Origin of the sequence: Halobiforma nitratireducens JCM 10879, from assembly GCF_000337895.1 — an archaeon.
GTDB lineage: Archaea > Halobacteriota > Halobacteria > Halobacteriales > Natrialbaceae > Natronobacterium > Natronobacterium nitratireducens.
The window spans coordinates 1-49,102 of record NZ_AOMA01000203.1 but is presented as its reverse complement, the minus strand read 5'-3'; the positions used below and the strand labels follow the sequence as shown (position 1 = coordinate 49,102).

The window sequence follows — 49,102 nt, the reverse complement described above, 5'->3', positions numbered from 1 at the left end:
TCGTCTCGAGCGCTCGAGCGGGCGGACGACCGGCGACTCGAGGCCGTGTCGGACCGAGAGTGGCCGTGACTCGAATCCGAATCAGTGTCGGAATGGGTGTCGGAGCCGGAGCCAGAGCGTGTGGCCGACCTCGAAGCCGTGTCGGAACTCGAGGCCGATTTCGACTCGCGCTCCCCAGCAGGTCGCACTACGTCGTCGCGTTTGGCTGCTTCTCGGGCACAGGAACGACAACACGTCAGCGTCGTGCCGTCGGTCACCACGAGCGTCTCGAGGTCGCTGTCGGGAACTGATTGGGCACAGCCGTCGCAGGTGGATCGCTGGTGGTCGATATCCATCGAGCCGGGTTCGGTCGCTCTCGAGTCGGCAGTCGCCGTCTCGGTCGGGGACCCGCTCGCGGCCGAAGCGGTGGTCTCGGACCGGGGCGACCCGGTAGCGGCCCCGTCGACGGAGCCGTTCGACTCGTCCGTGTGGCTCGAGCGGCCGGAACGGGACGAACGAGCGGAGCGCGAGGCGGGGCCGGACCCGGAACCGAACCCGGAATCGGCGTATCCGGTTGCCGTTTCAGCTCCGACGGTTGCGCCGTCTCCATCGGCGCGTTCGGACACCGCTTTCGCGTGCTCGGCGCAGGCGGGACAGCAGACGACGGGGTCGCTGCCTGGCATCTGAACCATCGTCGTCTCCTCGACGGGGACGGCCCGATCGCAGCCGTCACACGCGATTCCGTTTCGTCGTTGTCCCGACACAGTCACGTGGTTTGCAGGCCTCCCTAATGAGTCCTACGTGGTAATTACGGAACGCGAAAACGCCGTCGAAATCCAGGAAACCCGCGGTGACACTGCATAGGACCGAATTACTCGACGGCTGCTGTCGCTCGCGTACGCTCCGAACGGTGAACGGGACGGATAACGAAGGGGAGACTGGACGAGACCGACCTGCGGGGCTCGACCCCGCAGCCGCATGCGTTCCGTCGGACGAGCAACCCGTCGGCGGGAGGCCTCCCGGTGACGGTTCCGACTCCCGTCGGCGATCCGGTCGTGACGGGCCGTCCGTTCGTCTCCGCTCGTCGGTGTTCCACAGTTCCGTGGCGAACCGGGACACCGATAGTCCCGTAGCACCCATCGGTCGATATGGATACGGCAACTCGAATCGGCGTCGGTCGCGGACTCCCCGACCGCAGTTCGCTGACGCTCGGCGTCGCCGACCTCGCGGTACTGGCCGCGCTGATCGTCTTCGGACAACGATCCCACGACATCAGTCCGGTGACGGACCCCGTAGCGTCTCTCGAGACGATCGTTCCGTTCGCGATCGGCTGGATCGTTGCGTCGTCGCTCGTCGGTCTCTACGGGCGGGGCATCACTACGTCGGTGCCACGGGTCGCCCGGCTGACCGCGGTTTCGTGGCTCGCTGCCGCAAACGTGGGGTTTATCCTCCGAGCTTCGCCGGCGTTTGCCGGGGGCGCTCCGTGGACGTTCACCGTCGTTATGACCGGGACCGGTCTCGTCGCACTCGTGGGGTGGCGAGTCATTTACGCGACGTACGCGAACCGATCCGAGTAGCTCGCTGATTCGGTTCGTTCAGTTAGTGTCGACCGTTCGTATCACGAAGAGGATACGTATTCTACCGCCCCGAATAAAACAACAGCATCGATCAGTATACTAATCTCCACGAAATTCGTGATTCCGAAACAGTGGAGTCGCTCCCGTCTTCGGGTTAACAACATATTTACACTAATTCTTACTAGCTCTCGTTCACGTATTCGATCCGTGACTGATAATATTTCGTCCTTGAGGAGGGCAAAATATCCAACTCATAACTTATGAGAATTCAATGCTGTGGATACGAATTAGAAACTCATCAAGTACTGTCCGATTATGGGAAACACTTATATACGCATTTGCCATACTATTGGATAGATTATGACTGGATACTACGACATCGTTCTTGGCCTCATCCCAGTCGCACTGCTTGGCATCACCGCAGCCCTTCTGGTAGTCGGACTGTCGTTTACAGCAGCAGTGCCGATCGCCGCGTTCGTCGCAATGGGTATCATCGGCCACGCGATGTTCGTGAACACGCCCGCGGACACGTCTGACGAGGCCCAGTCGGCCCGCCCGCCGCTCAACGCGGACTGATCCAGTCACTCACCGGTTCCGTTTCCCTTCTTTCCCGTCTTCGTCCTGCTTTCGCGTGGCAGACGGACCGTTCGCCGATCGGCAGTTTCCCGCCTCGAACACTTCGGTACCCACTCTCGGTTCCCGGCGACTTCGTCCGATCCGAGGAGATCGACCGTCACCGTCCGGCTGAAACACGCGAACCGTTCGAGCCGTTCCCACGCAGTTGGAATGTGATCCATTATATATCTCGCTCAGCGGGGTCGGTATACACATGGCTACCGACGTGCCGTCAGCGGCTTCGGAGACTGGGGGGACGCCGCTCGAGGCGACGTTGGTCGTCGAACCACCGGATTGTCCGGTTGCCCGAGAAGCGCCGAACGCGGCGGCCGTCTCACAGACGCTGTCGTGTAGCCGCCACGGCTGTCGCACCTGTCACGCGGAGATCGCCGTCGATCCCGACGACGCGAGGACGGTCCACACGTCGACCGACATCGACGCGGACTGCATCTGTCCGGCGATCGCGACTTTCGGCTGCGTCTTCAGCCTCGAGTCGATTCGGGACGGGGCGCTCGTCGTCTCCGTCGTCGTTCGGGATCGGGGGCTGATCACCGACATCGTCGCAGCGATCAGAGAGGCCGGCGGCTCGGTTCGACTCGAGCGTATCACCGACCACGAGATGACGGACGGAACTGGCTCGGTCGAAGCGGTCGATATCACGAACAAACAACGCGAGGCGATCGAACTGGCAGTCGAGATGGGGTACTACGATCAGCCACGGCGGACGGACCTGGGGGAGCTTGCGGACCGACTCGGCGTCTCGCGGTCGGCGGTCTCACAGCGGCTCAACGCTGCCGAGTCGAAGCTGCTCCGATCGTTGATCGGGCCGTGAGTGTGGCCGTGCCCTCGCACCACAAACGCGACGAGCGTGACAAGCGTCGTGAACGCCGGCGACGACTCCCGGTCAGGGAGGCGTCACTCCGTGGACGCCGAGATCGCGCCCTCGAGAACGCTCTCGACGACCGTCGCCTCCGCGGCCCGGAGGCGCTGTGAGACCGCGGACTTCGAGATGTCGAGGTCGTCGGAGAGGGCCTCGAGGTCGACCGATCGCGGCTGATCGTAGTAGCCCTGGTCGAACGCGAGCTCTAACGCTTCCCACTGTTTCGGTGTCAGGTCCCGGAGGTCAACACGGACAGTCGACGGGCGGGCCTGCCGTCGGGTGAGTGCGTCCCCACCACCGTCGGGTACGACGCGTGCGTCGACGACGTCGTCGACCCGGTCGACGAGGTCCAGAATCGTCTCTTCGTCGGTTACCGTCACCGTAATCCGGAACCGGTCGTCGACCGGTTCATCACTCATGGGCGGACACCCCCGTCGGGAAACGTCTCCAGTCTCGAACCTGGGTCCCGTCCGAACGGCCCCGTATTCCCCCCTCGACGAGTCCGGTTCCGTCGGGACGATCCGAACAAGCGACCGCCGTGTCGTTTGGGCACCGGAGCCGGAGCGGACTCCCCACCGTCCCGGATCGGATACTGGCTCATACTCGTCGGTACGTACCCTCAACTGATTTAGGTCGCTCTTTATATTGCAGCCGTTTATATCGCGTCCCGTATCTCCAAATCTGCGCTTTCGGCCGCCGAGAGGATCGAATTCGGGCGAACATATTCGACACCACGTCTATCGAAGAGCTACGCCAATCTTCGTGCACGGGATGGCTACCTGTTCACTCTGTGAGTTGCCGACGCCGGAGCAGCCGGTGACCGAGGAGGGCGTCGACGGCACCTTCTGCTGTCGGGGCTGTCTCGAGGTCAGCCGGACGTTGTCGGCAGCCGACGACCTCGACGTCGACCGTGAGGCGGTCCGGGAGCGATCCCGCGGCGACGAGCGCCGCGAGGTCCCCGACGACGCCGAAGAGGCGTTCCTCGCGATCGACGGGATGCACTGTTCGACCTGCGAGGGGTTCGTCGGCCTGCTCGGCGAGCGCCACGACGGGATCCGCTGGGTCGAAGCGAGCTACGCGACCGATACAGCGCGAGTCGTCTACGATCCCGACGAACTCGAGCGCACGGAGTTGCCCGACGTGTTGTCCTCACACGGCTACGCAGCCAGGTTCCCGGACGAGGACGCCGATCGGCGGGACCGCGACGACGAACTGATGCAGCGGCTGCTCGTCGGCGGTCTCATGGCCTTTCTGATCAAACCGTGGTACCTGTTTTACCTCTATCCGAGCTACGTCGGCATCGAGACCGGCATTCTCGCGGTCGACTCGACGACGCCGGTCGGGCGCTACCTCCCGATGATCTTCATCGGCCTGATGACCTCCGTGGTCCTGTTCTATACCGGCTACCCGGTGTTGCGTGGGGCGTACGTCAGCCTGCGGGTCGGCCGGCCGAACATGGACCTGCTGGTTTCGATCGCTGCCGTCGCCGCCTACGCCTACAGTACAGTTGCGCTCGCGATGGGGAGCATGCACCTCTACTACGATGTCACTGTCGCGGTGATCATGGTCGTCAGCCTCGGGACGTACTACGAACGCAAGATCAAAGACCGGGCGACCGACCTTCTCTCGGACCTGACTGCCGCGCGGAGCCAGGAGGCGACCCGTCGAACCGGCGACGGAACTGAAACCGAAACCGTCTCGGTCGACGACCTCGAGCCCGGCGACGAGGTCGTCGTCCGCCCCGGCGAGCGAGTGCCGATCGACGGCACCGTCCTCGAAGGGACGGCGGACGTCGACGAGTCCGTCCTCACTGGGGAGTCGCTGCCGGTGACCAAGGGCGAAGACGACGAAGTCGTCGGCGGCGCGGTCGTCACCGACAGCGCGCTGGTGATCGAGGTCGACGAGGACGCCGAGAGCACGCTCGATCGGATCGCGACCCTCCTGTGGGAGATCCAAAGCGAGTCCCCTGGCGTCCAGCGGTTCGCGGACAAGTTGGCGACGATCTTCGTCCCCTTCGTCCTCGTGCTCGCGACCGTCGTCACCGCCTACCGGCTCGTGACCGGCGTCGCGCCCGCCGAGGCGCTGTTGACGGGCCTGACCGTCCTGGTCGTCTCCTGTCCCTGTGCGATGGGGCTTGCGACACCGCTTGCCGTCGCCTCCGGGCTGCGGGACGCCCTCGAGCGTGGCGTCGTCGTCACGAACGCGGCGCTGTTCGAGTCCGCACCTGCCGCGGATACGATCGTCTTCGACAAGACCGGGACGCTGACCGAGGGGGAGATGGAGGTCCTCGAAGTCGAAGGCAACGAAGACGCCGTTCGGAAGGCCGCGGCGGTCGAACGGCTCTCGGAGCATCCCGTGGCGACAGCACTCACCGCGTTCGTCGACGGCCTCGAGAGCGACGAGAGCGCGGCAAACGCCGCGAGCGCGGTCCGGGCCGACGGCGGCGTCACGGATACGACGGGCACAGCGGAGGCGTCCGTGCCGTCCCCGAACTCGAGGGATGCGGACTCCAAGGACGCGGACTCCAAGGACGCGGACGAGACAAGCGACGTCCCCGACGGGACCAATACCGTCGAGGCGTTCGAACGCCACCCCGGAGAGGGCGTCAGCGGCCGCGTCGACGGCGACCGCGTCGTCGTCGGCACTCCCGGGCTCGTCGAACGGCTGGTCGGGCCCGTCCCCGACGACCTCGAGACGGTCGTCGCCGACGCTCGGAACGGGGGACGACTGCCCGTCGTCGTCGGCTACGACGGTCGTGCCCGCGCCGTGGCCGTCGTCGGCGACCGCGAGCGCGACGAGTGGCAGGACGTGCTCGAGGACGCGGACGCGAGCGACCGCGAGATCGTCGTTCTCACTGGTGACGACGAGTCGGCGACCGAACGGTTCCGGGAGCACCCGGCCGTCGACCGCGTGTTCGCCGGCGTTCCGCCGGACGGCAAGGTCGAGACCGTCCGTCGGCTTTCGGGCGCGGGCGTCACGACGATGGTCGGCGACGGCACCAACGACGCGCCCGCGCTGGCCGCCGCGGACCTGGGGATCGCGCTTGGCAACGGCACCGCTCGAGCGGCCGACGCCGCCGATGCGATCGTCACCGACAGCGATCTTCGGGATGTCGGCACTGTCTTCGACCTGGCCGACGGCACGCGACGCCGCATCCGAGAGAACATCTGCTGGGCATTGCTGTACAACGCGGTCGCGATCCCGCTTGCCGCGGTCGGGATGATCAATCCGCTGTTCGCAGCGGTCGCGATGGCCGCGAGCAGCCTGCTGGTGGTCAAAAACTCCTCGCGACCCGTGATCCGCGACGGGGAGTAATTCACCCGCAGTGACGCGGTTCCCGGTGTGGTTCCGGACCGTCATCCGGTGGACTCTCGTGTCCGCTCGAGGACGCAGACCAGACCTGGATACCGATCTCGGCGACAGCACGTTGAGAGCACGTAAACGACGAACGACGGCAGTGCCGAGTGAGCGCGCCGGTCGTTCGTCGCGATCGGCGGAGTCCATTCTACAGGCTGAGCAGGCCGAGTGCCTCGGGGTCGGACGGAAATCAACGATTCCCGTGATGACGAGATGCCTTTGGCGTCTCGGACCACGTGACTCCGAGGCAGTTCACTTGCTCGGTGGCACGTCGAGCCCAGTAACGTCGAACCGAGCACCCCCATCGGCGGCCGCCGAAATCGTGAGGTCGGCTCCATGAGCCTGTACGACCGCCTGAACGAGAGCCAACCCCAGCCCGCCCGTTCCTCGCGTCGAGTAATCGGCCTCGATCGCCTTCTCTCGGACGGACGGTGGAATGCCCGGCCCGTCGTCTTCGACGTAGAACCCCGTTTCGACGACGCCTAGCCTGACCCTACAATCCGGTCCCGCGTGTTCGATGGCGTTTCGAAACAGGTTCTCGAATAGCTGCAGCAGTAACCGCCGGTCACCGATGATCCGATGGGAGTCCTCGACGACGAGTGTTGCGTCCGCAGTCGCGACCGACAGCCACGCCGTGCGTGCGAGGTCTTCGACGGACAGCAGTTCGGTCTCCGAGAGTGCTCCCGATTTGGCGAACGTGAGCGTCGCTTCGGTGATTTCGGTAATACGGGTTACCGCCTGTTGCAGCCCCTCGATCGTCTCCGCGTCGTCGAGATCGGCTGCGAGCAACTCGACGTAGCCCTCGATGACGTTCAGCGGATTGCGGAGATCGTGCTGTAAGACCTCGATGGCCGTCTCGAGCTGTTCCGCCCGGGCGTTGGCCTGTAACTCGACGTGTTTCCGATCGGAGATATTCGTGTGTACGATCAACAAATACGGGTCGCCGTCGTGGGTGAACCGATACGCGTCCAATCGGTTCCACTGCTGGGGGTCGGGGGTATGACAGGGATATTCGTGTTGGTATCGGTCACGGTCGCCGGAGAGGACCGCCCGTAAGTTGTCGGCGACATCCTCGCTGGACAGGGCGTTTTCGGCCTGTTCGCAGATGGTCAAGTAGTTCTCTTCGATCCAGTCGGCGGGATGTGTGCCGTGGTTTTCGTCGGCGAAGTTTCGCCACGCCTCGTTGACGGCGACGATGGTGCCGTCGGCGTCGACGATCGCCACTTCGTGTGGCAGTGCATCGATACTGGACCGTTTGATCCCCGAACCCATACGTGTCCCTACGAGAGGGGTTGCAGCCCCGGTCGCATTAGTGTGCTGGCGGGAGTGTACGGCCGCTTCGTCAGTTGTCTCGGCCGTCGACTGCGAGTGCAGAACACGAGCCACACGTCTCGTCTCTCAGGTCCGAGAGCGACCACAGCGAGTGTCGTTTCCGTCACCGGGCGACGGTGTTCGGTTCGATGGCGCTGACTCCCGCTGGGTCCGTGCTCCCGTTTCCTACCGTGGCTCGTCTTCGAGTTCGAACTCGAGTCGTTCGACGTCTTCACCTTTCGATACGGTGTCCGTGATCGTGATCCCGCCGAGTTCGCCGAGACTCGAGGCGTGAGTGCCGCCACAGGGGCACATATCGAACCCCTCGATTTCGACGACTCGAAGCGGATCGACGGAGTCCGGGATCATATCGAGCAGCGCCCGCCCTTCGTCGACTTCGGCTTCGACCTCGGGCCGGGGACGGTTCTCCTTGACGACCGGTAGATCGCGCTCGATGGCCTCGTTACTGTGGCGTTCGATCTCTTCCAGATCGTCGGCGTCGAACGACGCGGGTTCGAAGTCGATCCGCGCCCGGTCCGGGTAGACCTGGTTGCCGGCGGTACTCGCACCGTACTCCTCGAGGACGACTCGGGAGACGACGTGCTGGGCAGTGTGCATTCGGCTCACCGCTCGGCGGCGATCCCCGTCGATTCGTGCGTCGACTGTCGTCCCTTCCGTCGGCGGCTCGCCGTCTCGGATATCGACGGCGTGGCGCACGTCGCCGTGGTCTTTCCGCACGTCGGTTACGTCCGCGATTCCGCCGTCCCACTCGAGGACGCCGCGGTCGGCCGGCTGACCGCCGCCTTCGGGGTAGAAGTAGGTCCCATCGAGGAAGACGGCGTCCTGGTCCGCTTCGGTGACGGTGGCCGTGAACGTCGTCACGTCGTCCGCGTCGGGGAGGTATCGGAGTTCGGTCACGGCTCGGTGTTGGGAACGGACGAACAAAGACGCTACCGCTCGCGGAAGGACGTAGATGGAGACGTAGACGGAGAGAGCGAAAGCGGGGGACGGCGAGGGCAGCGACAGCCTTCTGCCGCCGGACCGGCTCGCTCGGTGTCAGCCGAGACGCTGGACCTGTCGATCGATCATCTCGCCGTCCTCGTCGAGCACCTCGACGACGAACCGGTCGTATTCGTCGGGATCGATCTCGAACTCGTATGGTGGCTCCTCGATCGTGGTACTGTCGCCGTCGGGACCGGTTACCTCGACGCGATCGTACCCTTCGTCGTGGGAGAACGAACACTGGACGAGCTCGTCGGTCTCGGTACACTCGAGTTCGGGAGCCGGGACGGAACTGTCGTCGTCGCCGGTCGCGGTCGGCTGGAAGTCAAGCACCATCGGCCCGAACGGCATCGCGCCGAGCAGGATCACGATCGCGAAGAACACGCTCAGATTGATCTTGGAGCCGTGTCTGGCGACCGAACGAGCGACGCCCGTCGCCCCCGACTTCCGAAGGCGGATGACAAGCGGGACGACGACGAGGTGGGTCAGCGGCCCCCACAACACGAGGGCGAACCCGTAGGCCATCACGTAGTACATGAACGTCCAGTCGGGTCGGTACGACAGGACGAGGTTCGAGAAGGCCCAGATCATGAGCCCGAACCACAGGAGGGCTCCGCTTTTGAGGTAGCGCCAGATTACCGTGTTGGCGTAGTAGACACTCAACAGGTCTCGCCAGGCCTGTCGGAGGGTTCGCCGGACGAAACCGGGTCGCGAGTCGGTCGTAGCGGTTTGTGGGTCTGACATGGGTCGTATCGTGGGTGAGTCGGATCGATCGTATCCGGTCGTTCGTGTCGGTCGAAGGTGAAATCGTGGCCGAATCGGTTCGCGCACTGACACCCCGTAGACGAGCGGGGACCTCTGAGTGAGTTCGGAAAGCGACGATGAACCGGGAGAACCGGCGTCACCGCCACCGAAAAACGAACGGGGCGTCGCTCGCGCTTACACCCCGATCGACCACAGCTGCGTGAGCAGGAACCAGTTCAGTACGTAGGCAACGACGAAGACGCCGAGGAAGATCAGACAGAGGATGAACGTGCCACGCATCTCGTAGGCGTGGACCGGGTCCTCCGGATCGGTCGCCATCTCGAGGCCGCCGTCGGGAACGAGGCTGTCGTCCTCGCCGGGCTCGATTCGCTTTCCGAACAGCAGCGACCCGACCGCAAGCAGGACGAACAGGGCCCCGCCGGCGATCGCGATCAGCGCGAAGATGCCGAAGACGTGGAACAGCGGCGCGGCACCGATGATGCTGAAGTCGGTGCCCGGGATGTTCCGGACGACCTCGGAGGTCCGGCGCGGGATGCCATAGAGGATGCCGACGTACATCATCATCAGCGCGGTGATCGCCATCGCGCTACAGTAGAGGTACGGCTGGAAGGAGGCCAGCTTCGGGGAGACGAACTCCCGCTGGAACATCGTCTTGATGACGAAGTAGACGACGCCCATGAACGTGACCGTCGTTCCGAGCACGACCGTGCTGTGGAAGTGACCGACGGTCGCGAACGTGTTGTGCCAGCTCATGTTGAGCTGGAGCTGCCCCATCATCACGCCCGTGATGCCGCCGAGGAACCCGAACAGGATGATCGCGAAGATCGACGTCGAGAACATCGGGTTCTTCCACGGCGCGGACGTGAGCCAGCCAAAGAGGCCACCTCCCTTGCCGCGCTTACGGCGGCCGGCCTCGAGGCCGGCGGGGATGGTAAAGGCGTGGACGAGGCTGGCGAAGGTCGCACCGTAGAACGCGTAGGACGTGTTCCAGATGCGCCAGCCCGCGGAGAGACCGGGGTCGACCATCAGGTGATGGGCCGCCCCCATGACGATGAAAAACAGGTAGAGGATGAACGCGGTTCGGGAGACCTTCTCGCTGACAACCTCGGCACCCCCGATGACGTGGGTAAAGAGGTACCAGACGGTGATCATCGCCACGAGGTTGATCTGCTGGGTCCCGTGACCGATGATCCAGAACCACTGGCGGTACATGCCGGCGTCGAACCACGGTGCGAGCCCGAGCTGGTAGGCCAGACCGCCGCTGAACGCGACGAGGCCGCCGAGGATCGACTGGACTGCGATGATCCCCGCGACGAACGCACCGAACGTCACCAGCGGTAGCGTCTGTCCGGGATTCTCGCGTTTCTCGTACCACAGCGCGAGGAAGAACGGCAACGCTGCCACCGTGACGCCGAGGACGAACACGATCGCGCCGACGTAGAAGAGAGGGTTGATCTCGAGTGGGATATACGCCGTCAAAAGCGGCGCGTTGTCCTCGACGGGGTTCCCCGTGACCGTCCAGATCGTATAGTAGATGATGATCGCACCGGCGACCATCACGACGTACCCGAGTTTCGCGGCCCACTCGATGGGCAGCTTTCGCCCGAGTACCATCGGGCCACCGACGTAGAGGATCGCGATCTCCATGAAGATGATCCAGAAGATCAGCAGACTCCAGGCGTGCATGCTGAGGTGGCGGTAGTAGTCGCCGGCCTCCAGGAGGCCGATGTATTCCCACCGCGTCGTCGCGACGGTGAGCGCGAATATCCCGCCGATCAGCATGAAGACGACGGCGGTTACGCCGTAGAGCTTGACGTGGTTCTCGACCGACTGGTGGACGTCGAAGCCGGTGACCGAGCACGTTCGGAACCCGTCTTCGTCGTAGTCGTTGTCGAACCAGCCGAAGACGTCGAGATTACTCGCCATCGTCACCCTCCTCCACGATGATGGTGTTGTGCATTCCTCGGTGCCCCTCTCCGCAGAACTCGTTACAGAGGACGTGGTAGGTCCCGGGTTCGTCGAACTCCATCGGGATGATCCACTCCTTACCGGGGGTCACGTGCAGGTTGATCTGCTGGCTGTAGGCGTGTTCCGGCCGGATCGAAAAGCCGTGCTGGACATCGTAGGAGCCGAGGTGGAAATCGTACTCCTGACCGGTCTCGAGGACGACCGGGAGCCCGTCCCAGTCGAACTGATAGCCGACGACGTAGACGTCGTCGCCCGCCGGAACGTACGCGCCGTCGTCGCGCTGCTCGGCTGCTTCTTCGAACGCCTGTACTTTCTCGCGGAGCTCGTCCTCGGTAACCCGGTAAGTCTCGCCGATCGGGTTCTGATCGCCGATCCGTGTGAACGCACTCATCCACCCGAACAGGACCAGCGCCCAGCCGACGCCGAGTCCGAGCCAGATCGATTCGCGTCTGTTGACGGGTTGATCCCACCAGTTACCTTTCGGCGGTTTGATCGGTGACGTCATTTCGAATCACCCCATTGGAATCGTCAGCAGATCCAGCATGCCCCAGCCGATGTACGACAGCGCAAAGAACACCAGCGATGCCGCTGCCAGGAGCCAGATCCGGTTGTACAACCGTTGCATGAACGGGATCTCTTCGCCGTTTTCTGTGGTCGTCATAGCTCGTTTCGTTCCAAACTCGGTACTGCCCTCCCCTATTCATTCTGCCGCACATATTCGATAGACCAGATTAGAACGGATATTGGATTTTCTACCGATTTTATTGAACTAATATAAACGAAGGAAGAATCGCGACTACGCCGCGACGTACAGCTGGCCGAACCCGGCCAGGACGAGCACGACACCACCGGCTCTGACGAGTCGATCGACGTAGCCGGTCAGCCGACCAGCGCCGATCGCGTGACCGACCGCCGTCGCCACGGTAACCGCCAGCAGTAAGGCGGCGAAGCCGGCGACGTACGCCCCCAGGACGAACGCCCCTTCGAGCGTCGACATCGTGAACGTTCGGAGGACGATCCCGAGAAACAGCGGCAACACACAAGCCGTCGCCGCCAGCGCGTACATCCCGCCGAACAGGCCAAACCCCAGCACACTCGAGCGTCGTTTCGGCAACATCCCGTGGATCGCGCCCGGTCCCCCGGCCACGATCCAGCCGCCGAGGCCGATCAGTGCGACGCCGACGGCGTACTCGAACGTCGGGAGCACACGCTCGAGCGTGTCGCCGGCGACGAGTGCAACGGCAGAGAGAATCCCGAGGACGAGGATAGCGCCTGCAGCTGCAGCGACGCCGCGGGCGACTGCGCCACCAAGCGGCGGGCTCTCGCGCCCGGTCGCGGAGACGTAGTAGCCGACGTATCCGGGGAGCAAGGCGTACGAACACGGCGAGAAGAACGTCGCCACTCCGGCTCCGAGCGCGAACGCCGCCGTGCCGACCAGTTCTCCCCCAGTCATGTCGTCAGTTCTCTCCGTTCTCGTCCGTTTCGGACTCGAGTGCGCTCGTGATCGCGTCCCGTAGTTCGTCGGCGGCTACGTCGCCCTGTCGGGACCAGGTGACGCGGTTCTCCGCGTCGAGGACGAAACTGTAGGGAACGCCCGAAGCATCGAGTGTTTCCGTTAGTGCGAGGTCGTCGTCGATCGCGACCGTCCAGCGACCGTCGTGTTCGTCCCACCAGTCGGCGACATCGTCTCTCGTGACGGTGTGGCCGAGCGGTTCGTTCGACACCGAGACGAACTGGAGGTCGTCTCGCTCCCCCAGCTCGTCGTAGACCTCGCCTTTCGTCGCGACGGTCCGTGCGCAGGCGTCACACCACGTCGCGAACAGCTCGAGGAAGGTGACGCGTCCGGGTTCGGGGACCGCGAGCGTTCCGGCCTCGCTGCCGGGCGCGTCGATCGTCTCGAGTTCGAACGGCTCGACGCCCTCGACGCTGCTGCCGAACCCGCCGGTCGCGAAGACGGCACCGGCACCCGCGACGCCGACTGCGGCCGCGCCGGCGAGGAGGTCGCGTCGTTTCATACTACCACTCCTCGATGACGGTGGTCACGTCGTCGACGACGGCGGCGGGCGTCGGCGGATCGCCGGTGTAGGCCCGCTCGACGTAGCCGTTCTTGTTGACGAACAGGACGAGGTTGGTGTGGATGAACGCCATGTCCATCTCCATGTCCTCGCCGTTTCCGTCGTCCTCCTCGTCGTCGTTCTCCGCGAACGCGACGCCGAACCCATCCGTGACTGCTTCCTGGGCGGCAGCCGGGGTCTCCGGACGCAGCGTGTACCAGTTGTCGACATCCTGGGCGACTCCGTAATCATCCTCGTACGACGCGAGGACGTCCGGCGTATCGTGCTCCGGGTCGAACGTCACCGGGAGCAACGCCACGTCGTCGGCGTAGGTCTCCTCGATCGAATCGTGTTGCACGTGTCGAAGACTCTCCAGCAGCCCCGGACAGGCGCTCGGACACCGCGTAAACAGGAACGTGTACAGCGAGTGACGCTCCCCGACGAAGTCGGTCGTCGTGATCGTCTCGTCCTCGAGCGGGGCCGGAACGGTCACTTCGGGGACCTCGTCGCCGTAGGTCGGGTGGGAAATCTCCGCGGCGATATCCTCGTCGTACTCCTCCGGCGGCGGGAGGATGACGTCGTCAGGGCCCTCGGAGGCACGGAGTTCGGTACAACCGGCTGTCGTCGCCACAGCCAGCATCCCTGCCGTACCGGTCGCTCGGAGGAACGACCGTCTCTCCAGCGACGGCAGGGACGAGGGCGGGAGTCGTTCGGAGTCCATCGTCTCGGCTGGAACTCGTCGCTTGCATCGCTAATACCCCTACTCGGGTTCTCGCACCGCAGGAACCCACCGGAACGCGTTCGGGTGAAACGGGTGTTATATAACTGCTCTCGACAGCGAACCGAACGGACCCTACACGTTCGCGAACGCTCGCTCGTCCGCGAACAATTATACGCCCTGCGCCGTCCCTGAGACCGGCGTCGTCCGAGCCGGTCGTCGCGAGGGACGCACCGCTCGAGGTGGCCCCGCGTTTCGGGGGCAAAAGAGCGGTAGCTGGCAGCACACTCGAGGCATATGAAAGGCGAGGCGAATCGATTCGCCGCCCGTCCCAGCGGCTGAGGATGGAGGCGGAATCGTTCGTATCCGTTCTCAGCGGGTGGGTGTGGAACTTCGGTACCAAGTGATCAGTACCGCCATGCTCCGCCTGTAGCGACCCGTACGATCGACCGTAGCCGACCGAATCACCCTATGTCCGAAAGCGAACGCCCATCAGACGATGTCGAAACGACGGAAGAACGTATCGAGCGGATCAAGAAAGCCTACGCGATGAAAGCCGACGACGCCGAGGAGCTGGGAATCAAAGACCGGATGGATTTCCCAGAGTGGGTCGACCTCGACGTGCCGGAACGTCGTCGATTCCTCGCGGGAACCGCGGCGGCCGGCACCGCAGCTATCGCCGGCTGTATGGGGGACGAAGACCCGGCAGACGAGGACGACGAAGCCGAGGACGGGGACGATGACGAAGACGAACCCGTCGACGACGACGCGGAAGTCCACGAGTTCGAGATGACCGCGTACCAGTACGGGTTCGAGCCACAGGAGATCCACGTTCCCGAAGGCGACATCGTCCACATCGACTTCATCGAGTCGACGTTCGAGGAGAATCCGGACTTCGAACTCCACGACTGGCACCTGCTCGATCCGTACGACGAACACGTCGTGCTTCCGGAAGACACGGACCCCGACACGGTGACCGAGTCCATCGAGTTCGTGGCGGACGAGCCGGGCCGGCACCTCTACGAGTGTACGCTGTACTGTGGTGACGGCCACGCCCAGATGGAGGGCGAACTGTTCGTCGGCGACGAGGCAGCGGAGTTCGACTACCGCGACATCGAGGACGTCCGTACGACTCACGAGATTCATCACGAGGAAGAGGAACTCCCACAGGAGCCGGAGCTGGTCGACGACATCATGGACATCCACATGGTGATCGAGCGGGACAACGCCTCCGTCTCCTACTACGACCAGGCGAACCACGAGAACCTGGGACGGATCGAGGACGTCGGTCACGCCATCCACGTCGTCGAGTTCCACCGTGACATTCCCGAGAACGAACGCGAAGGGGCCTACGCGTACACGATGGCCCGCGACGGACAGCTATTCAAGCTCGATCTGTTCGGGCTCAACCGCGTCGCCAGCTGTCGTGTCGGGACCGACGCCCGCGACCTGGCGCTGTCCCGGAACAGCAACTACCTCATCGGCGGCCTCTACAACCCCGGACAGCTGTTCATCGTCGACGCCGAGACGATGGAGCCGCTCAAACAGATCTCCACGCAGGGGATCGACCTCGACGGCCAGTTCGTCGAGAGTCGCGTCTGTGCGCTGTACGACGCCCCTAACCAGGGCGTGTTCGTTGCCGCACTCAAGGAACTCGGCCAGGTCTGGCTGATCGATTACACGCAAGACGAGGGTGACGAGGCCTTCCCCGTCGTCGCCGAGATCGACTGTGCACGAACCCTCCACGACGGGTTCTTCACGCCCGACGGCCGGTACTTCATGGTCGCCTCCCAGACCGACGGCGTCATGTCGGTCGTCGACGTCGAAGAACAGGAACTCGTCCGCAACATTCCGACCGGCGAGGTCCCACACCCCGGCCCGGGCGCGATGGACCCCGACACGGGACTGGCCTGGACGACCCACCTCGGCGAACCCGTAACGACGGCCTGGGACACCGAGACCTGGGAAGTCGAGGCGGAGGTCGAGGTCCCCGGCGGCGGCCTGTTCCTGCGGGAACACCCCGACTGTGACTACATCTGGTGTGACGTGGCCCTGCGAGACGACCCCGAACTCGATCAGCTGATCTACGCGATCGACCGCTGGGACCACACAGTCGAGATGGAGATCGAAACCGGCAGCGATCACGCCATCCACCCGATCTTCTCCCGCGACGGCCAGCGTCTCTTCGTCAGTCACTGGCCCGAAGGAGAGATCCACGTCTACGACAGTCACACTGGCGAACACATCGAACAGGTCCACGACGACTACATCACCCCGACTGGCAAGTTCCCGATGAACCGCGCCGAGAAGTTCCGGTTCGGCTGGGACGGCTGATCGTCCCGTCGCACCGAGGAGTCACGTCGGTCGACGACCGATCGTGTCCACCGACAAGCTACCACCCATCCCATACCCGCCATCCGACGCAGAGACGGTCCGACTCGAGCCGTCGTTTCCCACCGATCCATGTCCCATCCCACCACGACCGCCGACGAAGCCCCGACTCCGGCCGAAACCGACCTGGCGTTCGTCAAGCTGATGCGCGACACCGGCGTCGCCGTGATCGACGTCGACGCCGGCACCCACGTCGCGACCGTCGGCGACGGACGCCACCCACACGGCCTGGCGTTTCACCCCGGCGGCAGGTGGGTCTCCATCGCGTTCGCCGGCTCGAGCACGATCCAGACCGTCGATCGTCGGTCGCTGTCGGTCCTCGACCGGACCGAGACGGTCGGGACGGCACCGATCGGGATCGAGTACGCTCGCGACGGCCGCTACCTGTTCGTCACCGGCTACGGCGAGTTACCCGGCGCGGACGAGCCGGGCCTGACGGTGCTTCGGGCCGAGGACGAACGGCGACCCGGGGAACGCAACTCGTCCGACCCTTCGCTCGAACTCCTCGCGACCCGTCGGATCGGGAAGTGTGCCGGCGCGGTCGTCGATCGATCGAACGATCTCTGGATCGCACTGAAAGACGACGACGCGGTCGTCCGGCTGGACGCCGAACCGCCGTTCGAGATGCGCGATCGACTCGAGGTGCCCGGCGATCCCCAGGACCTGGCGTACGCACCGGAACTGGGGCTACTGGGTGTGAACAACGTCGACGACGGCAGCGTCTCGTTCGTCGATGTCGACCGCCGGACGCTCGTCGGGACGGTCGACGCCCCGAACCCGCGGGGCGGCGTCGCGTCGGTCGAACACGGCCGCTGGCTCGTCGGGGATACCGAGGGGGACGGCGTGACCGTGATCGACCTCGGCGACGACGCCGGCAGCGACGCTGGTCCCGAACTCGTCGAGCAGCGCTCGCTCGCCACGCCGACGGCCTTCCCCGACGTAACTCCCGACGGCGAGTACGCCGTCGTCGACGCCTACGAGGACGACCGCGTGACGTTCCTCGAGGTCGCGTCCCTCGAAGTCGTCGCACGCGTCGAGACGGGGCCGGAACCCCGCCATCCGCGGTTCGGCGCAGACGGACGGCGGTGTTACGTCCCGAACGTGAGCGGGGATTCGTTTTCAGTACTCGACACGGAACCACTCTTTCGAACGACAGACGGACCGCCGACCGTCGAACGGACGGTCGACCTTCCCGAGGACAGTGCCCCCTCGAGTTGTTTCCTGACGGAGCACGCGACCGGTGATACGCCATGACTCGTCCCACACAGACGACACGAACGGAGGAGACCTCCGGAACGGTTCCGGAGACGGACAGTGACAGCTTCGCGATCGTCAAAAACGCGGGCAGCAGCTACTTCAGCGCCGTCGATCCGGCCGATCGTGAGGAGATCGCCCGGCTCGGCGACGGCAGCTACCCCCACACCGCCGTCTTCCATCCCGACGGGAGACACGCGATCCTGCTGTATATCTCGAGTTCCCACCTCGAGGTGGTCGATCTGGAACGGCTGGAGACGGTCCAGCGGATCGACGATCTGGGGGTCGCGACCGTCGGCAGCGCGCTTACCCGCGATGGAAAGCGGCTGTTCGTCGGTACGGCCGCGGAGCTACCGGACGATCCGGAGCCGGGCGTCGTCGCCCTCCGAGTCGTCGGTGCTGACGGGGACGAAGGCGATGCGGGCGACTCGTCGATCCGCCTCGAGCGGATCGGTACACAGCCGATTGGCCGCTGTGCCGGGATGTGTATCGGTCCCAACGGGCTGGTGTACGTCGCCGACAAGAAGGCCGGCGAGCTGGTCGCGTTGTCGCCGACGGCCGAGCTGTCCGAGCTCGAGCGGTATCACGTCGGGAGCGAGCCACACGACATCTATCCGGTTCCCGGAACGGACCTGATCGCGGTCAACAACGCCGGCGAATCGTTTACTACGTTCGTCGACGCCGCAGAGGGGGCAGTTCGAGGAGCGGCTCCCACCGGCGAGAACCCACACGGGATTACGTTCGCCGACGGTCCCGGCGGGAAACGAGCCTACGTCCCCGCCCGTGACGACGAACGGGTCGCGGCGATCGACATCGGCGCGGTCACAGCCGGCGACGACGATCCCACGACGTTCGTCGACGTCGAGACGACGACCGGCTTCGCCGCGACCGCAGCCGACGACCGGTACGTGCTGGTCGACTCCTACGACGAGCCACGCGTGACGATCGTCGACGCCGAGACGCTGTCGGTTGCCGGTCACGTGACGGTGGACGGCGAACCACTGCATCTGGTCGTCGGAGACGACGGAAGCGAGTGCTACGTCGGCAACATGGATCGCCCCTCGGTGACCGTCCTCGATCTCGAGCCGCTCCGTGCGGACCGGCCGGACGAAGTGACGGTCGTCGACCGAATCGACGGACTCGGCGAGATGCCGAGCGGTATCTTCCAGCCATGATCGACCTCACCAGATTCGTCAACGGCATCGACAACCGGCCCGAGGGGATGAAATACGAGCAGTCGTTCGGCGACGGCAGCGAGGGTCGCAAGCGGTGCGGCTCCGAGGGTCCGGACGACGGAGCCGGCCGGGACGGAACCGACTCGCCGCTGGTTCCGCTCGTCGTCTGGAACACCACACCCGCCTGCAACCTGCGGTGTCAACACTGCTACTTCGGGGCCGTCGACAGCCGGTCGGACGAGGAGCTGTCGACTGCGGAGGCGAAAGCGTTCATCGACGAACTCGCCTCGATGAACGTCCCCGTGCTCGTGTTCAGCGGCGGCGAGCCGTTCGTCCGCGAGGACATCGCCGAACTCACAGCCTACGCCGACCGACAGGGGATGCGACCGATCGCCTCGAGCAACGGCACCTATCTGACGCCCGACCGTGCCCGAGCGGTCGCCGACGCGGGGATGGCCTACGTCGGCGTCTCGCTCGACGGCGTCGGCGACACCCACGACGAGTTCCGCGGCAAGGACGGCTCGTTCGAGGAAGCCATCGACGGGATCGAAAACGCCCAGGACGCCGGCATGAGCACCGGCATCCGTTCGACGATGACCCGGGAGACGATCGACGACCTGCCCGACCTCGTCGATCTCGCCGTCGACCTCGAGGTGGATCGGCTCAACGTGTTCCACCTGATCTACACCGGCCGGGGAGGGACGATCACCGACACCGACCTCCCCTTCGAGCGCAGCCGGGAGATGGTCGATTATCTCTTCGAGCGGACGCTCGAGTTGGCCGAGACGAACCCCGAGATGCAGCTGCTGTCGGCGGGGAACTACGCCGATGCAGTCTACCTCTATCGGAAGATACAGCGGGAACTGCCCGAGCGAGCCGATCGCGCCAGGGAGTTGCTGTTCGACGACGGCCCCGGCCGGGTCGTCAAGAAAGGCGACAGCGGTCCGAAAGTGGTCAACGTCGACTACCGTGGCGACGTCCACCCGAGCATGTTCCTGCCGACGATCACGATGGGCAACGTCCGTGAGCGTCGCCTCGACGAGATACTGGCCGACAGCGACGTCTGGTCGAAGCTCGCCGAGCCCAGCCCCCACCTCGAGGGACGGTGTGGCGAGTGTCCGTTCAGGGAGGTCTGTGGCGGAAACTCCCGCGCTCGAGCACTCGCGGAGAACGACGACCTCTGGGCCGAGGACCCACGGTGTTACCTGACCGACGAGGAGCTCGGCCTCGTCGGCGACGATGGCGGAACCGCCCACGAACCGACCGACGTACCGATCGACGCACCCGGCACCTGACCCATGTCCGATCCGATCCACCCCCCGACCCATCGCCCGCTGTGGTCGCGCTCTCGATCACACTCGAGCAACCCGAGTTCGAGCGAGCCGCCACAGTCACGATCGAGGCCGATCGCGACCGCGGACTCGAACGACCGAGTCGACCCCGAGAGACGACCGACACCGCCACGCTCGATCGAGCGTATCGCCTGCCTGACCGTCTCGGGACTGGACGGCGGCGGCTCGCTCGAGCGGATCGGCGACCTCGCGCCGACGGACCCGGTCGGGACGGCGGAAGCGATCGCCGCGACCGACCGCGTCACGGAGTGTTTCGTACTCGCAACCTGCAACCGCGTCGAGGTCTACGTCGCTGGCCGCTCACCGGGCGACTGTCCCGCTGCGCTCGAGGCGGTCCGGCAAACGCTGTCGATGCCGGCCGACGCCAGTATCGGCCGACTGTACGCTGGCACCGACGCCGTCGCCCACCTGGCGCGGCTCGCAGCCGGCCTCGAGAGCCCGATTCTCGGCGAGGACGAGATCATCGGCCAGCTTCGGCGCGCGCTCGAAGACGCCGACGAAGCGGGGCTCGTCGACGGCGTCGTCGGCCGCGCAGCCGAGGCCGGGCTTCGGGCCGGCCGTGCCTGTCGAACCGAGACGGGGATCGCCGACGGCAGCCTCGACTACGGCACCGCGGCACGGGACCTCCTCGCCGCCGAGGTCGACTCGCCGGATCGGATCGCCGTCGTCGGTGCCGGCGAGGTGATTCAGGCAGCCGTCGATGCACTTCGGGAGTGCTGGCCTGCCGTCCGGATCGACGCCGCGAATCGGACCGTCGAACGGGCCTGCAATCTCGCCACGGACGACGGGGTCGCCGTCGGACTCGAGCGAGTTGGGGAGATCGTCACGTCGGCCGACGGCGTCGTCGCGGCGACGGGGGCCGACGAGCCGGTCGTCGGGGCGGACGCCGTGACAGAAGGGCCAAGCGCCGTCGTCGATCTGGGCAACCCCCCGGACGTCGATCCGACCGTCGGCGACCGAGCCGACGTCGCGTACCGATCGCTCGTGGACGTCCAGCGCCGAGCCAGCGCCCGAACGAGCCGCCGCGAGGCCGTTCCCGAGGCCGAGGCGGTCGTCGAGGAGCACGTACGGCGGTTCGTCCGACGCGAGCGCGAGAACCGTGCCGAAGAGACGCTGCGAGCGTTACACGAACACGCCGCGGCCGTCCGGGAGACCGAACTCGAGCGGGCGCGCAACCGCCTTCGGGACGGCGACGCCGATCCCGAGCGAGTGCTCGAGGAGTTTGCCACCTCGTTCGCGGGACGGCTGTTCGGGCCGCCGACGGATCGACTTCGGGAGGCCGCCAGGGAGGACGATCCCGAGTTGCTCCGGGCCGCGGGAGAACTGTTCGACCTCCCCACGGACCCCACCAACGACGATGACGGGGAGTGAGCGAAACCGATCGGATTCGAGCGCGACCGCGAACGGAGACGACGGCCCGGACACACAGCGGGACGTGCCGACGATACGGTACGATGGCGAACGGATCGAGTCCGATGACGGTCAAAACCTCCTGCGGGCGCTGCCACGCGACGCCCTCTCGAGTTCGACCCCCGTCTCCCTCTGTGGGAACGGCATCTGTGGGATGTGTACCGTCACCGTCGAGGGCGAGACGAACGATCCGACAGAGGCCGAGCGCAAGCGGTTAGGAGCGGCGGATGACGGCTGCGAGGGTGGCGAGGGGAACGCGCCATGTGACGGTGACGGTGACGGTGACGGTGACGGAGACGACCGACAACAGCGTCGACTGGCCTGTCAAACGACGGTTCGCGGCGATCTCGTCGTGCGGAGGGAGTGAAAACACACGGAGAGCGGCCGGAGTCGAACGCGACACACGGACTGTCTGACAGCAGTCACGACGACGTCGGTCTACACCAGCGGCTAACACTGACGGCTTCAGCACCCGGTTCGAGCGACGGGTCCGGGCCACCGGTTCGTGAGAACGATCGACGTCACGGCGGTCTGCCTGCCGTATCAGAGGTCCGGCCTGCAGAACACGTCGGCCCCTTTCTTCCTGCAGTCGATCCGCACCTCGTCGCCGCTGGTTACGGAGACACGGTCGATCCGTCGGACGTATCTGGTCGGCCCGTCGACGTTCGGCCCCTGCTCTAGCTCCCGGAGCAAGCCGGCCTCTTCGAGCCGCGAGAGCTTTCGGTAGACCGTCGACTCGGACACGTCGAGTTCTTCGGATAGCTCTCGAGCCGTCGTCGGTAGTTCGACGGCTTTGTACAGTCGCCTCGCGGTGGGATCGGCGATCGCTTCGACGATCAGGGACGGATCACACCTCTGCTCCCGTGGTCGTTTCTCCCCGTTGCAGGGCTCGGACGATTCGGTTGCTCGGCTCATACGTCCGTCTACGGGTGGCGAGTCGTTTACGATTCCATTCGGTTCCCAGACTTCGGGAGCGATCACGGACGTGTCCACAGATGAAGTGGGGGTGGAGAAGGGGACGGGAGAGACGCGTAGCGTGAACGCGACGCGACACCTGCCGAGCACGGGACGGCAGGCTACCGACCCGCGTCGCCGTCAGGCCACCACGACCGTCTCGAGGACGATCGCGACGAGGATCGCCCCGAGATAGTAGTTCGAGACGTAGAACGACCGGAGGGCGGCGTCGTCGGTCGGTTCGCGGTACTGGCGGACGACCGAACGGAGGAAGACGCCACCGAGTGCGACGGAGGTCAGGGTGTAGAGCCAGCCGAGGCCGGCGAGCCAGCCGAGCAGGCTCGCCGACAGCAGCGTCGCACCCAGGAACAGCAGGACGTGCCGGCGTGCGGTCAACACTCCCTCGACGACGGGGAACATCGGGAACCCGCCGTTCGCGTAATCCTCGCGGTAGGCAATCGCGAGGCTGTAGAAGTGTGCCGGCGTCCACCAGAAGATGACCGCCGCGAGCACCAGCGCCGGGAGCCCGACGCTGCCGGTGACGGCCGCCCAGCCGATCAGCGCCGGTAGCGCGCCTGCACCACCACCGAGAACGGTGTTCCAGGACGTGTTCGGCTTCAGTACGGCTGTATAGAGGACGACGTAGTAGGCGATCGCCGCCAGCGTCAGGACGGCCGCAAGCGCGTTCACCCAGGTCAACATCACGGTCATCGAGGCCGCGACGAGGAAGCTTCCGAACGCGACGGCGTTACGAACGGGAACGAGGTCGTGGACGAGCGGCCGGTCGTTCGTCCGATCCATCTGCCGATCGCGATCGCGCTCGAGGACGTGGTTGAACGTACCCGACGCGCCGATCGCGAGGGTACCACCGAGCAACGTCGCGAGGACGGTACTCACCGCGACCGACTCGCCAGTGACCGTCGCCAGGCCGATACCGGCGAGCGCGACCAGACAGAGCAGCCACACGAGTTTTGGCTTGGTCAACGTCAGGTACGCGCCGGCGGTCCGGCGAAGTCGTTCGAGCGGTTCCAGGTCCTCGACCTGGACACGATCGGCGGTCGGCTCCGTGGCGACGGGCTCGTCGGAGTCGTCCGGCTCGAGGGACGGGTCCGGGTCGATCGGTTCCGTGAACTCGTCCGCGCGTTCGCCTGCGTCCTCGAGCGCGCGGTTCTCGAGGGCGACGATCAGCGCACCGAGCAGCCCTCCGAAGATGACCATCGCGAACAGGAGGTGTGCGACGCTGACCAGCGTCGACCCCCCGACGACGAGCATAGCACCCAGAGCGACCTGAACCGGGAAGAGCACGAGTGCGACCGCGACGCCGGCTTTCACGCGCCAGTCGACGTCGAGCCGCCAGGCAGCGAGAGCGGTTGAGACGACGAGGACGCCCGCGAGGAGTGCGGCGGCACGGTGGCTCCAGAACAGCAGCGCCTCGCCGGTCATGGGGCCAATCGTCCAGTCGGTCGAACAGCTGGGCCAGGTCGTACAGGAGGAGCCGCTGCCGGTCGTGGACACGGCTGTTCCGAGGGCGATCAACAGGTACGCGGCGATTGCCGTCGCCCCGAGCAGGTCTCCGAACCGTCGACGATCGATCGTTGGTATCATAGTATCCCTCGCGTTCTCGCGGGGCCGATGTGGCGTCGAGTGGCCGGTAGCGGGTCACTGGCCACCGAACGCGGACGCCGCTATCGGTACCCGTCCGGTCGGCCGCCCCGGCGAGAATCGGCGAGACGGCCGTCTATATGCGATCGAACGAACCGTCTCTCCCTATTTTTCCTCCCGAATCCGTTCGGGTGCTCGAGCGGTTACGTCCGGGAGGAAGACAGCACCGTTCGCATCACCACCCCGGGAAGTTCGAGGTCCTCGTGGTCCGGCCCGCTAACGTCGATCCGCTCGATCCGTTCGAACCCGACCGCCTCGTAGAAGCCGACCGCGTTGCGCGAGGCGTGGACGACGACCGTCTCACAGCCCGCGTCGCGGGCGACGGACAGCAGCCGCTCGACGAGGGCCGTCCCGACTCCCCGTTCGGCGTGGTCGGGATCGACGAACGTCGCGGCGAGGACGGCTCGGACCGGCTGTGGATCGTCGGCAGCGTCTCCCCTGCTGTGGTCGTTCTCGAGGTGCAGACTCCCCCACCCGACGATCTCCCCGTCGATCTCGGCGACGACCGGGTTCGTCGCGGTGCTTTCGAACTCCTGGTCGGGAACGTCTCCGTCCGGGAGCAGTGCCGCCAGTTGTGCGTCCGCGTAGCTCTCGGCTGCTCGGCGGCGGAGGGCGTCGGTCTGAATGCGGACCATCGCGTCCGTATCAGCCGGCGTTGCGGGGCGAATCGAGACCATATCGGTCGATGTCGACGGAGCGGCAACGTTCTTTCAGCGATTCGAACAGGTTCGGCTACGGACACGCCATCTCCAGGACGGGGTCGCCGATTCGAGCGACCAACGTCTCTCGGCCCCCGTCCAGGGGGAAGTTGAAGCGTCCCCCGCCCGTACTTCCAGTCAGATCCATGACCCGCGCGGCGGACCTGGCAGCCGTCCTCGAGTCGGCGGAGTCGCTGGCGATCGTCTGTCACGACAACCCGGACCCGGACTGTCTGGCAAGTGCTCTCGCGCTCGAGGCAATCGCGCTCGAGGCCGGCACGGACGAAGTGACGATCACCTACGGCGGCGAGATTTCCCACCAGCAAAACCGCGCGTTCGTCAACATGCTCGCGATCGACCTCTCACACGTCTCGTCGGTCGCAGTCGAAGACCACGAGTGTATCGCGTTCGTCGATCACACTCGCTCGGGCGCGAACACCGAGGTCGACGTCGAACCGGCTATCGTCATCGATCACCACCCTGACGACCCCGACGACGTCGCCTTTGCGGACGTACGGACCGACTACGGTGCGACGGCGACGATCTTCGTCGAGTATCTCACCGAACTCGAGGTGGAGTTGACGACCCGCCTCGCTTCGGCGCTGCTGTTCGCGTTGCATCGCGAGCGACTCGATTTCGTCCGCGAGCCGACCCGGCGGGAGTACGAGGCCGCGTTGTCGGTCTACCCCGAAGCGGACCTCGAGACGCTCGAACAGCTGTACGGAAGCGCCTTCTCGCCGGGGACCCTCGACGCGATCGGGCGAGCGATCGCCACCCGCGAACGTCGTGGATCGTCATTGGTCGCAAGCGCGGGCAAGACCAGCGAGACCGACGCCTTACCCCAGGCTGCGGACTACCTGCTCAACCTCGAGGGGGTCGATACCGTCCTCGTCTACGGCATCATCGACGACGCGATCCGGATGAGTGGCCGCTCGATCGACCCCCGTGTCCACATGGGCGAAACGCTCGAGGACGGGTACGGCGAGTTCGGCGAAGTCGGCGGCCACCACGACATGGGTGGTGGCCGGATCGAACTCGGGCTGTTCGCGGACGAGTCCGACGATACTGCGGCACTGCTCGAGTTCGTCGGCGGACGACTCACGCGCCGGTTTTTCGATGCATTGAATCTCGAGAGCGAGGAGTAGCACCGAGAGTCGGGGGTGGCGCTCGGTACCCCTGTTCGTCACTCGCTGTCGAGGTCGCTCGGGGTCGGCTCGTCGGGTTCGTACTTCGGCAGTTGGACGGTGAGGACGCCATCGACAAGCGTCGCCGAGGCGGCCTCGACCACGATCGGTTCTGGCAGCCGAACGCAACGGACGAACGAGCGAATCGTCCGTTCCCGTCGTAGATAGCGGCGATCGGTCGCTCCGTTCGGTCCGCTCGTGCCGTCATCGCGAGAAGCGGTCCCCTCGGGAGCGCCGCTTCGGTCGCCGTTGATCGTCACGCGTCCGGGCTCGAGTCGCACCGTCAGCTCCGCGCGCTCGTAACCCGGAACGTCGACGGTGAGGACGAACGCCGCGCCGATGTCGACGAGGTCGAGTTTCGTGCGCCGCCGGCCGGGCGACAGGTCGAGCCGGCTTCGGTCGTCGATCGTTCGCAGGCAGGTCCGGACTGCGTCTTCGAGTCGGCGTCCGAGGCGGGGACGCTCGCTCGAGGGCGCATCGCCGTTTGGCTCGATGTCGGCTCCGTCGCCGTCCGGCCCGTTGGAGCGCGTCGGCATGGTCACGACGACGGTACGGGCCCGTGCCGGAAAAAGACGGGTCCGATCGTGGAGACGGTCGGCGGCTCGAACAGGTTAATTCCCGGGAAGGCGGCAGAACCGAGGCCAGGGCCGGACGTTTTTAGCGTCCTCGACGTAACGGGGGTATGAGTTCCGCACTGTTCGTCGTCAGCGAGGAAGGCTACTGGGGAGAGGAATGTATCGAACCGCTCGAGACGCTCTCGGATGCGGGTATCGAGATTACGGTCGCGACGCCGTCGGGAGGCCCGCCGGAGATCGACGAACAGTCGATCGACCCCGACGAGGTGGGCGAGGAGACCGCCGAGCACGTTCGCGAGGTTCACGAGACGGACGACCGGCTGAACGATCCGATCCCGACGGCCCGAGCCGACGCCGAGCCCTACGACGCTGTCGTCTTCCCCGGGGGCCACGGCACCGAGTGGGACATCAACCAGGACAGCGACGCTCGGCGGTTGCTCCGAGACGCCGTCGAGGGGGAAGACGGGAAAGCGCTCGTCGTCTGTCACGCCGTCGGCATCCTCGCGTTCGCCCGGGACAGCCACGGTGCGTTCCTCGTCAACGGCCGGGACGTGACCGGCTTCCCCAACGAGTGGGAGGAGGGGATCGTCGACGAGAACGACTGCATGCCCAACGGCCGGAAGCTCCCCTACTGGGTCGAAGACGAGGTCGTGGCCGCCGGAGGCAACTGGGACGCCGAACTCGACAGCGACACCAGCGTCACCGTCGATGGGGACCTGCTCACTGCACGCGGCCCCGGGTCCTCGGCGGCGGCGGCCGAAACGCTGCTTGAGGAACTCGAGAGTTGACTGGATCGCCACGGGAGAACGGTAGGTCTCCTCACACGTCCGTTTCGGACCGAGTCAGTTATAGACGCTGCTCCCCGAGGGGTCGTGTGGTCCCTGCCGAACCGAACTCGCCCCGGACGCTACAGAGTCGCAGCTACCGCATCACCGTCGACGAGGGACGGGATTCGTTCTACGCGCTCAGCATCGAGGACGCCGACAGCGAGGACGCGTGGCTCATGTCCGACACCGTCGTCGCGCTCGAGAACATGCGATAGCGTCGATTCTGTGTTCGTCGTCGCGCTTTGCTCGCACCCTCGACAGCGAGCGGAAGGGGACACCACGACCAAGGCCTCGGGCACCGTCGAGGAGACCGACGTGAGGAGTCCGCTACGACCGGCATCGGCTGTAGTCGACGATGCGCGAATCAGTCCCTTTTTACGAGACGCCGGGGAAGTATCGGCCATGAGCTTCGAGGAAGACGATCAGGTCGTTCTGCACGACGAACACAGCGAGTTCGACGGAGAGACCGGCACGATCACCCAGACGATGGAATCGATGTTCGGCGACGTCACCTACACCGTCAGCTTCGAGGACGGACAGGAAGCCGGCGTCCCCGAGGACTCTCTCGAGGCTGCCGACGAGGACGAAAGCGAAGACGAAGACGCCGACGAGTAACGACAGCCGGCACGACGGATCGACGATCCGTCTGACTGCCGACTATCCGACCGGCTGACTGGCCGGAGCCGACGATCGGGGACAGGACGAGACGGAAACAAAACCGATCTCGCCGACCGATCCTCGAGTTCGAACCGACGCTACGACACGCAGATGCCACAGATTCCGCTTCACTACGTCGATTTACGGACGTTCTGTTACGCGACCGAGGACGAAAAGCGCGTCGAGGAGGCGCTGCGGACGTTCCTTCCCGGCGACGGGGACGCCGACAGCGCCGGTGACGGCGACGGAGAGAGCGATAGCGCTACCGATAGCGGGGAATCGTTCCCCATCGAACGCACCGAGAGCGAGGGTCACTACGGTGATCGCATCCTCGTGCTCTCGGCCCGCGTAGAGAACGCCGACGACGTACGACACGTCCTCTCGCGGCTCGCCGATTTAGAGGGGTTCGATCGCCTGATCGACGAACTCGACGACCGAGTCACCGAGAACACCGAACTCTTCTTGCGACTCGACAAACAGGCCGCCTTCGGCGGCGACGTCCGGCTCGGCGAGGGGATCACCTTCCGCGGGAAAGTCGAGGCCTATCCGGCGAAAAAGGAGCAGGCCGTCGACAACGCCGAGGAAGTCCTCGAGCGGCTGCGTGACGACGAGTGACGCTCGAGTCGCCCCGACCGATTTCTCCCGGGCGCGACGACACGGTGTCGAAGAGACGTTGCTGAGGGGGAGTTTCGACCCCGTTACGGCCAAGAGTTATTCGTTTCGCGGACGTACCATGCATGATGGACACATACACATTCGTCCCACTACAGGTCGACCTCGGCGATCCGCTTTTGTTCGTCGGCGGATTGGTACTCGTCGTCGTCCTCGCGACCGTCTGGTCGATGGTCGAAATCGTGGACGCGTACGATCGAGCCGCACTCACCGTCTTCGGGGAGTACCGCAAGCTCCTCGAGCCCGGACTGAACATCGTCCCACCGTTCGTCTCCCGGATTTACACGTTCGACATGCGAACGCAGACGATCGACGTACCGAGCCAGGAAGCGATCACCCGCGACAACTCCCCCGTGACTGCCGACGCGGTCGTCTACATCCGCGTGATGAACGCCAAACGCGCGTTCCTCGAGGTCGACGACTACCAGCGAGCGGTGTCGAACCTCGCACAGACCACCCTGCGTGCGGTGATCGGCGACATGGAACTGGACGACACCCTCTCCCGACGGGAGATGATCAACGAGCGAATCCGTACCGAGCTCGACGAACCCACCGACGAGTGGGGGATTCGCGTGGAAAGCGTCGAGGTCCGCGAAGTGACACCGTCCCGTGACGTCAAGGGTGCGATGGAGCAACAGACCTCCGCCGAGCGGAAACGCCGTGCGATGATCCTCGAGGCACAGGGAGAACGTCGCAGTGCGATCGAGAAGGCCGAAGGACAGAAACAGTCCAACATCATCCGCGCCCAGGGTGAGAAACAGAGCCAGATCCTGGAAGCGCAGGGTGATTCGATTTCGACCGTGCTCCGCGCTCGCTCCGCCGAATCGATGGGCGAGCGAGCGGTCATCGACAAGGGAATGGAGACGCTCGAAGAGATCGGCCGGAGCGACTCGACGACCTTCGTCCTCCCACAGGAGCTGTCCTCGATGGTCGGGCGCTACGGCAAGCACCTCACCGGGAGCGACGTCGCCCAGGAGGACGGGCAACTCGAGAGTCTCGAGTTCGACGAGGAAACGCGCGAGCTGATCGGGCTCGACGACATCAGCGAAATCATCGGCGAGATCGAAGACGCCGAGGTGGACGTCGAGGCGATGGAACAGGAGGCCCAGGCGATCAAGGAAGGAGAAGATATGTCGGCGGAGGGCGGTGACGCCATCGATATCGCGGAGACACGCCAGGGCACTGAGCCGGACGCCGACTCGGGATCGAACTGAATCGGCGGACGAACCACGCGAATCTGGTTCTGCCATCCCCGGATCGACGGCCCTCTCGCCGGGATCGAGCGCGGCTCTTTTGCCCCCTCCGGGTGACCGTTCGGGTATGCAAGTCCACGTCGTCGGCGACGATCCGGTCCGATCGGCCGTCGTCGCCGCGCTCGGTGACGTCGACGTCACGGTCGAAGAAGCCACCCCCGACGAGTTGCGCGACGCGCGGTTCGCGGTCGTCGGTGCCGTCGCGGGAAGCGAAACCTTCGAGCGGGCAACCGAGGCGACGCGAGCGGGCTCGACGCCCTGGATCGCCGTCGAAATCGGCGGCGTCGGCGGCCACCCCATAGCGTCCGTCGACGCGTCGGTAGCCGGGTTCGCGCCGGGCTCGGGAACGGGTTGTTTCGACTGTCTGCGTGCCCGCGTCGCCTCCCACGTCGACGAGCCGGCTGCGAGCCCACAGGCCGACCGCAGCGCGGCCCGGCTCGCCGGCGCGATCGCCGGCCGGGAGTGTGTCCGTGTGTTCTCCGGCGACGAGCGTTCTATCATCGGCAGCGTCGTCGAACTCCCGCACCGTCGCCGTCGTTTCTTGCCGGTCCCTGGCTGTGACTGTGGCGGCAAACGGGACCGAACCCTCGAGCGCGACGACGACTCGCTCGCGCTCGAGACCGCAGTCGAACGCGCCGACGGAGCGATCGACGACCGGGTTGGCATCGTCGAGACGATCGGCGAGATCGAATCGTTCCCAGCGCCATACTACCTCGCGACGACCGCCGACACGACCGTCTATAGCGACGCGGACGCGCCGAGCCAGGCCGCCGGTGTCGCCGACGACTGGAACGCCGCGCTGATGAAAGCCGTCGGCGAGGGACTCGAGCGCTACTGTGCCGGCGTCTACCGCGACGAGGACTTCGTTACGGCAAGCGAAACCGACCTCGAGAACGCCGTCGCTCCGACGGCGCTCGTCCGGCCAGCGGATGCACCCGACTACGACTCGAGCGAGGAGTACCGCTGGGTACCCGGCGAGAACCTCGATACCGGCGACACGGCCCACCTGCCGGCTGCGGCGGTCCAGTTCCCACAGCCGGGACCGCGGCTCGTTCCCGCGATTACGACCGGACTGGGCCTGGGGTCGTCCACAGTCGATGCCCTCCTCTCTGGACTGACCGAGGTGATCGAACGGGACGCGACGATGCTCGCGTGGTACTCCACGTTCGAGCCGCTGGAACTGTCCGTCGACGACGAGCGCTTCGACGCCCTTGAGCGACGTGCCCGCAGTGAGGGGCTGTCGGTGACGCCCTTGCTCGTCACCCAGGACATCGACGTTCCAGTGGTGGCGGTTGCCGTCCACCGCGACCCCGGCCGCGACCCCGGCCACGAGGTCGGCGTCGAACCAGGCGGAGAGAACTGGCCCGCGTTCGCCGCCGGCTCCGCGGCCGGACTGGACGCGACAGCAGCAGCAGCCTCCGCACTCGAGGAGGCACTCCAGAACTGGATGGAACTGCGGAACCTCGGCCCCGACGACGTCGGCGAGGCGTCGGGTGCGATCGGGGAGTACGCTTCCTTCCCCGAACGTGTCCGGGAGTTCGTCACCGTCGCGGACGAGCGAACGGTACCCGCAGCGAGCGTCGGCCCCGACTCGGTGCCGTCGGGCGTAGACCGGCTCGACGCGATCGTCGATCGCGTCACCGACGCCGGGCTGACTCCCTACGCAACCCGGCTGACGACCCGCGATATCGAGTCGATCGGGTTCGAGGCAGTGCGAGTCGTCGTTCCCGGCGCACAACCGCTCTTTACGGGGGAGCCGTACTTCGGCGACCGTGCTCGGACGGTTCCCGCGGAACTCGGGTTCGAACCTCGACTCGAGCGGGCGTTCCATCCGTACCCGTAGCGACTTCTAGCGTCGGGCAACGACAGGCGAGAGCGACTCGAGTCCGGAACCGAGCGTCGTTCGTCGACGGGAGCTGTCGGTCACGGAACTGGAGACAGGAAAACGAGCGTCGGCTCCAGTGGCGAGCGAAATCAGTCCCCGCCGCTGGAATCGGCCGAGTCGTTCGACTCCGGCGAACTCTCGCCGTCGCCGTCGAACTCGTCGTCCCTCCCGTCGGTGACGTTGCCGTCGGCCGAAATTGCCTCGACGGACTCGTTTCCGTCCGCCCCATCGCCCCGTCTGACATCGACGATCAGGTCGTCGTCGCGGACGTAGACGTTCAGGTGTTCCGTCTCCGGGGTGATCGACACTTCCCTGACTTCCACCTGCTCTTGGCCCTCGTACTTGACGATCCGGAACCGCTGGTCGACCCGCTCGAGGTGGTGGGGCATCGCACGCTCGTCCGGCGTGATCGAGAAACTCTCGTCGTAGGTCTGTCGTCCCGTGTCCGTCTCTCGGGCCTCGAGACGCAGGTTGTACGAGGACCTTCCCTCGTTGACGACCTCGATCGGGACGACTCCCTGGAAGTCGAAGTGCTCCTGGACGCCCTCGAGACAGCCGGCGAGGCCGGCCACCGCGGCGACGCCCGCAGTTCGAAGTACCGTACGGCGATTCACGAACTGGACTGAGGGCCGGACGAACGTAGTCGTTACCCTTCGGCTCGTTGGCCTATCGCCCGACGGTCGTCAACGACCACCAATCCCTTTCGTCGTGGGGCGAGAACGCTTCCCTATGGAGAAGGTCACGATCGACGATGTCGAAACGCAGCCGAACCCGATGGACGTCCACTCGATCAGACGGCCGATCTCGGCCGCACTCGGTTGTACCGACTTCGCGATGAACTACTTCGAACTCGAGCCCGGCGAATCGTTCTCCGGCGGGTACCACACCCACCACGATCAGGAGGAGGTCTTCTACGTACAGACGGGAACGGCGACGTTCGATACCGAAGACGGCGAGGTCAGCGTCGACGCCGGCGAGGTGATCCGGTTCGCGCCCGGCGAGTTCCAGCACGGGTACAACGATCCGGACGCTACCGATCCCGTCGTCGGCTTCGCTTTCGGCGCACCGGGCCCACGGCACGACTGGGACGAGATCGAATCGATCGTGTACTGCCAGCACTGCGACCAGGAACGAGGCCACGGACTCGAGTTGACCGACGACGGCGCGTTCGAGATGACGTGCAACGAGTGTGAGACGGCCTTTACGATCGGGTAAGGGCCACATCCACACACTCTCCACTCTCGAGAAACGCGAGAGGGAAACGGACGGCAACGGAGCACGACACCGTTAGCCGAAACGGGTCGCTTCACGCTCTGTGAGGAGGCGAGCCGGTTCCGACGCCGATCAGCTATCGTCCGGCGAGTAGTTTGGCGCTTCGTCGGTGATGACGACGTCGTGGGCGTGGCTCTCGGCCTGACCCGCCGAGGAGACGCGGACGAACTCGCTGCGGTCTTTGAACTCGGGGATCGTCTCGGCACCGACGTAGCCCATACCGGACTGCATCCCGCCGGCGAGCTGGTGGAGTTCGGACTTGAGGGTGCCCTTGTACGGCGTCGCGGCCTCGACCCCTTCGGGGACGTAGTCTTCCTCCTCGTCGGGCTCGTCTTTGAGGTAGCGGTCGCTGTCGCCGGATTTCATCGCTCCGACCGAACCCATGCCGCGGTACTGCTTGTACTTCTTGCCGTTCATCGTGACGACGCGGCCCGGAGCCTCGTCGGTACCGGCGAAGTACGAGCCGAGCATGACGGCGTCGGCACCGGCGGCGACCGCCTTGATGGCGTCGCCGGAGTAACGGATGCCGCCGTCCGCGATGACCGGAACGTCTTCCTGACTGGCAACGTCGGCGACTTGCGCGACCGCGGTGATCTGGGGCATTCCGGCACCGGAGACGACGCGGGTGGTACAGATCGAACCCGGGCCGATACCGACCTTGATCCCGTCGGCGAAGTCGACGAGTTCCTGGGCGGCCTCGCGGGTACCGACGTTGCCGACGACGACGTCTGCCTCCACGGTTTCCTTGATCTCGCGTGCGCCCTCGATGACGTTCCGATTGTGGGCGTGTGCGGTGTCGATAAAGAGGATATCCGCGCCGGCTTCGTCGGCCGCCTCGGCACGGTCGTCCTCGAAGGGGCTGACCGCGACGCCGAGCCGGAGCCGTCCCTCCTCGTCGCGGACGGCCTCCTTGTACTCACGACGCTGGAGGATACCCTGCATCGTGACCAGACCAACGAGCAGGTTCTCGTCGTCGACGACCGGGACACGTTCGATCTTGTGCTCGTACATCAGGTCGAACGCGTCGCGGGGATCGACGCCTTCATCGACCGTGATGACCTCGTCAGTCATCGCTTCCGTGACGGGATCGTCCTCGTTGACCTCGAGGTGCGGACGGATGTCGGTACTCGAGATGATTCCCAGTACCTCGCCGCGCGTGTTGACGACGGGCGCGCCGCCGACGCCCTCGCGGGCCATCAGGTTGTCGACCTCACGGACCGACATCTCGGGATCGGCGGTGACGACGTTCTCGGCGGGGATGACGAGTTCGTCGGCACTTTTGACGCGTTCGATCTCCTCGACCATCTCGTCGATGTTCATGTTGCGATGGAGGACGCCGAGGCCACCGTGGCGGGCCATCGCGATGGCCATCTCGCTTTCCGTAACGGTGTCCATCGCCGCCGAGAGGATCGGGACCGACACCTCGACGTTCGTGGAGACTTGCGAGGTGAGATCCGCGTCGTCCGGTTCGACCCGGCTCTCTTTCGGTCGAAGGAGGACGTCGTCGAACGTTAGCGCTTCCGGTACCTGCAGTTTCGAAGAATAGGGCTCGTGCTCTGGAACGTCGTTCGCCATGTAAACCGTCCGAACCCGCCGGCAAAAAACGTTGCGAGATGCGATCGACTGTGAACGGTCCGCACGGTCGTCGTGACGGGAAATCCCGGCGATACGAGGCAGATTCGTACATCACGAGCCGGATGTGGTGGCTAGTGTCGCAGACCAAATGTATCGTGAAACGCCGTCTCACACAACGTTTATGGACAATCCGCTCGTGCATCTGGATATGCACGCTGTGAGTTCCAGCGAAGCCCGAATCGGTGGTCGGATGAGTGCCGTCTCCGCCTCCAACTTTAAATTCGGGAATATGAAACTCACAGCACGAGGCCTTACACGGACGAACTGGTGGCCAATTCTCCGATCCTGCCCCCAGATTCCCCACTATCAACGTGATCGTCCGTCACATCACCCGTCGGCCTCGGGTCATGGCCATCGACCCTAAGAAATGAGCGCCTCCGAACATCCGGTTGCACTCCGTCTCGAGTCATTAGTCGGTGGTAACGCCAAGTTGCTCGCCCTCGTGATGATGCTCCCGCTGATCGACGGGGTCTTCCCGGCCCTGATCCTGGCGGGAGCCCTGGACGACCCGCTGGGTGCGATCCAGGTCGGCCTGCTGATCTTCGGCGGCAGCGCAACGGTCGCGGTCATCCTCGCGGAGATGACCGGGACGCCCCGCGAGCAGGCTGCCGTCGTGTTGCTCGTGGGCATCCCGCTGATCCTGCTGTCGGCGATTCAGGCCGCGCTGGCACCCGCCATCGAAAGCGTCGTCAACATCGTCATCTTCGAGCGGTTCGCCGCGCTGGTGATCCTGGCTATCGCCGCGAAGACCGCCAGCGCGACGATCGGCGAGTATCTGCCCAGTCCCGGCGTCATCATCGGTCTCGGGCTGGTCGCGAGCATCGACATCAACGGCGCGAGCCTCGTCCTGATGGACGACCCCATGCTGGTGGCAAACTCCGTGCTCGCCGCGGTGGTCGGCGTCGCCTTCGCCCTCGGCGTCGCGCTGGGCGGCCCCTACCTGCGCGAGTACATGGACCTCGATCGGTTCCGGTTCGGCAGCGCCGTCGCGTTGGGCCTGCTGCCTATCGCACTGGTCGCCGACACCTTCGGTCAGGCACCGCTGGCGGCCCTGATCGTCGCCGCCATCTTCGCCATCGACCCGCCTCTCGAGCGCCCGGAGGACGAAGACGACGAGTCGTTCGCCCCCGCGGTCGGAACGGGGCCGCTGGCGGACGGCGGTAGCTGGGGGCCAGGCTCCGGCACGACGGCGAGTTCCGAGAGCGACTCTGGGTCTGCGGACGATCGATCCGGCACAGCCGCAAGTTCGAGTGCGAATGCGAGTGCGAGCGCGATCAGGCCCCCGAACACGGTCGGGAACGCGGACACGCACGACGACCTCGAGACCGACGGCTCCGGCAAGCGGTCGGCGACCCCGACCGGGTCGGACCCCGGCACGGCGACTGCCAGCGATCGGCTCGCGGACTCGAGTGACGATTCGGATGCGGTTGGGGACGATGAACGCGGAGACGACGGTGGAACCGAGAGTGAGGACGAGGACGCCTACCCGGGCGACGATACCACGGACACGGCGGGCCGGGCCCCGTGGCTGTAGCGTATCGCGAATCGAAACCACTTTAGGGAAAACCCCCCTACGAAGAAGCGAGGGGTTGTGGCCAAGCCAGGCATGGCGACTGACTCCAGAGGCACGCGCCCGGGACGACACTCCAGACTGATATACTGATCGGACGCCTGATCAGCGTCCGTGTGATGACCCTCTGGAGTTCCGAGGCGCACCGGAGATATCAGTCGATCGGGGGTTCAAATCCCTCCGACCCCATATGAAATAAAAGGCGAGAAACGGTTTTTCTCGCCTTCTCGACATTGTTCTCGTAGGGGGTGGTCTGCGTGACGATCGCCCCGTGGCCGTCGGCCGGTACTGGTTCGACGTGTCTGCATTGCGGAGCCCACGTCACCGACCAATTCTGCCGCGTCTACGGCGATAATCGCGACCGCGCCCATCGCTGTCCCGACTGCGATTCGTACCGACGGATGACCCGCGGGTCCGCAGCTGGGAAAGCCGTCGAGATACCGGACCCAGAGACCGCCGAGGGTCGTCACGGAGGTGAGGCCGATGTCTGAGCGGGTTGATCCGCGTGATCTGCCGGGCGGGTACTCGCCGGCATTTATCGAGACTCGCGACGGCCTGGTGTACGTCGCGGACGCGACCGTTCGCGAGACCGGCTGGCTCGAATTCACCGAGTGGTCCGGTACGTCCGGGTTGCTCCCACCGCGGGAGTGTGGGAAGGTCAAGTTCGTCGCGACCGAGCGGTACGAGGATCAACTGAAACGCCGCGTTGCGGACACGGATCGCCTCGAGCAGGCCCTTCCCGATACGGGGTTGAATCGATGAGTCGGACCGGACTAGGGCGGTTCGGCGTGATGCCGCCGACGATCGTCCGCGAACCAACCCGCGATAGCGACGACATTCCGATTTGCCCCGAGTGCGGGCATCCCGTCGCGAACTCGAAGGGGTCGCAGCGAATCGAGAAACCGGACCTCGTGAACGTCGTCCTCGCGGCGTCATTCGACGAACTCGTGACGTTCGGCTGGTCGTGCGATCGTCACCCCTACGAGGTCGTGATGCCGATGCGAGCCGGCGGTTCCGATGCCGGCGCAATGATCGATGGGTGGACCGGCGTTGAACTTCGGTTCACCGATGAGCACGTGCGTCACGTGCCGGTTCCGGAACGGGAGGTGAGCGAGCATGTCCAGTGAGCAGGCAACGCTCGTGGACTTCGAGCCGGACCTCTCAGCGCTTACAGACGCCGAGCGAGAGGCGTACCGCGCCTGTCGGATCGAAGGAACCGGCGTTCGCGAGTACGCTCGCGAAACGGAGCGACGGCCGGGCACGATTGGGAACCTGCTCGCCCGAGCTGAGGCGAAACTCGAGAACGGGGGTCAACGATGAGCCGGCTCGTCGAGGATGACGAGTGCGAGCGTTGCGGGGATCGCGTCGGTGCGCTTCGTCGACTCTGTAGCGACTGCACGCGGGACGTTCGTGACGCCCGGGAGGGTCCGCTGTGAGCGTCGACGCCGCCGATGACCCGGTGCAATTCGATGACGTAACCGGGTCGGAAGCCGATACGTTCCCCCGCCCACGAGCCCACGGCGCTGCGGTGATGAATCACTTCGCCGATGTCGACGATCCCCAGGCCGATCGCGGTGACGAACGCGGCACGCTGTACGATCGCTCGCTGTCCTACTGGCGCGAGCATGTTGGCGATCGCGACCTCGAGCCACACATCGCGGTCGAAGACTTCGACGCTGACTGGCTTCCAGACGGTGACTACGCCCTGGTGCTCACGTCCTCGCGCTGGAAAGCCGGTACCGGCCGCGGTGACGACTACCGGGCGTACTACGAGCAACACCTGAAACTCCGCGAGTGGGGGCCGGAAGACGACGACGGTGAACGCCCGCTTCGGAAGCCGCCGCTGGCGTTGCATGTCGAGATCATGCCCCAGTTCCGGGATATGGTGTACCAGAGCGGTGATCCTCTCGAGTGTCCCTACGGCGAGGGAACCCGGCTGCTCGCCTGGACGACGTGGGCCGAAGATCCCTTCGAGATCGAGCGCCGGATGTACGATGCACTCCGTGCGGTCTACGGCACCGACGCGGTGGACCTTGACGATCGCGTCGACGACGCCCGACGCATTTCGAAAGCCGAGGCGCACATTCGGTTCGATATCGACAAGAAGGGCACAGCTGTCGAAACGCTCGAACAGTCGAAAGCGCTCATCGACTGGGGCGGCCACTCGGAGATCGAGGCTCACCAGCAGCGGAAAAAAGAGGGCTGGTTAGAGGCGCTCGTCGAGAGCGACCGCTGGCACCTGCTCGGCTTCGAACCCCAGCGATACAGCACCGAGGTGAAGATCTATCAGGCGAACCAGTGGCACAAGAAACCCCGGAGTGACCCGCTCCACCACCCGAAACTCGAAGCCTCGTACGCGGGTGTCGACCACGGTGAACTCCCGCACGTCAGCGAGTGGGACGATCTACTTGATCACCTGCGGTCGGTCGTCGCAACGCACGCACGATGGGCTGGGATCGAGCGCTCGGATCTCGTCGAAGACGATTTCTTCGATGGGCCGGCATCGCCACCGTGGAAGTTCGAGCGACCGACAGGCCGCCGCGAGATGCTTCGAGAGCGGTACGAGGACTTGGCGACGGATATCTATCGGGAAGCGCTGAAGGAGTCGACCACGGCCGTCTACGACATCCTGCGGGTAATCGCCGAGAACGATGGCGCGACCTACGACGTCCTGGAAGACCGCACCGGACTCGCGAGATCGACGATTCGGTACCATGTTCGGCGACTCGCCGAGACTGGGGTCGTCTCACGCGAAGGGAATCCCGTGATGGTGTTTTTCGTTTCTCAGGTCGTCCTCGAGCGAGCCCGCGAGATTCTCCGCGAAGTCCACCCGGACGACACACCCGAGCAACAGACAGAACGCGCCGAGGAGCGGCGTAAGCAGCGCGAGAGTGACGGCGACCAAGTGGACGCGGACGACGAAGACGGCGACGAGACCGACAGCGAGACCGAGACGATCGGCTTCGAGTACCTCGAACGATTGGGGGCATCGATCCACGATGTAGCGTTCCTCCTGGAACGCGAGCAACTCGACGATCGCGACGTTCGGGTACGCGCTGACGAACTCCCGCCGCCGTTACAGTAATCTCGGCGGCCGGGTTCGAGTCGGCGGATAGCTACAGCATTCGCGGTTTCGCGTTTCTTTCGCCTGTTCTCACCCGTTTCAGAACTATCCTGCTCGATACACTCGTTTTCTGAGCGGAGTTTCACTTTCACCAGGGTGTTAACGAACTGACCCAGCGAGTTTTCGGCCAGTTTCGCGGATTGTATCGAAGATCTGAACACACGAACCACGCGTTCTGTGGGCTGAAATACGGCAGTTAAGCGGTTGCCGCGGGTATCGGGGTTGCCGGGAACCCCTACGGTAGGTGCCCCTAAGGGGGCAGGGTAATTGCGCGGCGCGCAGAGCGCGCGCCGCGCTCGCGAAAAATTGGGCCGGCCGATTCGAGACGGTAGAGCGGCCCTGCCCCACTGGTAGGATGGGCCGGGACCTCGATAACCTGCCTTGCCGAATCCGCTTAGAAGGGGTTACGTTTATTTTGAGATTTGAGGCAAAGTTCTTCAAAACTACTCCCATGCTCAACCGCCGTTTCACGCTTCACTCGATAGTTACCACCGTTAGTAACGTGAAGGTCCGCTGGATGAAAGAAGAACCAATCTTCATAATCGAAACGAATTCCGATTCGAGGTCTGGCACCAAATCTTTGAGAAAAGTATACTAAATCCTCAACCTCTGATCCTGTCAAGTAGATTGTGCCGTCGTTTCTGGCTTTTGCTTCAATTGCGTACTGCTGGGATCCATTTCCAGCAAGAACGTCTGGCAATGGACGCTGGGTTCCTCCTCCAGATTTTGGTACTCGTGTAGCAGCATAACCGGACTGGTCAAATAGATTAACGAGTTCGCGCTCTCGTTCGTAACCTTTTGTTTGAGACATACCAATACAACGTGTTTAAAAATAATAAGCAATATGGTACCGGAGTGAAAGTGAAATGTAGAAAAGGACGATTTCAGAGAGCATTCCCCGTTTCTCACCCCTCCCCCCAGGGGTTGCACGTCGACGAAATCCATTTCCCGAATATGCACACGAGCCGAGCAGCCCCGTGTGCATATTGCTCGCCGATCGGCGCGACGAACCCACCGACTCCTCTGACAGAGTGACAGAACCACCCCCGTTTTGGGCTGAATGGGCCGGTCCAGTGAGTCGAAAAAACTAGGATTTTGGGGGTCGTGTGTACGAGCATGCGAATCCGAACCGACGGCGACTACGCATACCGGGAAGACGCGATCAAGCGAGCAGCGGACTTCTACGACTGCAACAAGACGAAAGCCGTGGTGAGCGCCTGCGAGGACGTGCCCCGCTTAGTTGCAGCTGCCCGCCAGGTCCTCGAGCGGGACGACCTCACTCACGAGCAGCGCGAAGAGATCGCCGAAACGCTCTCGACGAGAGTGACGACTTTCGAGGTCGAGAGAAACGTAACCGTCGAGCGGGAGTAGTCACCGGAATTCCAGAAACGACGTCCGACAGAATCGTTCCGTCACCGGGACGATCGCGTTCCCGTCCTGGACGCTCGAGTTAGTAGTCTCCCTCCGGGATGGGCTGGGCCAGTAGATCGAAGCGTGACCCGCAGGTCTTTGACGGATGCCGCCTACACTTCTGATATGCCATTCAGTGTCTCCTGGCATACGCTTCTCGACGAACTCGACGACCTACCGGGAGGGGCCACCCTGATCACGCCGCTGTCGCACAAGCGGTTTCAGGTGACCGACGTTCAGGAGCAACGAGTCGTCATCGAATTTCTCGACCGCGATATCGACGAAACGCGGCCGCTCCAGCGCGAGCAGTTCGAAACCCTGTTCCGACGGATCACTGAGGAGCCGGGCGGATTCGAACTCGACAGACTCCCGGCTGACGCCGACCCGTATCCTGCCGTCCTCAGTCTTCACCCGCGATTCGAGATCGACGAGGACCGAGGCGTAATCGTCGAGAAAGAGGGGCCGACCACCAGCCAGCTACTCGATGCAGAACCCGAATCAGAGAGCGACGAGCAAGAACGAACCGAGCCGGACGTAGACGTCTACGCGGATGCACTTCTTCTCGTCGACGCCCTCGAGCGACACGATGTGACGACCCTCGAGGAGGTGGACACCGACGCGCTGGTGAACATCTATACCCTCCTTTCGGACGTTCAGCGTAACGCGAACGATCTCCGACAGGATGTCGCCGACGTTCTCCTCAACCGACTCCATCACGATCGGCCTGTAAGCGGTCCGTTTGGGTCGGTCCAGCGGACGAGCCGTCAGAACCGCACCCTCAAAGACGAAGAAGTGGTTGTGGAAACGCTCGAGGACGCCGGAATCGATCGCGAGCGGATCCTGGGCGTAGACCGTTCGAAGGTCGATGAAGCACTCGAGGTCACGGAAGTAGCCGAAAGTGACGTGTACGAGATCGAGACATCCGAATACGTCCGGAAAGCGGACGTGGATGAAGAACGCAAGGAGACGCGACTCCAGGGTCTCAAAGATCAGCTTGCGGCTTCGGAAGAGGAAGGAGCCGAAGAGCTACGCGAAGAGATCGAAGACCTGGAAGCGCGTATCGACGAACTCACGAGTTTCCGAACCGGCGCAGAAGTCAGCGACTGATGGGGAGACCTCAGAACACGTCCCCGATCGAGATCTTCGCCTGCTGGGTTCCGCGGTGATCGCCGCCCCGTGCCACCTGAGTAGTGGGAAGTTGAGGCGACCTCTCTCACGAGCAGCGCGAGGAGATCGCCGAGACGCTCTCGACTCGACTCACGAACTTCGAGGTCGAGAGGTCCGTAACTGTCGAGCGAGAATAGCAACGTTGCTTTTCGCTCAAAGTGCCGACAGTACCCCGGAAACGATCAATGTGGCCCAACGCTCAACGAATACTTCCGAGGTTCCGGGCTGCCTCGGCTGAGATCGTCACGGATTCTTCGCCGGCGCGGACCGGTGCCCCGGCGACCGATTCGATCAATGCCGCGAGTTCCTGGCGGTACTCCGGCGGGCGTTCCTCGACGATCTGGATCGAATCACTTGTCGTATCCGGCGCGCCCCGGTTGGCGAGATAGGAGTGGACAAACGTCTCGCGGGTGTCGTCCGGTGCGCCCTCGAGGTAGGCGGGCAGCGAGAAGTCGTCGATCTCGCTTTTCTTCCCCAGCGGAGCGCCCAGGACGTGGAGGACGCGCCCAAGGATTGCTCCGTCCGCGCCGGGACGAACGACCGGGCCACGAACGTCGTCCGGGTCGTCCTCGTGGACCGTGTGACCGACGCCGGCCAACTCGAGGGCGTCGATCGCGTGTGAACGATAGCCGCGTTCATTCAGGACGAACGTCGGTTGCCAGTTCGGGAGAATTGATCCACCGGAGTAGACGTTCGCGACGAGGGCGTTCAGCGCCGTGAACTGCTCGTCGTCGTAGCCGACCTCGAGCCACCCGCGCTCCCGAGCGCGGCGAATTCCTTCTACGACGTTGGGCGTCTTGCCGTCGTCCCACGACCGGACGCGGCCGCGGGGCAGCTCGAGGGCGTTCGCCGTCGCGACGTAGCCCTTGTCCGGGTGGTCGGCCTGGTACGCGACGACGCGGCGGTACTGCTGGACGATCTTGTAGGCGTCGTCGTAGGTGCCGCCATCGTAGGTGCCAGCGAGGTCGCGCTCGGTGACGAACCGGTCGTCGTCGGTCATTGGACTGTCTTCAGCACGCGAAACTCATGTCGGTTCCGGACTGTTGGCTGAAACACCGAATCGCAAGACGGCGTGTCTTCAAGACGGTGCTGTAACGGTTCTACGCCCGCCTGATTCTCAGATGTGAAACCGTCAGTGACTGTCGTTTTCACCAATGAGATACACTATGGGGTAAATATATGTACCCGTAGTCAACTGGTTGTTACCAGCACCAAAATCGGACGGCGGGACGGGTGCGACGGGTGGTCATGCCTGAATCCCAATCCCCGCGCAGGATGTGGGTACCCTGCGTGGGGTGTTAGTCCTTCCGGCCCGAGTGAAAGTGGTGCTGTGTAAACATGTTCGACGCAACAAAAATCCGCGACAAACTAGTTGGATCGGAAGAGGAACGTGCAGTAAGCCCGGTGATCGGGGTCATCCTGATGGTTGCCATTACCGTCATTTTGGCTGCTGTGATCGCCGCGTTCGTGCTGGACATCGGAGGAGGACTTGACGAGCAGCCACAGGCGGGTGTCGATATCGACGGTGACGGAACTACTGATGTTACGGTCACCCTCACTGACACAGGCAACTCCGACGGCGTTGCCATTGTTGACGACACCGGTGAAGTCTATTCGGACGACCTTGACGCCACAGGAGCGCAAGTTAATATCGACGACAGCGACGACGGTGATTACACTGTCCAAGCGTACTTTGGCGAAGTGAGTTCCGGTGAGGATATCGATGACGCGGCCCAAGCAAACGCAATTATTGGCGACTTCACCGTAGAGGATGCGTAAACAATGTTTGATGGCAAACAACTTCGAAACAAGATGATTGGATCGGACGATGAGCGTGCTGTCTCCCCGGTGATCGGGGTTATCCTGATGGTCGCCATTACTGTCATTCTGGCGGCCGTGATTGCCGCGTTCGTGCTGGACATCGGAGGCGGACTCGAAGAAGATCCACGAGCAGGAATATCTATTGAAGGGGACAATACCGATTCAGTGACTGTAACTGTGACCGATCTCGGAAATGCTGATGGTGTTGCGCTCGTTGATGATGATGGGAATGTTGTTACAGACACTGAGCTTGCGAGTGGTAATGCAGATGATGCAACTATTGAATCCACAGGAGCGTCATCAGAAATAGACGAGACAGGCTCCTACACAGCTCAGGCGTACTTCGGAAGCGTTAGCGATGGCGACACGATCGACGATTCTGCCAGCGCTAACTCCATCGTTGGAGATTTCGAAGTAGTCTAACAGGTTTTCCTCTTTTACTTCTTATTTTAGTCTATTACGAGATTGATAGTCCAGTCAGTATCACATTCCCGATTGTCTTTATACACTGGTCCAACACTCGAGAATCTGGTCGCGATTTCGGTTTAAGTTCCTTTTTGTTATGTATCCTGCCCTGTGTTTTCGATGATACCGTTGACACCTAGTTGGATTGCATCGACATCACTCGAGCGCTGTAGATAACCGCGCCGGCGCCACAACCGTACGGTTTCGCATACCCGTTGGTGATGATGAGAAGCCAGTTCACTGTATCGCCGCCGACACGGTCGAAAACCCACCGTAAGAGGCGGGTCGGTGCTGTGATTGGGGCCGCTTCGACGGCGGCCCGGCCGTAAGACCGTATTACCCGCCTCGAGTCGCACGACACACGCTCGAGGTGCCTATGCTCGAACGCCTGCCGCTGCAACACGACTCGAGGTACCAGAATCGTCGTCTTCAGGACTCTTGAACATTCGGAGTGCTAACCCAAGGTGAGGTCGAAAAGGAGTGATCGCCGACACGACGAGACAGCATGGCACTTCTAAAACATCTCAGAATACATCGCTAATTGGGATCTTTGCTTGTTCAGTACCGCGGTGATCACCGCCGCCGTGCCACCGGAGCAGCGGGAGATCGCACGCTCGCACCATCTTGTCTTTGACGATCGTCAATCCCGATCGGCCGTGGGGCCGGTAGACGACGAAGCAGTACCAGCCGTCCGCGCGCCGGAGTTTGTCGTGATATTCCCGGTAGACCTTGAAATTCCCTGGCTGGCCGTCCGAATGCTCGAGCATGGTGCTCTTGATCTCGACGGGAGTGCCGTTCCCAAATCGGGCGTCGTGCCAACTGGCCCGCTCGAGGTCGAACCGTCGCTTCTTCGCCATCCGCTTTTCGCAGATCGTGCCGAAGTGGTTGGCACGCTTCGAGCGATTCACGCGAACCACGCGCGTCGCGCGCCGCTATATATACTCCTCCGCCGGGCTGCGCTCGAGCGTGGCGGTGGGCCGAGGCGTCGCGGCCCTGGCGGGCCGCGCCGCCCATACGTAAAGGGGGGTCGGTTGCGGTTTACAGGTTGACACCCCGACGCCGTCATGCAATCACCTGCTCGACGGTGTTAACCCAGTTTGCCTTCTCGCCGCCTTCATCGATCTCTTTCCACCAGTTCGAGACGGTAGCATGGCTGTAGGGAACGAACTCGGCGGTTTCGCGGGCCGACATGCCCTGGCGTCGACACTCTTCCATCGTCCAGGCGGCCACTCGCTTCACGTCCTCCTCGGCGATCGGGTCGTCTTCTTTGTCGTCGCTGCTCGGCGCTTCCCAGCTCCAGTCGGCTTCGTCCTTCGTGTTGAAGTTCCAGTCCGTCGGCGGGATGCCCTCGAGCGGGCGCGGGTCGACGTCCTGGAGCTTTCCACCGGAAACCCGGTCTGCGACGATCGCCCGCTTCTTGGATTTCTTCTTGATGATCGTGCCGACCCGCCACAGCATCGGGTGGATCGACGATTCACCGTGTGCGATGTAGATGAGCGCACCTCCGTACTTCCGGATCTTGTAGACCAGCGGCCCCATCTTCTGGCGGACCTTGTGGCCGTCTTCGCCCGTCCCAGAAGCGTTGCTCGAGAACTCGTCACCGATGAACAGCTTCGGCTGCTGGGGGTTGTCGACGGGATCGCCGTCCTGCTGGACCCACTCCTCGAGGAGCGGGTAGTGGGGAATCCAGCCGTCCTCGACGCTGCCGTCGTCGCGGACCCACCGATCGATCCGGTCCAGCGTGCGGATGTTGCTCCCGACGAGGAGATCGCCGTCGACCCACCGCTCGCGAAGTTGCCCACACAGCCCAGCGAAGTCGGTCTTTCCTGCGCCCATCTCGCCCAAGATGACGATCACCGGCGCGGGTCCGGCGACGATCTCCTGGAGGCGAGTCACCGCTTTGATCCCTGCGAGATCAGCCTCCTGCGATGGATCGCCGATGTAGTGTTTCAGGGTGAGCGTGTCCCCGTTCTCGAGGGCGTTGCGAGCGGTTTCGCTACCGCTGGCTTTCAGGATGTCGCGGTTCTTGCCCACGGCCATGTAGTCTTTCGCGGCCTTGCCGTCCCAGCGGTCGACGTCGTGGTGAATCGCGCGCATCGCGAGCTGGCGATCGACCTGTTCGTCTCGAACGAATCCCGAGTGCTGGAGCACCTCGTCGGGATCGCGCTCGAGGTTGCCGTCCTGGAACTCGCGAAAGCCGCCGACGGTGTAGTTGTCCTGTTCCCGGCCGCCGTCGGTCATCAGTCGCTTGCCGTTCTTCCGGTACTCCGTTCGCTTGTCGTTCATCGTTCAGACCCTCCATCGGTTGCTGCTGCTTGCTGTGCCTGTTCTCGAGTCGCGGGCGGGCCGCTCGTCGTCTCGATGCCATGCTCGGTAGCGTAGTCCTCGACGAAGCCGGTGATGTCCTCGATCCCGTCCGTCGCGTTCTTGTCAGCGTCGTCGCGCGCGCTCTCGAATCGGTTCTTCACCGAGGTTTTCGGATTCATCAACCCGCGCTCGTCGGCCTGCGCTTCCTCGTTGATCACGTCCTTCTGGATCTGGAGCCCCATCTTGCTGATCCGGCCCCGAAGTCGGTTTGCCGCCAGGTACTCTTCTACGAGGTCGCCGTGGATGTCCTCGAGCATGGCCTTCACCGTCACCAGCTTCGAGTCGGCAAGCTGGCTGAAGTAACAGCCGCGGACCACCAGCGTCTCGGTGTCGTCGTGCCAGTCGAACTCCCGGACTTCGAACGCCTCACCGTCGTTGACCGGGTATGGGCTTGGGCCTTCGATCGTCTTGTTTTCCCAGACGCCCGGTTCGACGTAATACTTCTCTCGCACGTCTTTGACGCCGTTGATGTGGTGAACCGGAACCATGCGGCGGTTTCGGAGCTTCCGCGCGCCCGTGATGAATAGCGAAAGCAGCGGCGGGCCGAGTAAGAGCATCGCCGCGAACCAGCCGTAGACGATCGGCGGAACGCCGGGCAGCGAGGGTCGAATCCAGATCAACGCCGCGCCGAGCGAGAACAGCACGGCCAGGACGACCAACTGTCCCTCGGCCGCGATGTACGTGAATCGATCCGACCAACTGCCGAACGTGCCGCTGGTATCGCCACTCATGCCTTGTTCACCCCGGTCTCCTCCGTGCGGACGACGTACCAGCCACCGACAGCGGCCAGCAGCGTCGTCATGGCGACACCGGAGAACAACCCGCTGGTGCCGCCGAAGTGCCGGAACGGATCTTCCGCGGCTTCCGTTCCGGTGCTGATGTACGGCCCGCGTTCCTCCTGCATCGATAGCTCCGTTGCGAACGACAGCGCCACGCCGTCGTCCTCGCCCGCGAACGTCGGCACGTAGACGACGTTTTCGCCTTCATCGAGGTCTTCACGCATCGTCCGATACTCGCCTTCGCCTTCCTCCCAGTCGGCGCTCTCGGCCATCGTCACCGTCGTCGGGTTCTCTGCGTAGATGTCCACCACGAACTGGCCGTCTCGAAACTCCCAGTCGGTGATGTACGTCTCGGAGTCGATCGCCACCGTGTAGTTCGCCGGGCCGTCGTCCTCGATCTCCGGTGTGTCCTCGAGCCACTCGCCGACGCGATCGCGTTGCGATTCGTTCAGCTGCTCGAGTTGCTCGTCGGTCGCCCACTCCTGGACCGTCTCGACCTGAACGGAGCTCGCATTCTCCGGGTCGGTTCGATCGATAATCGAATGGAGTTCGTCGTCGGGGTCGTCCTCCGCCGCGATCGTGCCGACGCCCATACCCATCGCGATCGCGATAGCCAGGGCTGCCACCACGAAAAATGAAAAAGTCCGGTTCATGGCTCAGTCACCCAGGAACGGTACGAAGTCGGTGACGATCCCGGCGATCACCGTCACGACTCCCATGATGATCACCAGCCCGGCGATCGCGCCGGTCGGGTTGTCCATCCAGTCGCCCGGATCGACGCCGGGGAGTGTGACGCCGTCGTCGTCCGGTGCCCACTCTTCTTCAATTCGGTACTCGTGAGTGTGCTCCATGTACTCCATGAACTCGGTGGAGTCGGCGGTGTTGTACTCCGGTCGGCCCCAGTCGCCGGGGTCGGTCTCCTCGATCTCCTCGCCGTCGGAATCCGTCATCTCTTGGACAGTCAGCAGCCCCGAAAGTTGCTTTTCGCGGCCATCAGCAGCATCGTAGAACGTCGTGTCTCCGACTATACCGTCTACTTCTCCGACCGGACGGAATCCGAGTCCGCCGCCGCCGTCGAACTCGGTATGCCACTGTTCAGTACCGTCGTCAGGGTCGAGCGCCACGACACCATCAGCAACATTCACAACAAAAGCCGAGTCGTCAGGCAACAAGGCTGCTTGCCTCGGAGCCTCGTAATCGACGGACCACACTTCATCATATGAGTCGAGGTCGTAGGCAGTAACAGTGCCGTCGTCCACAGTCGCCAGCAGCATACCGTTATATACCCTGTTGCACGCTTTCGAAATTAGGGCCAAA

52 protein-coding genes, 1 tRNA gene and 2 pseudogenes are annotated in these 49,102 nt (G+C 64.1%); 30 read left to right on the top strand and 25 right to left on the bottom strand.

Going from position 1 to position 49,102, the window contains the following annotated elements:
- Positions 1 to 743: hypothetical protein (locus C446_RS19700; RefSeq protein ID WP_006674512.1), on the bottom strand; the 743-nt coding region annotated here is incomplete at its 3' end.
- Between the two features lie 384 nt (positions 744 to 1,127).
- On the opposite strand from C446_RS19700, the gene C446_RS17675 reads away from it, so the two are divergent.
- Together C446_RS17675 and C446_RS17670 are read left to right on the top strand one after the other, a co-directional pair.
- Positions 1,128 to 1,556 (top strand): DUF3054 domain-containing protein, encoded by a 429-nt coding sequence (locus tag C446_RS17675; RefSeq protein WP_006674511.1) that lies wholly within the window; start codon positions 1,128 to 1,130, stop codon positions 1,554 to 1,556.
- Between the two features lie 360 nt (positions 1,557 to 1,916).
- The gene (locus tag C446_RS17670) at positions 1,917 to 2,132 is read left to right on the top strand and encodes a hypothetical protein (protein WP_006674510.1); all 216 of its coding nucleotides are present in this window, start codon (positions 1,917 to 1,919) and stop codon (positions 2,130 to 2,132) included.
- A gap of 5 nt (positions 2,133 to 2,137) precedes the next feature.
- On the opposite strand, the gene C446_RS17665 is transcribed toward C446_RS17670, so the two are convergent.
- Positions 2,138 to 2,353 (bottom strand): hypothetical protein, encoded by a 216-nt coding sequence (locus tag C446_RS17665; protein ID WP_006674509.1) that lies wholly within the window; start codon positions 2,351 to 2,353, stop codon positions 2,138 to 2,140.
- Between the two features lie 32 nt (positions 2,354 to 2,385).
- On the opposite strand from C446_RS17665, the gene C446_RS17660 reads away from it, so the two are divergent.
- Positions 2,386 to 3,003 carry a helix-turn-helix domain-containing protein gene (locus C446_RS17660; protein WP_006674508.1) on the top strand — a complete coding sequence of 206 codons (618 nt, stop codon included), beginning with the start codon at positions 2,386 to 2,388 and terminating at the stop codon, positions 3,001 to 3,003.
- 83 nt (positions 3,004 to 3,086) lie between these two features.
- Here the strand turns inward: C446_RS17660 and C446_RS17655 are convergent, their stop codons facing one another.
- Positions 3,087 to 3,470, bottom strand: coding sequence for a helix-turn-helix domain-containing protein (locus tag C446_RS17655; protein WP_006674507.1), 384 nt, complete (start codon positions 3,468 to 3,470; stop codon positions 3,087 to 3,089).
- Positions 3,471 to 3,822: 352 nt separating this feature from the next.
- On the opposite strand from C446_RS17655, the gene C446_RS17650 reads away from it, so the two are divergent.
- On the top strand, positions 3,823 to 6,366 hold the full coding sequence (locus C446_RS17650) for a heavy metal translocating P-type ATPase (RefSeq protein ID WP_006674506.1): 2,544 nt from the start codon (positions 3,823 to 3,825) through the stop codon (positions 6,364 to 6,366).
- 294 nt (positions 6,367 to 6,660) lie between these two features.
- Here C446_RS17650 and C446_RS17645 read toward each other — a convergent pair whose 3' ends face one another.
- The 9 genes from C446_RS17645 to C446_RS17610 all read right to left on the bottom strand — a co-directional run bounded on the left by C446_RS17645 (position 6,661) and on the right by C446_RS17610 (position 14,229).
- Positions 6,661 to 7,680, bottom strand: a complete 1,020-nt coding sequence (locus tag C446_RS17645; protein ID WP_006674505.1) for an ATP-binding protein — start codon at positions 7,678 to 7,680, stop codon at positions 6,661 to 6,663.
- A 225-nt stretch (positions 7,681 to 7,905) separates the two neighbouring features.
- On the bottom strand, positions 7,906 to 8,637 hold the full coding sequence (locus C446_RS17640) for an alanyl-tRNA editing protein (protein ID WP_006674504.1): 732 nt from the start codon (positions 8,635 to 8,637) through the stop codon (positions 7,906 to 7,908).
- Positions 8,638 to 8,775: 138 nt separating this feature from the next.
- Positions 8,776 to 9,465, bottom strand: coding sequence for a hypothetical protein (locus C446_RS17635; protein WP_006674503.1), 690 nt, complete (start codon positions 9,463 to 9,465; stop codon positions 8,776 to 8,778).
- A gap of 195 nt (positions 9,466 to 9,660) precedes the next feature.
- On the bottom strand, positions 9,661 to 11,412 hold the full coding sequence (locus tag C446_RS17630) for a cytochrome c oxidase subunit I (RefSeq protein ID WP_006674502.1): 1,752 nt from the start codon (positions 11,410 to 11,412) through the stop codon (positions 9,661 to 9,663).
- Entirely contained in the window at positions 11,402 to 11,959 is a 558-nt protein-coding gene (locus C446_RS17625) for a cupredoxin domain-containing protein (RefSeq protein WP_006674501.1), read from the bottom strand. Before C446_RS17625 ends, C446_RS17630 begins: the two co-directional genes overlap by 11 nt.
- Positions 11,960 to 11,965: 6 nt before the next feature.
- Positions 11,966 to 12,115 carry a hypothetical protein gene (locus tag C446_RS19450; protein ID WP_006674500.1) on the bottom strand — a complete coding sequence of 50 codons (150 nt, stop codon included), beginning with the start codon at positions 12,113 to 12,115 and terminating at the stop codon, positions 11,966 to 11,968.
- Positions 12,116 to 12,250: 135 nt separating this feature from the next.
- On the bottom strand, positions 12,251 to 12,907 hold the full coding sequence (locus tag C446_RS17620) for a cytochrome c biogenesis CcdA family protein (RefSeq protein ID WP_006674499.1): 657 nt from the start codon (positions 12,905 to 12,907) through the stop codon (positions 12,251 to 12,253).
- Between the two features lie 4 nt (positions 12,908 to 12,911).
- On the bottom strand, positions 12,912 to 13,469 hold the full coding sequence (locus C446_RS17615; RefSeq protein WP_006674498.1) for a TlpA family protein disulfide reductase: 558 nt from the start codon (positions 13,467 to 13,469) through the stop codon (positions 12,912 to 12,914).
- A gap of 1 nt (position 13,470) precedes the next feature.
- A complete protein-coding gene (locus tag C446_RS17610; protein WP_006674497.1) occupies positions 13,471 to 14,229 on the bottom strand; it encodes an SCO family protein in 759 nt (252 codons plus the stop codon).
- A gap of 468 nt (positions 14,230 to 14,697) precedes the next feature.
- On the opposite strand from C446_RS17610, the gene C446_RS17605 reads away from it, so the two are divergent.
- The 6 genes from C446_RS17605 (at position 14,698) to C446_RS17580 (ending at position 22,175) form a co-directional block, all read left to right on the top strand.
- Positions 14,698 to 16,560, top strand: a complete 1,863-nt coding sequence (locus C446_RS17605) for a cytochrome D1 domain-containing protein (RefSeq protein WP_006674496.1) — start codon at positions 14,698 to 14,700, stop codon at positions 16,558 to 16,560.
- Between the two features lie 129 nt (positions 16,561 to 16,689).
- Positions 16,690 to 17,871 carry a beta-propeller fold lactonase family protein gene (locus tag C446_RS17600; protein ID WP_006674495.1) on the top strand — a complete coding sequence of 394 codons (1,182 nt, stop codon included), beginning with the start codon at positions 16,690 to 16,692 and terminating at the stop codon, positions 17,869 to 17,871.
- Complete coding sequence (locus C446_RS17595; protein ID WP_006674494.1) at positions 17,868 to 19,046, top strand: hypothetical protein; 1,179 nt, start codon at positions 17,868 to 17,870, stop codon at positions 19,044 to 19,046. Before C446_RS17600 ends, C446_RS17595 begins: the two co-directional genes overlap by 4 nt.
- A complete protein-coding gene (locus C446_RS17590) occupies positions 19,043 to 20,341 on the top strand; it encodes a radical SAM/SPASM domain-containing protein (RefSeq protein WP_006674493.1) in 1,299 nt (432 codons plus the stop codon). Before C446_RS17595 ends, C446_RS17590 begins: the two co-directional genes overlap by 4 nt.
- 3 nt (positions 20,342 to 20,344) lie before the next feature.
- Positions 20,345 to 21,769, top strand: coding sequence for a glutamyl-tRNA reductase (locus tag C446_RS17585; RefSeq protein ID WP_006674492.1), 1,425 nt, complete (start codon positions 20,345 to 20,347; stop codon positions 21,767 to 21,769).
- Positions 21,756 to 22,175, top strand: coding sequence for a 2Fe-2S iron-sulfur cluster-binding protein (locus tag C446_RS17580; protein WP_006674491.1), 420 nt, complete (start codon positions 21,756 to 21,758; stop codon positions 22,173 to 22,175). The genes C446_RS17585 and C446_RS17580 overlap by 14 nt, the downstream gene beginning before the upstream one ends.
- Before the next feature lie 176 nt (positions 22,176 to 22,351).
- Here C446_RS17580 and C446_RS17575 read toward each other — a convergent pair whose 3' ends face one another.
- The 3 genes from C446_RS17575 to C446_RS17565 form a co-directional block, all read right to left on the bottom strand.
- Positions 22,352 to 22,723, bottom strand: a complete 372-nt coding sequence (locus tag C446_RS17575; RefSeq protein WP_049920338.1) for an ArsR/SmtB family transcription factor — start codon at positions 22,721 to 22,723, stop codon at positions 22,352 to 22,354.
- Positions 22,724 to 22,903: 180 nt separating this feature from the next.
- On the bottom strand, positions 22,904 to 24,367 hold the full coding sequence (gene cyoE / locus C446_RS17570) for a heme o synthase (RefSeq protein ID WP_006674489.1): 1,464 nt from the start codon (positions 24,365 to 24,367) through the stop codon (positions 22,904 to 22,906).
- Positions 24,368 to 24,567: 200 nt separating this feature from the next.
- Entirely contained in the window at positions 24,568 to 25,101 is a 534-nt protein-coding gene (locus tag C446_RS17565; RefSeq protein WP_006674488.1) for a GNAT family N-acetyltransferase, read from the bottom strand.
- Between the two features lie 167 nt (positions 25,102 to 25,268).
- Between C446_RS17565 and C446_RS17560 the strand changes: the two genes are divergently transcribed.
- Entirely contained in the window at positions 25,269 to 26,267 is a 999-nt protein-coding gene (locus tag C446_RS17560; protein ID WP_006674487.1) for a DHH family phosphoesterase, read from the top strand.
- A 38-nt stretch (positions 26,268 to 26,305) separates the two neighbouring features.
- Here the strand turns inward: C446_RS17560 and C446_RS17555 are convergent, their stop codons facing one another.
- Entirely contained in the window at positions 26,306 to 26,842 is a 537-nt protein-coding gene (locus tag C446_RS17555) for an Hsp20/alpha crystallin family protein (RefSeq protein WP_006674486.1), read from the bottom strand.
- 146 nt (positions 26,843 to 26,988) lie between these two features.
- Here C446_RS17555 and C446_RS17550 point away from each other — a divergent pair, with 146 nt between their 5' ends.
- The 6 genes from C446_RS17550 to C446_RS17530 all read left to right on the top strand — a co-directional run bounded on the left by C446_RS17550 (position 26,989) and on the right by C446_RS17530 (position 32,133).
- Positions 26,989 to 27,669 carry a type 1 glutamine amidotransferase domain-containing protein gene (locus C446_RS17550; RefSeq protein WP_006674485.1) on the top strand — a complete coding sequence of 227 codons (681 nt, stop codon included), beginning with the start codon at positions 26,989 to 26,991 and terminating at the stop codon, positions 27,667 to 27,669.
- Between the two features lie 86 nt (positions 27,670 to 27,755).
- Positions 27,756 to 27,923: a hypothetical protein gene (locus C446_RS19445; protein WP_006674484.1), complete on the top strand. Its 168-nt coding sequence runs from the start codon at positions 27,756 to 27,758 to the stop codon at positions 27,921 to 27,923.
- Between the two features lie 187 nt (positions 27,924 to 28,110).
- Positions 28,111 to 28,323: a hypothetical protein gene (locus C446_RS17545; RefSeq protein WP_006674483.1), complete on the top strand. Its 213-nt coding sequence runs from the start codon at positions 28,111 to 28,113 to the stop codon at positions 28,321 to 28,323.
- Between the two features lie 153 nt (positions 28,324 to 28,476).
- Positions 28,477 to 28,980, top strand: coding sequence for an RNA-binding protein (locus C446_RS17540; RefSeq protein ID WP_006674482.1), 504 nt, complete (start codon positions 28,477 to 28,479; stop codon positions 28,978 to 28,980).
- 125 nt (positions 28,981 to 29,105) lie between these two features.
- A complete protein-coding gene (locus C446_RS17535) occupies positions 29,106 to 30,251 on the top strand; it encodes an SPFH domain-containing protein (protein ID WP_006674481.1) in 1,146 nt (381 codons plus the stop codon).
- 106 nt (positions 30,252 to 30,357) lie between these two features.
- Positions 30,358 to 32,133 carry a YcaO-like family protein gene (locus tag C446_RS17530; protein WP_006674480.1) on the top strand — a complete coding sequence of 592 codons (1,776 nt, stop codon included), beginning with the start codon at positions 30,358 to 30,360 and terminating at the stop codon, positions 32,131 to 32,133.
- A 131-nt stretch (positions 32,134 to 32,264) separates the two neighbouring features.
- Here the strand turns inward: C446_RS17530 and C446_RS17525 are convergent, their stop codons facing one another.
- Positions 32,265 to 32,789, bottom strand: coding sequence for a hypothetical protein (locus tag C446_RS17525; RefSeq protein WP_083861167.1), 525 nt, complete (start codon positions 32,787 to 32,789; stop codon positions 32,265 to 32,267).
- Positions 32,790 to 32,904: 115 nt separating this feature from the next.
- Here C446_RS17525 and C446_RS17520 point away from each other — a divergent pair, with 115 nt between their 5' ends.
- Entirely contained in the window at positions 32,905 to 33,390 is a 486-nt protein-coding gene (locus tag C446_RS17520) for a cupin domain-containing protein (RefSeq protein WP_006674478.1), read from the top strand.
- Between the two features lie 129 nt (positions 33,391 to 33,519).
- Here C446_RS17520 and guaB read toward each other — a convergent pair whose 3' ends face one another.
- Positions 33,520 to 35,022 (bottom strand): IMP dehydrogenase, encoded by a 1,503-nt coding sequence (gene guaB, locus C446_RS17515; protein ID WP_006674477.1) that lies wholly within the window; start codon positions 35,020 to 35,022, stop codon positions 33,520 to 33,522.
- A gap of 427 nt (positions 35,023 to 35,449) precedes the next feature.
- On the opposite strand from guaB, the gene C446_RS17510 reads away from it, so the two are divergent.
- The 7 genes from C446_RS17510 (at position 35,450) to C446_RS17490 (ending at position 39,737) form a co-directional block, all read left to right on the top strand.
- Positions 35,450 to 36,616, top strand: coding sequence for a DUF5794 domain-containing protein (locus C446_RS17510; RefSeq protein WP_006674476.1), 1,167 nt, complete (start codon positions 35,450 to 35,452; stop codon positions 36,614 to 36,616).
- A gap of 51 nt (positions 36,617 to 36,667) precedes the next feature.
- Positions 36,668 to 36,841, top strand: a tRNA-Trp gene (locus tag C446_RS19000).
- 59 nt (positions 36,842 to 36,900) lie between these two features.
- Positions 36,901 to 37,143, top strand: coding sequence for a DUF7563 family protein (locus C446_RS20175; RefSeq protein WP_083861166.1), 243 nt, complete (start codon positions 36,901 to 36,903; stop codon positions 37,141 to 37,143).
- Positions 37,136 to 37,414, top strand: a complete 279-nt coding sequence (locus tag C446_RS17505) for a hypothetical protein (RefSeq protein ID WP_006674475.1) — start codon at positions 37,136 to 37,138, stop codon at positions 37,412 to 37,414. The genes C446_RS20175 and C446_RS17505 overlap by 8 nt, the downstream gene beginning before the upstream one ends.
- The gene (locus tag C446_RS17500; RefSeq protein WP_006674474.1) at positions 37,411 to 37,779 is read left to right on the top strand and encodes a hypothetical protein; all 369 of its coding nucleotides are present in this window, start codon (positions 37,411 to 37,413) and stop codon (positions 37,777 to 37,779) included. Before C446_RS17505 ends, C446_RS17500 begins: the two co-directional genes overlap by 4 nt.
- Positions 37,769 to 37,972, top strand: coding sequence for a sigma factor-like helix-turn-helix DNA-binding protein (locus tag C446_RS17495; protein WP_006674473.1), 204 nt, complete (start codon positions 37,769 to 37,771; stop codon positions 37,970 to 37,972). Before C446_RS17500 ends, C446_RS17495 begins: the two co-directional genes overlap by 11 nt.
- A gap of 112 nt (positions 37,973 to 38,084) precedes the next feature.
- Positions 38,085 to 39,737: a winged helix-turn-helix domain-containing protein gene (locus tag C446_RS17490; RefSeq protein WP_006674471.1), complete on the top strand. Its 1,653-nt coding sequence runs from the start codon at positions 38,085 to 38,087 to the stop codon at positions 39,735 to 39,737.
- A gap of 454 nt (positions 39,738 to 40,191) precedes the next feature.
- Here the strand turns inward: C446_RS17490 and hjc are convergent.
- Positions 40,192 to 40,587: pseudogene (hjc, locus tag C446_RS18315) on the bottom strand (Holliday junction resolvase Hjc); the annotation flags it as partial.
- Positions 40,588 to 40,892: 305 nt separating this feature from the next.
- On the opposite strand from hjc, the gene C446_RS17480 reads away from it, so the two are divergent.
- From C446_RS17480 to C446_RS20850, 3 genes and pseudogenes are all read left to right on the top strand, one after another.
- The gene (locus C446_RS17480) at positions 40,893 to 41,147 is read left to right on the top strand and encodes a DUF7692 domain-containing protein (protein WP_006674469.1); all 255 of its coding nucleotides are present in this window, start codon (positions 40,893 to 40,895) and stop codon (positions 41,145 to 41,147) included.
- Positions 41,148 to 41,312: 165 nt separating this feature from the next.
- On the top strand, positions 41,313 to 42,293 hold the full coding sequence (locus C446_RS17475; protein ID WP_006674468.1) for a PD-(D/E)XK nuclease family protein: 981 nt from the start codon (positions 41,313 to 41,315) through the stop codon (positions 42,291 to 42,293).
- A 98-nt stretch (positions 42,294 to 42,391) separates the two neighbouring features.
- A pseudogene (locus C446_RS20850) lies at positions 42,392 to 42,490 on the top strand (DUF7692 domain-containing protein); the annotation flags it as partial.
- Between the two features lie 62 nt (positions 42,491 to 42,552).
- Here C446_RS20850 and C446_RS17470 read toward each other — a convergent pair.
- On the bottom strand, positions 42,553 to 43,353 hold the full coding sequence (locus C446_RS17470; RefSeq protein ID WP_006674467.1) for a hypothetical protein: 801 nt from the start codon (positions 43,351 to 43,353) through the stop codon (positions 42,553 to 42,555).
- A 338-nt stretch (positions 43,354 to 43,691) separates the two neighbouring features.
- Between C446_RS17470 and C446_RS17465 the strand changes: the two genes are divergently transcribed.
- On the top strand, positions 43,692 to 44,132 hold the full coding sequence (locus C446_RS17465; RefSeq protein WP_049920336.1) for a type IV pilin: 441 nt from the start codon (positions 43,692 to 43,694) through the stop codon (positions 44,130 to 44,132).
- Between the two features lie 33 nt (positions 44,133 to 44,165).
- Complete coding sequence (locus C446_RS17460) at positions 44,166 to 44,597, top strand: type IV pilin (protein WP_006674465.1); 432 nt, start codon at positions 44,166 to 44,168, stop codon at positions 44,595 to 44,597.
- 566 nt (positions 44,598 to 45,163) lie between these two features.
- Here C446_RS17460 and C446_RS17450 read toward each other — a convergent pair.
- From C446_RS17450 to C446_RS17430, 5 genes are all read right to left on the bottom strand, one after another.
- Positions 45,164 to 45,547: a hypothetical protein gene (locus tag C446_RS17450; protein ID WP_049920341.1), complete on the bottom strand. Its 384-nt coding sequence runs from the start codon at positions 45,545 to 45,547 to the stop codon at positions 45,164 to 45,166.
- 154 nt (positions 45,548 to 45,701) lie between these two features.
- A complete protein-coding gene (locus tag C446_RS17445) occupies positions 45,702 to 46,880 on the bottom strand; it encodes a P-loop NTPase family protein (RefSeq protein ID WP_049920340.1) in 1,179 nt (392 codons plus the stop codon).
- Between the two features lie 41 nt (positions 46,881 to 46,921).
- Complete coding sequence (locus C446_RS17440; protein WP_006674461.1) at positions 46,922 to 47,737, bottom strand: hypothetical protein; 816 nt, start codon at positions 47,735 to 47,737, stop codon at positions 46,922 to 46,924.
- Positions 47,734 to 48,438 (bottom strand): hypothetical protein, encoded by a 705-nt coding sequence (locus tag C446_RS17435; RefSeq protein ID WP_083861164.1) that lies wholly within the window; start codon positions 48,436 to 48,438, stop codon positions 47,734 to 47,736. The genes C446_RS17440 and C446_RS17435 overlap by 4 nt, the downstream gene beginning before the upstream one ends.
- A gap of 3 nt (positions 48,439 to 48,441) precedes the next feature.
- On the bottom strand, positions 48,442 to 49,102 hold a 661-nt coding region (locus tag C446_RS17430), incomplete at its 5' end, for an outer membrane protein assembly factor BamB family protein (RefSeq protein WP_152419477.1).

Coding starts and splice junctions, on each gene's coding strand:
- C446_RS17625 (WP_006674501.1), bottom strand. CDS start 11,959: ATGACGTCACCGATCAAACCGCCGAAAGGTAACTGGTGGGATCAACCC.
- C446_RS17595 (WP_006674494.1), top strand. CDS start 17,868: ATGACTCGTCCCACACAGACGACACGAACGGAGGAGACCTCCGGAACG.
- C446_RS17470 (WP_006674467.1), bottom strand. CDS start 43,353: ATGACCGACGACGACCGGTTCGTCACCGAGCGCGACCTCGCTGGCACC.
- C446_RS17440 (WP_006674461.1), bottom strand. CDS start 47,737: ATGAGTGGCGATACCAGCGGCACGTTCGGCAGTTGGTCGGATCGATTC.
- C446_RS17670 (WP_006674510.1), top strand. CDS start 1,917: ATGACTGGATACTACGACATCGTTCTTGGCCTCATCCCAGTCGCACTG.
- C446_RS17545 (WP_006674483.1), top strand. CDS start 28,111: ATGAGCTTCGAGGAAGACGATCAGGTCGTTCTGCACGACGAACACAGC.
- C446_RS19450 (WP_006674500.1), bottom strand. CDS start 12,115: ATGACGACCACAGAAAACGGCGAAGAGATCCCGTTCATGCAACGGTTG.
- C446_RS17555 (WP_006674486.1), bottom strand. CDS start 26,842: ATGCCGACGCGCTCCAACGGGCCGGACGGCGACGGAGCCGACATCGAG.
- C446_RS17510 (WP_006674476.1), top strand. CDS start 35,450: ATGAGCGCCTCCGAACATCCGGTTGCACTCCGTCTCGAGTCATTAGTC.
- C446_RS17535 (WP_006674481.1), top strand. CDS start 29,106: ATGGACACATACACATTCGTCCCACTACAGGTCGACCTCGGCGATCCG.
- C446_RS17445 (WP_049920340.1), bottom strand. CDS start 46,880: ATGACCGACGGCGGCCGGGAACAGGACAACTACACCGTCGGCGGCTTT.
- C446_RS17675 (WP_006674511.1), top strand. CDS start 1,128: ATGGATACGGCAACTCGAATCGGCGTCGGTCGCGGACTCCCCGACCGC.
- C446_RS17575 (WP_049920338.1), bottom strand. CDS start 22,723: ATGAGCCGAGCAACCGAATCGTCCGAGCCCTGCAACGGGGAGAAACGA.
- C446_RS17655 (WP_006674507.1), bottom strand. CDS start 3,470: ATGAGTGATGAACCGGTCGACGACCGGTTCCGGATTACGGTGACGGTA.
- C446_RS17645 (WP_006674505.1), bottom strand. CDS start 7,680: ATGGGTTCGGGGATCAAACGGTCCAGTATCGATGCACTGCCACACGAA.
- C446_RS17505 (WP_006674475.1), top strand. CDS start 37,136: ATGTCTGAGCGGGTTGATCCGCGTGATCTGCCGGGCGGGTACTCGCCG.
- C446_RS17615 (WP_006674498.1), bottom strand. CDS start 13,469: ATGAAACGACGCGACCTCCTCGCCGGCGCGGCCGCAGTCGGCGTCGCG.
- C446_RS17500 (WP_006674474.1), top strand. CDS start 37,411: ATGAGTCGGACCGGACTAGGGCGGTTCGGCGTGATGCCGCCGACGATC.
- C446_RS17620 (WP_006674499.1), bottom strand. CDS start 12,907: ATGACTGGGGGAGAACTGGTCGGCACGGCGGCGTTCGCGCTCGGAGCC.
- C446_RS17580 (WP_006674491.1), top strand. CDS start 21,756: ATGACGGGGAGTGAGCGAAACCGATCGGATTCGAGCGCGACCGCGAAC.
- C446_RS17530 (WP_006674480.1), top strand. CDS start 30,358: ATGCAAGTCCACGTCGTCGGCGACGATCCGGTCCGATCGGCCGTCGTC.
- C446_RS17565 (WP_006674488.1), bottom strand. CDS start 25,101: ATGGTCTCGATTCGCCCCGCAACGCCGGCTGATACGGACGCGATGGTC.
- C446_RS17560 (WP_006674487.1), top strand. CDS start 25,269: ATGACCCGCGCGGCGGACCTGGCAGCCGTCCTCGAGTCGGCGGAGTCG.
- cyoE (WP_006674489.1), bottom strand. CDS start 24,367: ATGATACCAACGATCGATCGTCGACGGTTCGGAGACCTGCTCGGGGCG.
- C446_RS17610 (WP_006674497.1), bottom strand. CDS start 14,229: ATGGACTCCGAACGACTCCCGCCCTCGTCCCTGCCGTCGCTGGAGAGA.
- C446_RS17585 (WP_006674492.1), top strand. CDS start 20,345: ATGTCCGATCCGATCCACCCCCCGACCCATCGCCCGCTGTGGTCGCGC.
- C446_RS17435 (WP_083861164.1), bottom strand. CDS start 48,438: ATGAACCGGACTTTTTCATTTTTCGTGGTGGCAGCCCTGGCTATCGCG.
- C446_RS17635 (WP_006674503.1), bottom strand. CDS start 9,465: ATGTCAGACCCACAAACCGCTACGACCGACTCGCGACCCGGTTTCGTC.
- C446_RS17540 (WP_006674482.1), top strand. CDS start 28,477: ATGCCACAGATTCCGCTTCACTACGTCGATTTACGGACGTTCTGTTAC.
- C446_RS17475 (WP_006674468.1), top strand. CDS start 41,313: ATGCCATTCAGTGTCTCCTGGCATACGCTTCTCGACGAACTCGACGAC.
- C446_RS17630 (WP_006674502.1), bottom strand. CDS start 11,412: ATGGCGAGTAATCTCGACGTCTTCGGCTGGTTCGACAACGACTACGAC.
- C446_RS17660 (WP_006674508.1), top strand. CDS start 2,386: ATGGCTACCGACGTGCCGTCAGCGGCTTCGGAGACTGGGGGGACGCCG.
- C446_RS17480 (WP_006674469.1), top strand. CDS start 40,893: ATGCGAATCCGAACCGACGGCGACTACGCATACCGGGAAGACGCGATC.
- C446_RS17590 (WP_006674493.1), top strand. CDS start 19,043: ATGATCGACCTCACCAGATTCGTCAACGGCATCGACAACCGGCCCGAG.
- C446_RS17600 (WP_006674495.1), top strand. CDS start 16,690: ATGTCCCATCCCACCACGACCGCCGACGAAGCCCCGACTCCGGCCGAA.
- C446_RS17520 (WP_006674478.1), top strand. CDS start 32,905: ATGGAGAAGGTCACGATCGACGATGTCGAAACGCAGCCGAACCCGATG.
- C446_RS17460 (WP_006674465.1), top strand. CDS start 44,166: ATGATTGGATCGGACGATGAGCGTGCTGTCTCCCCGGTGATCGGGGTT.
- guaB (WP_006674477.1), bottom strand. CDS start 35,022: ATGGCGAACGACGTTCCAGAGCACGAGCCCTATTCTTCGAAACTGCAG.
- C446_RS17550 (WP_006674485.1), top strand. CDS start 26,989: ATGAGTTCCGCACTGTTCGTCGTCAGCGAGGAAGGCTACTGGGGAGAG.
- C446_RS17650 (WP_006674506.1), top strand. CDS start 3,823: ATGGCTACCTGTTCACTCTGTGAGTTGCCGACGCCGGAGCAGCCGGTG.
- C446_RS17465 (WP_049920336.1), top strand. CDS start 43,692: ATGTTCGACGCAACAAAAATCCGCGACAAACTAGTTGGATCGGAAGAG.
- C446_RS17495 (WP_006674473.1), top strand. CDS start 37,769: ATGTCCAGTGAGCAGGCAACGCTCGTGGACTTCGAGCCGGACCTCTCA.
- C446_RS17605 (WP_006674496.1), top strand. CDS start 14,698: ATGTCCGAAAGCGAACGCCCATCAGACGATGTCGAAACGACGGAAGAA.
- C446_RS17665 (WP_006674509.1), bottom strand. CDS start 2,353: ATGGATCACATTCCAACTGCGTGGGAACGGCTCGAACGGTTCGCGTGT.